This window comes from Polaromonas glacialis (genome assembly GCF_000709345.1).
Classification (GTDB): domain Bacteria; phylum Pseudomonadota; class Gammaproteobacteria; order Burkholderiales; family Burkholderiaceae_C; genus Polaromonas; species Polaromonas glacialis.
The window spans coordinates 3432461-3489951 of record NZ_KL448323.1 but is presented as its reverse complement, the minus strand read 5'-3'; the positions used below and the strand labels follow the sequence as shown (position 1 = coordinate 3489951).

Annotated in this window: 47 protein-coding genes and 1 pseudogene (1 of these 48 cut by a window edge); 25 read left to right on the top strand and 23 right to left on the bottom strand. The window is 64.2% G+C overall.

Going from position 1 to position 57491, the window contains the following annotated elements:
• Positions 1–3283, bottom strand: the 5' portion of a protein-coding gene (gene putA, locus EC86_RS0117135; RefSeq protein WP_029527018.1) for a trifunctional transcriptional regulator/proline dehydrogenase/L-glutamate gamma-semialdehyde dehydrogenase. It extends 797 nt beyond the left edge of the window; only the first 3283 of its 4080 coding nucleotides appear in the window; the start codon lies at positions 3281–3283; the stop codon falls past the left edge of the window.
• Between the two features lie 299 nt (positions 3284–3582).
• Between putA and EC86_RS0117130 the strand changes: the two genes are divergently transcribed.
• From EC86_RS0117130 to EC86_RS0117120, 3 genes are all read left to right on the top strand, one after another.
• The gene (locus tag EC86_RS0117130) at positions 3583–5913 is read left to right on the top strand and encodes an NADP-dependent malic enzyme (RefSeq protein ID WP_029527015.1); all 2331 of its coding nucleotides are present in this window, start codon (positions 3583–3585) and stop codon (positions 5911–5913) included.
• Positions 5914–6091: 178 nt separating this feature from the next.
• Positions 6092–6508: a guanyl-specific ribonuclease gene (locus tag EC86_RS0117125; protein WP_029527013.1), complete on the top strand. Its 417-nt coding sequence runs from the start codon at positions 6092–6094 to the stop codon at positions 6506–6508.
• A gap of 53 nt (positions 6509–6561) precedes the next feature.
• Positions 6562–6987: a barstar family protein gene (locus EC86_RS0117120; RefSeq protein WP_029527011.1), complete on the top strand. Its 426-nt coding sequence runs from the start codon at positions 6562–6564 to the stop codon at positions 6985–6987.
• A 268-nt stretch (positions 6988–7255) separates the two neighbouring features.
• On the opposite strand, the gene EC86_RS0117115 is transcribed toward EC86_RS0117120, so the two are convergent.
• The 3 genes from EC86_RS0117115 to EC86_RS0117105 form a co-directional block, all read right to left on the bottom strand.
• The gene (locus EC86_RS0117115) at positions 7256–8173 is read right to left on the bottom strand and encodes a ribosomal RNA small subunit methyltransferase A (RefSeq protein WP_029527010.1); all 918 of its coding nucleotides are present in this window, start codon (positions 8171–8173) and stop codon (positions 7256–7258) included.
• Positions 8174–8405: 232 nt separating this feature from the next.
• Positions 8406–9809, bottom strand: coding sequence for a peptidylprolyl isomerase (locus EC86_RS0117110; RefSeq protein ID WP_029527009.1), 1404 nt, complete (start codon positions 9807–9809; stop codon positions 8406–8408).
• Positions 9802–12249, bottom strand: coding sequence for an LPS-assembly protein LptD (locus tag EC86_RS0117105; RefSeq protein ID WP_029527008.1), 2448 nt, complete (start codon positions 12247–12249; stop codon positions 9802–9804). The genes EC86_RS0117110 and EC86_RS0117105 overlap by 8 nt, the downstream gene beginning before the upstream one ends.
• Positions 12250–12353: 104 nt before the next feature.
• Between EC86_RS0117105 and EC86_RS0117100 the strand changes: the two genes are divergently transcribed.
• From EC86_RS0117100 to EC86_RS0117090, 3 genes are all read left to right on the top strand, one after another.
• Complete coding sequence (locus EC86_RS0117100) at positions 12354–13439, top strand: aminoglycoside phosphotransferase family protein (protein ID WP_029527007.1); 1086 nt, start codon at positions 12354–12356, stop codon at positions 13437–13439.
• A gap of 91 nt (positions 13440–13530) precedes the next feature.
• Positions 13531–14280 (top strand): 16S rRNA (uracil(1498)-N(3))-methyltransferase, encoded by a 750-nt coding sequence (locus EC86_RS0117095; protein ID WP_029527005.1) that lies wholly within the window; start codon positions 13531–13533, stop codon positions 14278–14280.
• Positions 14277–15446, top strand: coding sequence for an MFS transporter (locus EC86_RS0117090; RefSeq protein ID WP_029527004.1), 1170 nt, complete (start codon positions 14277–14279; stop codon positions 15444–15446). Before EC86_RS0117095 ends, EC86_RS0117090 begins: the two co-directional genes overlap by 4 nt.
• 93 nt (positions 15447–15539) lie before the next feature.
• Here EC86_RS0117090 and EC86_RS0117085 read toward each other — a convergent pair whose 3' ends face one another.
• From EC86_RS0117085 to EC86_RS0117075, 3 genes are all read right to left on the bottom strand, one after another.
• Entirely contained in the window at positions 15540–17120 is a 1581-nt protein-coding gene (locus EC86_RS0117085) for a M20 family metallopeptidase (protein WP_029527003.1), read from the bottom strand.
• Between the two features lie 119 nt (positions 17121–17239).
• Positions 17240–18112, bottom strand: coding sequence for an archaetidylserine decarboxylase (gene asd, locus EC86_RS0117080; RefSeq protein WP_029527002.1), 873 nt, complete (start codon positions 18110–18112; stop codon positions 17240–17242).
• Positions 18113–18203: 91 nt separating this feature from the next.
• Entirely contained in the window at positions 18204–18392 is a 189-nt protein-coding gene (locus EC86_RS0117075; protein WP_029527000.1) for a heavy-metal-associated domain-containing protein, read from the bottom strand.
• A 183-nt stretch (positions 18393–18575) separates the two neighbouring features.
• Here EC86_RS0117075 and EC86_RS0117070 point away from each other — a divergent pair, with 183 nt between their 5' ends.
• Positions 18576–21047, top strand: a complete 2472-nt coding sequence (locus EC86_RS0117070) for a heavy metal translocating P-type ATPase (RefSeq protein ID WP_029526999.1) — start codon at positions 18576–18578, stop codon at positions 21045–21047.
• Positions 21044–21460 carry a Cu(I)-responsive transcriptional regulator gene (gene cueR, locus EC86_RS0117065; RefSeq protein WP_029526998.1) on the top strand — a complete coding sequence of 139 codons (417 nt, stop codon included), beginning with the start codon at positions 21044–21046 and terminating at the stop codon, positions 21458–21460. The genes EC86_RS0117070 and cueR overlap by 4 nt, the downstream gene beginning before the upstream one ends.
• 258 nt (positions 21461–21718) lie before the next feature.
• Here the strand turns inward: cueR and ypfH are convergent, their stop codons facing one another.
• The gene (gene ypfH, locus EC86_RS0117060) at positions 21719–22360 is read right to left on the bottom strand and encodes an esterase (RefSeq protein WP_029526996.1); all 642 of its coding nucleotides are present in this window, start codon (positions 22358–22360) and stop codon (positions 21719–21721) included.
• 189 nt (positions 22361–22549) lie between these two features.
• Between ypfH and EC86_RS0117055 the strand changes: the two genes are divergently transcribed.
• From EC86_RS0117055 to EC86_RS27145, 4 genes are all read left to right on the top strand, one after another.
• Positions 22550–23026 (top strand): FKBP-type peptidyl-prolyl cis-trans isomerase, encoded by a 477-nt coding sequence (locus tag EC86_RS0117055; protein ID WP_029526994.1) that lies wholly within the window; start codon positions 22550–22552, stop codon positions 23024–23026.
• Positions 23027–23455: 429 nt separating this feature from the next.
• A complete protein-coding gene (locus tag EC86_RS0117050) occupies positions 23456–23743 on the top strand; it encodes a DUF2249 domain-containing protein (protein WP_029526993.1) in 288 nt (95 codons plus the stop codon).
• Between the two features lie 57 nt (positions 23744–23800).
• Positions 23801–24997: an NnrS family protein gene (locus EC86_RS0117045; RefSeq protein WP_029526992.1), complete on the top strand. Its 1197-nt coding sequence runs from the start codon at positions 23801–23803 to the stop codon at positions 24995–24997.
• A 229-nt stretch (positions 24998–25226) separates the two neighbouring features.
• Entirely contained in the window at positions 25227–27371 is a 2145-nt protein-coding gene (locus tag EC86_RS27145; protein WP_051676021.1) for a hybrid sensor histidine kinase/response regulator, read from the top strand.
• Between the two features lie 146 nt (positions 27372–27517).
• Here EC86_RS27145 and EC86_RS27140 read toward each other — a convergent pair.
• The 3 genes and pseudogenes from EC86_RS27140 to EC86_RS0117015 all read right to left on the bottom strand — a co-directional run bounded on the left by EC86_RS27140 (position 27518) and on the right by EC86_RS0117015 (position 33049).
• Positions 27518–28562: pseudogene (locus EC86_RS27140) on the bottom strand (IS701 family transposase).
• A gap of 156 nt (positions 28563–28718) precedes the next feature.
• Positions 28719–31988 carry an IPT/TIG domain-containing protein gene (locus tag EC86_RS27135; RefSeq protein WP_156955345.1) on the bottom strand — a complete coding sequence of 1090 codons (3270 nt, stop codon included), beginning with the start codon at positions 31986–31988 and terminating at the stop codon, positions 28719–28721.
• Positions 31989–31996: 8 nt separating this feature from the next.
• Complete coding sequence (locus EC86_RS0117015) at positions 31997–33049, bottom strand: hypothetical protein (protein ID WP_198026810.1); 1053 nt, start codon at positions 33047–33049, stop codon at positions 31997–31999.
• 404 nt (positions 33050–33453) lie between these two features.
• On the opposite strand from EC86_RS0117015, the gene EC86_RS0117010 reads away from it, so the two are divergent.
• A complete protein-coding gene (locus EC86_RS0117010; protein WP_029526985.1) occupies positions 33454–34719 on the top strand; it encodes an MFS transporter in 1266 nt (421 codons plus the stop codon).
• 314 nt (positions 34720–35033) lie between these two features.
• On the opposite strand, the gene EC86_RS0117005 is transcribed toward EC86_RS0117010, so the two are convergent.
• Both EC86_RS0117005 and EC86_RS27865 read right to left on the bottom strand, forming a co-directional pair.
• Positions 35034–35654, bottom strand: coding sequence for a flavin reductase family protein (locus EC86_RS0117005; RefSeq protein ID WP_029526984.1), 621 nt, complete (start codon positions 35652–35654; stop codon positions 35034–35036).
• Between the two features lie 92 nt (positions 35655–35746).
• Entirely contained in the window at positions 35747–36223 is a 477-nt protein-coding gene (locus EC86_RS27865; RefSeq protein ID WP_084181414.1) for a hypothetical protein, read from the bottom strand.
• Between the two features lie 324 nt (positions 36224–36547).
• Between EC86_RS27865 and EC86_RS0116990 the strand changes: the two genes are divergently transcribed.
• From EC86_RS0116990 to EC86_RS0116980, 3 genes are all read left to right on the top strand, one after another.
• Positions 36548–37108: a DUF1439 domain-containing protein gene (locus tag EC86_RS0116990; protein ID WP_232229926.1), complete on the top strand. Its 561-nt coding sequence runs from the start codon at positions 36548–36550 to the stop codon at positions 37106–37108.
• Between the two features lie 187 nt (positions 37109–37295).
• Positions 37296–37913: a DUF4142 domain-containing protein gene (locus tag EC86_RS0116985; protein WP_029526980.1), complete on the top strand. Its 618-nt coding sequence runs from the start codon at positions 37296–37298 to the stop codon at positions 37911–37913.
• Between the two features lie 289 nt (positions 37914–38202).
• Complete coding sequence (locus EC86_RS0116980; protein ID WP_156955344.1) at positions 38203–39000, top strand: hypothetical protein; 798 nt, start codon at positions 38203–38205, stop codon at positions 38998–39000.
• Between the two features lie 28 nt (positions 39001–39028).
• Here the strand turns inward: EC86_RS0116980 and EC86_RS0116975 are convergent, their stop codons facing one another.
• On the bottom strand, positions 39029–39529 hold the full coding sequence (locus tag EC86_RS0116975) for an Lcl C-terminal domain-containing protein (protein WP_084181412.1): 501 nt from the start codon (positions 39527–39529) through the stop codon (positions 39029–39031).
• A gap of 174 nt (positions 39530–39703) precedes the next feature.
• On the opposite strand from EC86_RS0116975, the gene EC86_RS0116970 reads away from it, so the two are divergent.
• Positions 39704–40135: a 3'-5' exonuclease gene (locus EC86_RS0116970; RefSeq protein ID WP_084181410.1), complete on the top strand. Its 432-nt coding sequence runs from the start codon at positions 39704–39706 to the stop codon at positions 40133–40135.
• Positions 40136–40273: 138 nt separating this feature from the next.
• Positions 40274–41242, top strand: coding sequence for a DUF3644 domain-containing protein (locus EC86_RS27860; protein WP_084181408.1), 969 nt, complete (start codon positions 40274–40276; stop codon positions 41240–41242).
• Between the two features lie 415 nt (positions 41243–41657).
• Here the strand turns inward: EC86_RS27860 and EC86_RS0116965 are convergent, their stop codons facing one another.
• The 3 genes from EC86_RS0116965 to EC86_RS0116955 all read right to left on the bottom strand — a co-directional run bounded on the left by EC86_RS0116965 (position 41658) and on the right by EC86_RS0116955 (position 45626).
• On the bottom strand, positions 41658–42767 hold the full coding sequence (locus tag EC86_RS0116965) for a PDDEXK nuclease domain-containing protein (protein ID WP_051676016.1): 1110 nt from the start codon (positions 42765–42767) through the stop codon (positions 41658–41660).
• A 123-nt stretch (positions 42768–42890) separates the two neighbouring features.
• Positions 42891–44153: an ATP-binding protein gene (locus EC86_RS0116960; RefSeq protein WP_036772318.1), complete on the bottom strand. Its 1263-nt coding sequence runs from the start codon at positions 44151–44153 to the stop codon at positions 42891–42893.
• 282 nt (positions 44154–44435) lie between these two features.
• Complete coding sequence (locus EC86_RS0116955) at positions 44436–45626, bottom strand: IS4 family transposase (protein WP_198026729.1); 1191 nt, start codon at positions 45624–45626, stop codon at positions 44436–44438.
• 30 nt (positions 45627–45656) lie between these two features.
• Here EC86_RS0116955 and EC86_RS29535 point away from each other — a divergent pair, with 30 nt between their 5' ends.
• Entirely contained in the window at positions 45657–45827 is a 171-nt protein-coding gene (locus EC86_RS29535; RefSeq protein WP_198026809.1) for a hypothetical protein, read from the top strand.
• 40 nt (positions 45828–45867) lie between these two features.
• On the opposite strand, the gene EC86_RS0116945 is transcribed toward EC86_RS29535, so the two are convergent.
• Positions 45868–46998 carry a Fic family protein gene (locus tag EC86_RS0116945; protein ID WP_029526973.1) on the bottom strand — a complete coding sequence of 377 codons (1131 nt, stop codon included), beginning with the start codon at positions 46996–46998 and terminating at the stop codon, positions 45868–45870.
• A 237-nt stretch (positions 46999–47235) separates the two neighbouring features.
• Positions 47236–47445: a hypothetical protein gene (locus tag EC86_RS0116940; RefSeq protein ID WP_029526972.1), complete on the bottom strand. Its 210-nt coding sequence runs from the start codon at positions 47443–47445 to the stop codon at positions 47236–47238.
• Positions 47446–47598: 153 nt separating this feature from the next.
• Here EC86_RS0116940 and EC86_RS0116935 point away from each other — a divergent pair, with 153 nt between their 5' ends.
• Entirely contained in the window at positions 47599–47979 is a 381-nt protein-coding gene (locus tag EC86_RS0116935; protein WP_029526971.1) for a VOC family protein, read from the top strand.
• Between the two features lie 218 nt (positions 47980–48197).
• Here the strand turns inward: EC86_RS0116935 and EC86_RS0116930 are convergent, their stop codons facing one another.
• Positions 48198–49163: a metallophosphoesterase family protein gene (locus EC86_RS0116930; RefSeq protein WP_084181404.1), complete on the bottom strand. Its 966-nt coding sequence runs from the start codon at positions 49161–49163 to the stop codon at positions 48198–48200.
• A 149-nt stretch (positions 49164–49312) separates the two neighbouring features.
• Between EC86_RS0116930 and EC86_RS0116925 the strand changes: the two genes are divergently transcribed.
• The 3 genes from EC86_RS0116925 (at position 49313) to EC86_RS0116915 (ending at position 51482) form a co-directional block, all read left to right on the top strand.
• Positions 49313–50107, top strand: coding sequence for a tRNA-uridine aminocarboxypropyltransferase (locus EC86_RS0116925; RefSeq protein WP_051676188.1), 795 nt, complete (start codon positions 49313–49315; stop codon positions 50105–50107).
• A 73-nt stretch (positions 50108–50180) separates the two neighbouring features.
• Positions 50181–50432 (top strand): hypothetical protein, encoded by a 252-nt coding sequence (locus EC86_RS0116920; protein ID WP_029526968.1) that lies wholly within the window; start codon positions 50181–50183, stop codon positions 50430–50432.
• Between the two features lie 345 nt (positions 50433–50777).
• Complete coding sequence (locus EC86_RS0116915; protein ID WP_029526967.1) at positions 50778–51482, top strand: glutathione S-transferase N-terminal domain-containing protein; 705 nt, start codon at positions 50778–50780, stop codon at positions 51480–51482.
• Here the strand turns inward: EC86_RS0116915 and EC86_RS0116910 are convergent.
• Positions 51479–52117 carry a class I SAM-dependent methyltransferase gene (locus EC86_RS0116910; RefSeq protein ID WP_029526966.1) on the bottom strand — a complete coding sequence of 213 codons (639 nt, stop codon included), beginning with the start codon at positions 52115–52117 and terminating at the stop codon, positions 51479–51481. The genes EC86_RS0116915 and EC86_RS0116910 overlap by 4 nt on opposite strands.
• Before the next feature lie 435 nt (positions 52118–52552).
• On the opposite strand from EC86_RS0116910, the gene EC86_RS0116905 reads away from it, so the two are divergent.
• Complete coding sequence (locus EC86_RS0116905) at positions 52553–53386, top strand: transglutaminase family protein (RefSeq protein WP_029526965.1); 834 nt, start codon at positions 52553–52555, stop codon at positions 53384–53386.
• 118 nt (positions 53387–53504) lie between these two features.
• Here EC86_RS0116905 and EC86_RS0116900 read toward each other — a convergent pair whose 3' ends face one another.
• Positions 53505–55619, bottom strand: a complete 2115-nt coding sequence (locus EC86_RS0116900; protein WP_029526964.1) for a D-(-)-3-hydroxybutyrate oligomer hydrolase — start codon at positions 55617–55619, stop codon at positions 53505–53507.
• Positions 55620–55941: 322 nt separating this feature from the next.
• Positions 55942–56739, bottom strand: coding sequence for an SDR family oxidoreductase (locus tag EC86_RS0116895; protein ID WP_029526963.1), 798 nt, complete (start codon positions 56737–56739; stop codon positions 55942–55944).
• Between the two features lie 370 nt (positions 56740–57109).
• Between EC86_RS0116895 and EC86_RS29990 the strand changes: the two genes are divergently transcribed.
• On the top strand, positions 57110–57491 hold a 382-nt coding region (locus EC86_RS29990; protein WP_408633907.1), incomplete at its 3' end, for an aldo/keto reductase.

Genomic DNA, 57491 nt, shown 5'->3' with positions numbered 1-57491 from the left:
CGCCGACCACCGCGCCAATCACGTTGCGGTTGACGTAGATGTTGCCGGCCTGCACCTTTTGCGTGACCAGCGCAATGGTTTCGTCGATGCGGCTGTGAACGCCGAAAGTCAGGCCGTAGCCAGTGGCGTTGATCGCGTCGAGCACCGCGCCGAGCTGCTCGCGGCGGTAGCGCAGCACATGCAGCACCGGGCCGAACACCTCGCGCTGCAGCCGGGTGATGCCGTCGATCTCGATCAGCGCGGGCATCACGAAATGGCCCTGGCCGGCGCTTTCGTCGCGCGCCATGCGGGTCACCGGCTGGCCTGCGGCCTGCATCGCGGCAATGTGCAGCTCGATCTGCGCGCGCGCGTCGTCGTCGATCACCGGGCCGACATCGGTGTGCATGCGGTCGGTGTTGCCCATGACCCATTCGCGCATGGCCTCCTTGACCATGTGGACCACGCGGTCGGCGCCGTCTTCCTGGATGCACAGCAGGCGCAGCGCCGAGCAGCGCTGGCCGGCCGAGTCAAAGCTTGATGCCAGCACGTCGCCGACCAGCTGCTCGGCCAGCGCCGACGAATCGGCCACCAGCGCGTTCTGGCCGCCGGTTTCGGCAATCAAGGCAATCGGGCGGCCCTGCGGGCTCAGGCGTTTGGCCAGCGTCTGTGCGATCAGCCGCGACACCTCGGTCGAGCCGGTGAACATCACGCCGGCTACCTGCGGGTGCGCCACCAGCGCCGCGCCCACGCTGTCGCCGGCGCCGGGCACCAGCTGCACCGCGTCCGCCGGTACGCCAGCTTCATGCAGTATCTTGACCATCACATTGGCCACCAGCGGCGTCTGCTCGGCCGGTTTGGCCAGCGCGCAGTTGCCGCTGGCCAGCGCGGCCGCCATCTGGCCGGCAAAAATCGCCAGCGGGAAGTTCCACGGGCTGATGCACAGCACCACGCCGAGCGGGCGGTGCGAGTCGTTGTCGAAGGTCGCCTCGACCTGCGCGGCGTAATAGCGCAAAAAGTCCACCGCTTCGCGCACCTCGGCAATCGCGTTGGGCAGCGACTTGCCGGCCTCGCGAACGATCAGGCCGAGCAGGCTTTGCGTGCGCTGCTCCAGCAGGTCGGCGGCGCGTGTCAAACAGGCGGCGCGCTCTTGCGGCGGCGTTCCCTGCCAGATCTGCGCGGCGCGGGCGGCGCGGCTGACGGCCTGCTCGACTTCTTCTGAGCTGGCCGGGCGCACCCAGCCAACAAGGTCACGCGTGTCCGAAGGGTTGCGCACCGGCTGCCAGCCGTCGGCGGCGGCGCTATCTAAATTGAAGCTGGATACGCCCGTCCCGCCTGCGCAAGCGGCATAAATTCCCTGCGTGCTGCGCAGCAGGCCGGCGGCGAGCGACGCCAGTTGCTGCTCATGCGCCAGGTTCAGGCCCGACGAATTCAGGCGCGACTGCGGACCTAGGTCGGCGAACAGCTGGCGCGGCAGCACAATTTTCGGATGCGGCGCGCCGAGCTGGCCGGTTTCAAGCGCGATCTGCCGCGCTTCAAGCACCGGGTCCGTCACCAGTTCGGCCACCGGCACATTGGCATCGCCGATGCGGTTCACGAACGAGGTGTTGGCGCCGTTTTCCAGCAGGCGGCGCACCAGGTAGGCCAGCAGCGTTTCGTGCGTGCCGACCGGAGCGTAGATGCGGCACGGACGGCCCAGCTTGCCGTCGGCCACGGCGCCGGTCACCTGGTTGTACAGCGGCTCGCCCATGCCGTGCAGGCACTGGAATTCGTACTGGCCGCTGTAGTAGTTGTTGCCGGCCATGTGGTAAATGCTGGACACCGTCTGCGCGTTGTGGGTGGCGAACTGCGGATAAATGGCGTCGGGCGCGCCCAGGAGCTTGCGCGCGCAGGCCAGGTAGGACACGTCGGTATGCACCTTGCGCGTGAACACCGGGTAGCCCTCGTGGCCGTCCAGCTGCGCGCGCTTGATCTCGCTGTCCCAGTAGGCGCCCTTGACCAGCCGGATCATCAGCCGGTGGCTGCTGCGGCGCGCCAGGTCGATCAGGTAGTCGATCACGTAGGGGCAGCGCTTCTGGTAGGCCTGCACCACGAAGCCGATGCCGTTCCAGCCCCTGAGCGCCGGCTCGAAACACAGGCTTTCCAGCAGGTCGAGCGACAGCTCCAGCCGGTCGGCTTCCTCGGCATCGATGTTCAGGCCGATGTCGTACTGGCGCGCCAGCAACGTGAGCTTGAGCAGGCGCGGCAGCAACTCGCCCATTACGCGGTCGCGCTGGGCGCGGCTGTAGCGCGGGTGCAGCGCCGACAGCTTGACCGAAATACCCGGTCCTTCATGGATGCCGCGCCCGTGCGACGCCTTGCCGATGGCATGGATCGCCTGCTCGTAGGACGCCAGGTAGCGCTCGGCGTCCTGCTCGGTCGCGGCGGCTTCGCCCAGCATGTCGTAGGAATAGCGAAAGCCGGATTTTTCGAGCGCGCGGCTGTTGGCCAGCGCTTCGGAAATGGTCTGGCCGGTCACGAACTGCTCGCCCATGAGCTTCATGGCGCGGTGTACGCCCTGGCGGATCAGCGGCTCGCCGCCCTTGCCGATCAGCCGGGTCAGCGACGCGCCCAGGCTTTTTTCGCTGCTGGTCGAGGTCAGCTTGCCGGTCAGCATCAGGCCCCAGACGGCGGCGTTGACGAACATCGACGGCGAATTGCCCAGGTGCGCATGCCAGTCACCCCGGCTGATCTTGTCGCGGATCAGCGCGTCACGCGTGGCGTTGTCGGGAATGCGCAGCAGCGCCTCGGCCAGGCACATCAGCGCCACGCCCTCCTGGCTGGACAGCGAGAACTCCTGCACCAGCGCTTCGACGCCGCCAGCGTCCTTCTTGCCGCGCAGGCCTTCCACCAGCCGTGTCGCGACTTCTTCGATGGCGGCGCGCTGTGTGGCATCAAGGGTATGCGCCAGTTGCACCAGCATGGGCAGGCACTCCGGCTCCGGCCGGTGCCAGGCGGCGGTGATGGCGGCGCGCAGATCGTTCTGCGGCAGCACGTTTTGCGCCCAGTCGAGGAAGGGCTGCGCAGAAGGCACCAGGCTGGCGGGCAGCGCCAGGTCGTCGGTCTCGTCGGGTTCAGCCGTTTTTTCCAGTCCGGTTGCACCGTGGGTTGCACCCAGTGGCGACAGGCCCCGCTCGATGCTTTCCACATACTGCAAGACGGCCTGCTTGATCAGCCAGTGCGGCGCGCGGCCCTGCTGGGCGGCAGCGTCCCGGATGCGGGTTCGGAGCGCTTCATCAACCTTGAGGCCAAGCGTGACGGTAGACATGGGTTGCACCTTTTATCAAAACAAGTGCAACCAATTTTATATTTGGTACAACCCATTCTGAATACGGGTTAACCCTTGACGCTAATTGATCGGAGAAGCAGCGGTCTAGCGAGCGATGCAACAACGTTTGTTCACCCTCTTCTTGAGGTGCCCGGCGCCATCTGTGCGAAAAAGTTAAAAGCAGATCGCCCTGCGATGCGGCTTTCCACAGGGGACGCGCGATTTGTGCGGCCTACAATCTCAAACCGTACAAAAAGAGTTGACGGCCGCACTGACCGTCCTAGCTGGAGACTTATTCGATGTCCACACCATCCGCTGCGACGCCCCACGATCTTGAAACCGAGCGCAACGACAAGCGCGCCGAACTGCGCCGTGCCGCGCTCGAATACCACGAGTTCCCCACCCCCGGCAAGATCGCCATTTCCGCCACCAAGCAGCTGACCAACCAGCGCGACTTGGCGCTGGCTTACTCGCCCGGCGTGGCCGCGCCCTGCGAGGAAATCATCAAGGACCCGAACGCCGCCTTCAAGTACACCAGCCGGGGCAACTTGGTCGCCGTGATCACCAACGGCACGGCCGTGCTGGGCCTGGGCGACATCGGCCCGCTGGCTTCCAAGCCGGTGATGGAAGGCAAGGCCGTGCTGTTCAAGAAGTTCGCCGGCGTCGATGTGTTCGACATCGAGATCGACGAAAAAGACCCGGCCAGGCTGGTCGAGATCATTGCCTCGCTCGAACCCACCTTCGGCGCCATCAACCTCGAAGATATCAAGGCGCCCGACTGCTTTTACGTCGAGCGCGAATTGCGCAAGCGCATGAAGATTCCGGTCTTTCACGACGACCAGCACGGCACGGCCATCACCGTCGGCGCGGCCATGCTCAATGCCCTGAAGGTAGCGGGCAAAGACCCGAAAAAAGTCAAACTCGTGACCTCCGGCGCGGGCGCTGCGGCGCTGGCCTGCCTGGGCCTGCTGCTCAAGCTGGGCATTCCGCGTGAAAACATCTACGTGACCGATCTGGCCGGCGTGGTCTATGAAGGCCGCACCGAGCTGATGGATGAGGACAAGATCCAGTTTGCCCAGCCCACGCAAGCCCGCACGCTGGGCGAAATCATTGAAGGCGCGGATGTCTTTCTGGGTCTTTCAGCCGGCGGCGTGCTCAAGAAAGAGATGGTCGCGAAGATGGCGGCCCACCCCATCATTTTTGCGCTGGCCAACCCAAACCCGGAAATCACGCCCGAAGACGTCAAATCAGTGCGCGATGACGCCATCATCGCCACCGGCCGCAGCGACTACCCGAACCAGGTCAACAATGTCCTGTGCTTTCCGTACATTTTTCGCGGCGCGCTGGATGCCGGCGCATCGACCATCACCATCGAGATGGAAATCGCCGCCGTCCACGCGATTGCCGAACTCGCGCAGGCAGAGCAGAGCGAACGGGTGGCCGCCGCCTATGTGGGCGAAAAATTGTCCTTCGGCCCCGAATACCTGATTCCCAAGCCGTTTGATCCGCGCCTGATGATGAAGATCGCGCCGGCGGTGGCGAAAGCTGCAGCCGACAGCGGCGTGGCGCTGCGGCCGATTGCCGACATGGACCAGTACCGCCAGCGCCTGCAGAGCTTTGTGTATGCGTCGGGCACGATCATGAAGCCGATCTTCACCGCCGCCAAGGCCGCCAGCCGCAAGCGCATCGCCTATGCCGAAGGCGAGGAAGAGCGCGTGCTGCGCGCCTGCCAGATCGTGGTGGACGAAAACCTGGCCCGCCCGACGCTGATCGGCCGCCCGGCCATCATTGCCCAGCGGATTGAAAAGTTCGGCCTGCGCCTGAAGGAAGAGCTCGACTATGACGTGGTCAATGTCGAGCAGGACAGCCGCTACCGCGACTTCTGGCAGACCTACCACCGCCTGACCGAGCGCAGCGGCGTGACGGTGCAGATGGCCAAGATCGAGATGCGCCGGCGCCTGACGCTGATTGCCGGCATGCTGCTGCTTAAAGGCGATGTTGACGGCCTGATCTGCGGCACCTGGGGCACGACGGCCCACCACCTTGCCTATTTGGACCAAGTGATCGGCAAGCGCGAAGGCGTTCACACCTATGCCTGCATGAACGGCCTGATGCTGCCGGGCCGGCAGGTGTTCCTGCTTGACACCCACGTCAACTACGACCCGACCGCCGAGCAGCTCGCCGAGATCACCACCATGGCCGCTGAGGAAATGATGCGTTTCGGCATTAAGCCCAAGGCCGCGCTGCTGTCGCATTCGAACTTCGGCTCGTCCAACCACCCGAGCGCGCTGAAAATGCGCCGCACGCTGGACCTGCTGCGCGAACAGACGCCGTGGCTGGAAGTCGATGGCGAAATGCACGGCGACGTGGCGCTGGACGCCGAGGGCCGCCGCCTGATCATGCCCAACAGCACGCTGACCGGCGAAGCCAACCTGTTGGTCCTGCCCAATATCGATGCGGCCAACATTTCCTACAACCTGCTCAAGACCGCCGCTGGCGGCAACATTGCCATCGGCCCGGTGCTGCTGGGGGCCAACAAGCCAATGCATATCCTGACGCCCACGGCCACGGTGCGCCGGATCGTCAACATGACGGCGCTCACGGTGGCAGACGCCAACGCCGCGCGATAAGCCAGTTCTTTCCAGGCGTCAGCAAATTCAGAGGGCTTTATAGCCCTCTTTTTCATGCCTAAAATTTCAGCAACCGCTTGCCTTTTCTTTCGGCATGCGGCAAACTACTCCTCTTGAAATTTAAGGGTTAACCCGGAAACCTGGCAGGGTAACGCTGGATTCAAGAAAGGTATTTTTCATGCGGGGATTTAGCTACGAACGCTGGCGTCAAGCAGGTTTGACGATTCTGCTGGCGGTTTCGGCCGGTGTGATGGTGGTGCCTTCCGGCACGGCCCTTGCCAGAAGCACACCCTCGCTGGCGGTTGCCGACACCGTTGCGCTTGCCCAGCTGCCTCCCCAGGGGCGCAGCATGCTGACGCTGATTTACCAGGGCGGGCCTTTCAGGCATGACAAGGACGGCGTGGTGTTTGGCAACCGGGAACGGCTGCTTCCCGCCAATGTTCGCGCTTATTACCGTGAATATACCGTCCGGACACCTGGAGAGAGCAGCCGCGGAGCCCGGCGCATCGTGTGTGGCGGCCTGCAAGCCGCAGCGCCCGATGCCTGTTTTTACACCGACGATCACTATGCGAGTTTTCGCAAAATCGTTCATTAACCAGGACTGTGGTTGTTATTTTGACTTTAGATCTAAGAGAAAGAGAAGCGGAGATGGATACACCACTTCGTAAGGACGACGAAACACCTTTGAAGGGCATACGGCCCAACATTGTGCAGTCCATACGCGCCTTCCGCGTGCCCGAGTTGCAGGAAGCTGCCACGAAGCTGAACCAGCATTTCCTGTATGCCAACTTGGGCAATGCCCAGAGCAAACAGGACATCCTGGACATGATCGCGGCACAGTACACCTTTCCGGCGCATTTCGGCAAGAACTTTGATGCCCTGTACGACTGCATGACCGACCTGGTGCACAAGTCAGGCCCGCAGCCCGGCTTCATCGTCGTGCTGGAACAAATTCCCGCGCATGCCAAGTTCGACAAGGAAGCGCGCGAGCAACTGCTCGACATCTTCAGGGACGCAGCCGACTACTGGGCGGATCGCAAGATACCGTTCCGGTGCTTCTATTCTTTTCTGTAGCCCGCTCCCCGGACATTGGCCAAGGGGATCGGGCTAATCAGGCCCAGCAAGTCGCGCTAGACGGTGATGAACCGATGCCGACCGACAAACTTCTCGACGTATCGCCCCTGGCGCTGCGCATGAGCAGTCCTTTCAATGCAAGCTACTGGCTTGCAGCAGCCTGAACCACGGTTCAGGCTGAAAACAAAAAAACCCGCAGCCTGCGGGTTTTTTTGTGACTCAAATCGGTCTTTTGCGCTTGGCTGGCGGGCACAAGCAGCTACTATTTTTATAGTATGCCAGTGCTTTCAGGCTGGGCCGTGCCGGCCTTGACCTGCTGCGCCAGCGCCAGGTACTCGGCCACCGGCACTTCTTCGGCGCGCCGCCTGACATCGAATTCACCGGCGTAGTCGTGCTGTTCCAGCCATTTTCCCAGCGTATGGCGCAGCAGCTTGCGGCGCTGGCTGAACGCCACCCGCACCAGCTCGCTCAGCAGCTTGACGTCGAGCTTTTGCGGCTCGGCATGCGGCACCATGCGGACGATGGCGCTGTCCACGCGCGGCGGCGGGTCAAAGCTCTGCGGCGGGACGTGCAGCACGTTTTCCATGGCGTAGCGCCACTGCAGCATCACGCTGAGCCGGCCGTAGTCGCTGGTCGAGGGCACGGCCACCATGCGGTCGATGACTTCCTTTTGCAGCATGAAATGCTGGTCCTCGATCACATCGACCGCATCGAGCAGGTGAAACAGGATGGGCGTGGAGATGTTGTAAGGCAAATTGCCGACAACGCGCAATTTAAAAGCCCCCGCGCTCCCCGCTTCGCGTGGTTCGCTGCCCCCCGAGGGGGCCGCTGCGCCTGCGGTCTGGCGAAGCCAGTCCCGCGGCCCTGACTGGCTGGGAGGGGCTGCTTGCGTTGTCTGCAACTGGATCTGCTCCGCCAGCTGCCTGAAATCGACCCGCAGCACATCGGACTCGACCACCGTCAGATGCGGATGCGTGCGCAGCTGGTGCGCCAGGTCACGGTCCAGCTCGATCACCGTCAGGTGCCCGAGCCGCGCCACCAGAGGCCGCGTCATGGCCGCCAGGCCGGGGCCGATCTCGACCATCGGCTGACCCGGCAAGGGCGCAATCGCCTCAACGATGCTGTCGATGATCAGCCGGTCTGTCAGGAAATGCTGGCCGAAGCGTTTGCGTGGGATGTGCTTCATACAACGCAAGCCATTGCACCGCATGAAGCAGTGGGCACGATGGTTTTCTCTCTACACCCGCAGGGGGCGCGGAACCGGCTTTGCCGGGCCGCAGGCTGCAGGCTGCGGCTCCAGACCCGCCTGCGCGGGCCTGGACAGCCTGCAGATGCGCCGCCTCTGGCGGTGTGGCGCCTTGCAAGGGCAGCAGCCCCCTCGGGGGGGAGCGCAGCACACGAAGTGGCAAGCGTGGGGGTCACTGCGGCGGCTCGCGAAATTCCACGTAGGCGCGGCCGCGAATGTCCTCGGCCCAGCGCACCAGCGCTTCCTCCTGCTTTTTCTCGCGCAGCATGCCGCGCACCATCTCGCGCTGGTCACGCGGCGACACCGGCACCTCGCGGCGCTCCAGCACCTGCAGCAGGTGAACGCCGAAGCGCGACACCAGCGGGTCGGACACCTGGTTGGGGCCCAAGGCATTCATGACCTTTTCAAATTCCGGAACAAAGGCGCCGGCCGGTGCCCAGCCCAGGTCGCCGCCCTCCTTGGCCGAGCCATCCTGGCTGTTTTCGCGCGCCAGCGCCGCAAAGTCGGCCTGGCCGGCCGCGATGCGCTTTTTGAAGCCGGCGAGTTTCTCGATGGCGGCCGCTTCGGTCAGCTGGGGCGTCAGCCGCAGCAGGATGTGGCGGGCACGGGTTTGCGCGACGACGGCGTCGGGCAGGCCTCCCTGGCGTTTTTCGATCACCTTCAGGATGTGGAAACCGGCGGCGCTGCGCACCGGACCGGCCAGGCCGCCGGCGCGCAGGCTTTGCGTCGCCTCGACAAACAGCGGCGGGTAGCGGTCGGCGCTGCGCAGGCCCATCTGGCCGCCGTTGCCGCGCGACGCCGACGCCGACAACTCGGCCGCCAGCGCGGCAAAGTCGGCGCCGGCGCGGACGCGTTCGAGCACCTGCTGGGCTCTGGCCTGCAGGCTGGCGACCTGGTCGGGCGTGGCGTTTTCAGGCACCGCCACCAGGATTTCGGCCAGGTTGAGCGCCGCAGGCGCTGCGCTGGCCGCGCCCGGCTGGCCTTGCTGATCGCGCAGGTAGGCGTCGATCTCGGACTCGCTGACGTCGGCCTTGACTTCGCGCTGGCGCAGGCGGCTGATCAGCAGTTCGTCGCGTATCTCCGAGCGGAACTGCGCATAGTCGATGCCGTCGGCCGTCAGGCGCCGGCGCAGCTCGTCGACCGTGATCTGGTTCTGCCGGGCCACCGTCTGGACCGCGCCCTCGACGGCGTTGTCGTCGATCTTCAGGCCCGAGGCCTGCGCGGCCTGTAGCTGCGCCTTGTCGCTGATCATGCGTTCGATCAGTTGCGGCAGCAGCTCGTTGCGCGGCGGCACGGGGGTTCCCTGCTGCTTGAGCATCTGCTCGGTGCGCAGCAGCTTGGCGCGCACTTCGTTGTTGGTGATCGGTTCGGAATTGACCACGGCCACGATGAAGTCGGCCTGGCGCTGGGCGCCGGCGCGCGGCGCCGTGCTGGCGGCCGGCGGTGCGGGCACCACCAGGCGCGGCGTGGCCGAAGGCCGGGCGATCTGGGCCTGCACGGCGCCCAGAGGCAGCGCCAGCAGAAGCACCAGCGCGGCGGACAGCGGCCGGACAGGGAGGAATCGGTGTTTAGTCATAAGTGGTAAAGCGGCTGGGAGGGCTGATTTTGTCACGCAGGTTCTGGTAGCGTGGCACGTTGTTCTTGAGCGTTTCGAGCGGGCTGGAGCCGATGCGCGAAAAACCCACCATTTCAAGCTGGAACAAGATGCGCGTGTTGGACGTCACCGTGCTGTTTTGCGAGCGCTGCAGCACGACGCGGCCAATCCAGCAGCAGCCATCGTATTCAATGCCGACCACCGCATCGACCAGCTTTTTCTCCAGCGTGCTGTAGTTCAGCCGGCCCACGCTGTAGTAGCGCCCGCCGCCCTGGCCGCGTCCGGCGCCCAGGTCCTGGCCCTTGTCGCCCCACAGGTCGTTGATCGGCCACTGCCAGCCAACGTCGATCTGCTGGCTGATGTTGCGCTGGCGGCGAAAGGCAGCGCTAACGGTGCGGTAGTTGCCCGGGTTGTAGCGCACGCCGATGGACGCCAGTTCCGATTCCCTGATCTTGGGGTTGTACTGCACCGTGCTGTCGAAGGTCCACTGCGGCACCCAGTTGACCGAAGCGCCGACCAGCAGGTCGCTGACGCGGTCGGTGACCGGCAGCGCGCCGGGAACGGGCGTGGTGCCGATGGCCGGCAGGCTGACGCGCTGGTCGTCAAAGCGCAGGCGCTGCGCCACGCCCAGGCGCACCGCCTCGGCGCCGGTGGCCGGGTCAATCAGGCGCGAGGTCAGGCCCAGCGTGAGCAGGTTAGCGTCCGAGATGCGGTCGTTGCCGACAAAGGCGTTCTCGGTGAAGACGGTGGCAAAGTTGAAGCTGTTGGCGCCCGAGTCGTAATTGGGCAGAAAGCTTTGGTCGCGGTAAGGCGTTCGCACGTAAAAGGCGCGCGGCTCCAGCGTCTGGGTGAAGCTGCGGCCGAAATAGCTGGCGTCGCGCTCGAACGTCAGGCCGCTGTCCAGGCTGAAGGTCGGCACGACGCGCGAGACCGACGTGGCGCCGTTGGCCAGCGGCGATTCGAACTGGTAGCTGGTCGCGTGCAGCTGCACCTTGGGCGTGACATAGCCCCACGGCGCCAGCCAGGGACGGCTGACCTGCAGCCGGCTGAAGGCCCGGTTGCCGTTGGGCTGCTTCGTGAGGCGCTCGTCGGCGGAAAAACGGGTGAAATCAGCCTGGGCGGACCAGTCAAAGCCGCTGCCCAGCCCCAGCAGCGGCGCATCGAAACGGGTGTAGGCGGCGGTCAGCTGCGGCAGGCGGTCATACGGCGGGATGATCGGCGAGTTGACATCCTGCAGCGTCTGCCACTTCAGCGCCCGCACCGACGAGGAAAAATAACCCTTGCTCCAGCTCAGCAAAGCGTCCTGCGTCAGCAGCCGCTGCGTGACCTGGCCGGTGGCGACCGGAAAATCGCGCCAGTAGTCGTTGTCGCTGACCTTGTTCAAATTCAGGTTCAGCCCCACGCCGCCGATGGCCGAGACGCCGGTGTCGATGGCGCCGACGTGCTGCAGCGAATACGACCAGCGGTCGCGCCCGCGCAGCTTGTCGCCGGGCAGGACATTGGCGCGCAGCTGGCCGCTGTAGGTCGGCTCCAGGTAGCGGAATTCGCCGGCCAGGTCGACGCCGCGCTTGACCATGATGGCGGGCGAAAACGTGGCGTCGCGGTTGGGCGCGATGTCGAAGTAATACGGCTGGCGGTATTCAAAGCCGTTGAGCGAATCCAGCCCCAGCGTGGGCGGCAGGAAACCCGATTTGCGCTTGTCGCTGAGCGGAAAGCTGATCTTGGGGAAGGCCAGGATCGGCACCTGCTTGAAACGCACGACCGCGCCGGTGGCCACGCCGACTTCGCGGTCCAGGTCAAAGTCCACCCGGGTCGCGGTCATTTCCCAGGCCGGCTTCCAGCTTTCCTCGTTGCCCCGCTCGCAGGTGGTGTAGCTGGCGCGGTGCGCGGTGAAATGCTTGTCGTCGATGAAATCGACCCGCTCGGCCTGGCCGTTGCCGCCGTTTTGCAGGAAGCGGTAGCGCGGCGTGGTGAAAAAGCCCTCGAAACGGTCGAGTTTTAGCTGCAGCTCGGGGCCTTCAAAGCGGTTCCCGGCATTGTTGATCCGCACATTGCCAGTGCTTTTGAGCTGGTCGTCGGGCTGGTAGTACTCGATGCGGTCGGCGCGCATCGAGGTGGCGCCGCGCCGCAGTTCGGCGTTGCCCTCGATCACCGTTTCCAGGTCCGGGCGGCCCGAAATTTTGTCGCCGAAGACGAAGGTCGGCCCCTCGTCCCCGGGCGCTTTCGAAACGTCCTCGGCCAGCAGCGGCGAGTTTTTGAGCGCCAGGGGCACGGACGGGCCAGCCCCGTCGGCCACCACGGCGGGCGCCTGCGCATGGCCGGGTCCGGCCGCCGCCAGGCCCAGGGTGGCGAGCATCGCCAGCCGGGAGACCGCATGGGCCACCGGGGAAAGAATAAAGAAGGAGCGGGATGCGTGGCGCATCGTTTGTATGAGATAAACCCGTTTGTAAAATCAGGGCTGATTATCCATGACCCTCCTGCCCCGGCCCGCGCCGGGCTGCCGCACCGACCAAGGGCTTTGAAAACATGACCGCTTCGCTTCCCCCCGACTGGCTTGATACCGCGCGCGCGCGCGCCTTCGCCCGGTGGCTCGCCGCCGTGGCGCCAGCGCACGGCTTGCAGCCAGAAACCGTCCGCCTGGCGTCAAGCGATGCCAGCTTCCGGCGCTATTTCCGCATCGATGCCGCGCAGGGCACGGACAGCTTCATCATCATGGACGCGCCGCCGGCCCTGGAAGACTGCGCGCCTTTCGCCAAGGTGGCCGAGCTGATGGCCGGCGCCGGCTTGAGCGCGCCGCGCGTGCTGGCCTGGGATGCGCCGCTGGGCTTCATGCTGCTGAGCGACCTGGGCGCGCAGACCATGATGGACATGATCGCGCCGCCCGCCGCCGTCGATGCCAGGCTGGAGGCGACCACGGCGCACTTCGACCTCTACATGCAGGCGGCCGACGTGCTGGTGCAGTGGCAGCTCGCGTCCAGGCCCGGCGTGCTGCCGCCTTACGACGACGCGCTGCTGTCGCGCGAACTGGCGCTTTTCCCCGAGTGGTATGTCGGCAAGCACCGGGGCTTTGCGCTCGACGCCACGTTGATGGCCAAGCTGGACCCGCTGTTTGCGCAGATCAAGGCCAGCAACCTGAATTCGCTCGACGGCGCGCGCGTCTATGTACACCGCGACTTCATGCCGCGCAACCTGATGGTTGACCAGAACGGCGACCTCGGTGTGCTCGACTTCCAGGACGCGGTCTACGGCCCGGTCACCTACGACATCGCCAGCCTGATGCGCGATGCGTTTTTGAGCTGGGAAGAGGAGTTCGTGCTCGACATCACCGTGCGCTACTGGCAGAAGGCGCGCAAGGCGGGGCTGCCGGTCGGCGATGATTTCGGCGAGTTCTACCGGGCGGTCGAATGGATGGGCCTGCAGCGCCACCTCAAGGTGCTGGGCATCTTTGCGCGGCTCACGCTGCGCGACGGCAAGCCGAAATACCTGGCGGACACGCCGCGCTTCATCAAATACGCCAGAGCCACCTGCGCCAGGTACCGCCAGCTCGGGCCGCTGATGGTGCTGCTCGACGAGATCGAGGGCAACGAAACCCGCGTGGGGTACACGTTTTGATGCCAAATCGGCCTTTTGCGCATATCCGGCTTGCGCAAGCAGCTATTGATTTAATAGCTACATCAATTCCTTCCTGGCCGGTAAAAACGCCGTGAGCGCGCGTTTTTATGCCGACGTGGCACTCGTTCCCGGCAGTTCGATCAGCCTGCCCGAGCAGACCGCCCGCCATGTGCAGGTGCTGCGGATGCAGCCGGGCGAGCGCATCCTGCTCTTCAATGGCCGGGGCGACGCGGAGGGCGAATTCGACGCCACCGTCGAGCGCATGGGCCGCAGCGATGTCGAGGTCACCATCGGCGCGTACACCGCCACCGCGCGCGAAGCGGCGCGCGCCATCCATCTGGTGGTCAGCATGCCGGCCAACGACCGCATGGACTGGCTGATCGAAAAAGCCACCGAACTCGGCGCGGCCAGCATCCAGCCGGTGATGAGCGAGCGCAGCGTGCTGCGGCTCAAGGCCGAGCGCGCCGACAAGAAGGTCGCGCACTGGCGCGGCATTGCCATCGCCTCCAGCGAACAGTGCGGCCGCAACCGCGTGCCCTTGATTCACGATGTGGCGACGCTGGGCGAATGGCTGAAAAAAACCGCCCCTCTGCCAGCAGGCGCCGGCACACGCCTGCTGCTGTCGCTGCAGGACGGCACGCGGCCGCTGATCCAGGCCGTTGCCGGCACCGGCGCCCTGACGTTCCTGAGCGGCCCCGAAGGCGGCCTGAGCGCTGCCGAGGAAGCCGCCGCCATCGCCTGCGGCTTTAGCCCCGTCACGCTCGGGCCGCGCATCCTGCGCGCCGAGACCGCGCCGCTGGCCTGTTTGTCGCTGCTCACGCTGGCACCGGGCGGCGCATGAACCGCAACCTCTGGCTGCTGACGATCTGCCAGGGCTTGTTCCTGACCAACAACGTCACCTTCATCGCCATCAACGGCCTTGTCGGCTTGAGTCTGGCGCCGCTGGGCTGGATGGCGACGCTGCCGGTGATGGCCTATGTTGTCGGCGGCGCGCTGTCCACCGGGCTGGTGGCACACACCCAGCGCCGTTTTGGCCGCAAGGCGTCGTTCCAGCTCGGGCTGCTCGTGGGCCTGGCCTCGGCGCTGCTGTGCTGTTACGCGGCCTACAGCCGGAACTTCTGGCTGCTGGTCGCGGCCACGCTGGTGGCCGGCTACTACAACGCCAATGCGCAGCTCTACCGCTTCGCCGCTGCCGAGCTGGCCCTGCCGGCGTTTCGCGAAAAGGCGATTTCGCTGGTGATGGCCGGCGGCCTGCTGGGCGCTGTGGCCGGGCCGAACCTGGCCTCAAGCACCCGCAGCATGACCGCCGTGCCGTTTGCCGGCGCCTACCTGGCGCTGGCCGGCGTGGCGCTGCTGGCGATGGCCTTGCTGGCCTTCATCGACTTTCCACCGCCGCCGCCGAAACACGCCAGCAGCGGCGGCCGGCCGCTGGGCGAGATCATGCGCCAGCCGGTCTTCATCGTCGCGGCCGCCGCCGGCGCGCTGGGCTACGGCGTGATGAACCTCCTGATGGCCGCCACGCCGATTGCCATGCAGGTCTGCGGCCTGCCGTTTTCCGACGTGGCGTGGGTGCTGGAATGGCATGTGATCGGCATGTTCGCGCCCGGCTTCTTCACCGGCCACCTGATCAAGCGCTACGGCACGCTGACCGTCATGGCCACCGGGCTGGCGCTGAACGTCGCCTGCGTGCTGATTGCCCTGTCGGGCGTGGAGTTCAGGCAGTTTCTGCTGGCGCTGTTTTTGCTCGGGCTGGGCTGGAATTTCCTGTTCACCGGCGCCACCACGCTGGCGCTGACGGCTTACCGGCCGGAAGAAAAGGACAAGGCCCAGGGCGCGCTCAATTTTTGCGTGTTCGCGGTGCTGGCGGTGTCGTCGCTGGCCTCGGGCGTGCTGGTGACCACGCAGGGCTGGGCGCTGCTCAATCTGGGTTCGCTGCTGCCGCTCGGGCTGACCGCGCTGGCGCTGGGCTGGCTGGGGCTGCAGCAGCGCAGGCTGCGCAAGGCTTGAAAAAGCAGGCAGAAGACTAGCGCTTCTTTTTTAATAGCTGCCTGCGCACAGCAGACATGCGGGAAAAGCCTTTTTGGCTTAAAAAAGCAAGGTTCAGCCCGGAACCCGCGCAATCACCTGCGCCACCGCCGCCGTCAGTTTCCTGGCATACGGCACATGCAAGAACTCGTTCGGCCCGTGCGCGTTGCTCTTGGGGCCGAGCACGCCGCAGACCATCATCTGTGCCTTCGGAAAACCCTGGCTCAGCAGGCTCATCAGCGGAATCGTGCCGCCCTGGCCAATCGTGCCGCAGGGCGCGCCGAAGAAGTTCTGCGAGGCGTCGTTCAAAGCGCGTTCAAACCACGGCGCGGTGCTTGGCGCGTTCCAGCCGGTGGCGCCGCCGTTGCTTTCAAAAGTGACCTTCGCCTGGTAGGGCGCGTTGTCCTCCAGCAGCTTTTTCAGTTCCTGCACCGCCACGCCGGCATCGATCAGCGGCGGAAAGCGCAGCGACAGCTTGAAGGCGCTGTAGGGCCGCAGCACGTTGCCCGCGTCGCGGAAGGACGGAAACCCTTCGGCGCCGGTCACGCTCAGGGTCGGGCGCCAAGTGCGGTTGAGCAGCGCCTCGACCGGGTCGGTCGTCGTCGGCAGCGCAAACGCGGCCCCCCCTTCGCAGTCGTAATGCGCCCACGGAAAGCGCTTGTAGATCTCGTCGCCCAGAATTTTGGCCGTGGCCTGCGCCTGGGCCAGCCGGTCGGCCGGGACTTCGCAATGAAAGCTGGGCGGCAGCAGCCGGCCGGTGGCGCTGTCTTCGAGCCGGTCGAGCACTTGCCGCATGATGCGAAAGCTCGACGGCACCAAGCCGCTGGCGTCGCCCGAATGCACGCCTTCGGTCAGCACCTCGACCTTGAGCACGCCGGCGGCGTTGCCGCGCAGGCTGGTGGTCAGCCAGAGCTGGTCGTAGTTGCCCGCGCCCGAATCCAGGCAGACCACCAGCGCGACCTCGCCGAGCCGCTCGCGCAGCGCATCGACGTAGGGCAGCAGGTCGTAGGAGCCGCTTTCCTCGCAGGTTTCGATCAGCCCGACGATGCGCGGATGCGCGATGTTCTGGCTTTTTAGCGCCTGCACGGCGGCGATGCTGGCATAGACCGCGTAGCCGTCGTCGGCGCCGCCGCGTCCGTAGAGCTTGCCGTCTTCATACTTGGGCGTCCACGGCCCCAGGTCGTTGCGCCAGCCGGTGAACTCGGGCTGCTTGTCGAGGTGGCCGTACATCAGGACTGTGGCCCCCACGCTCCCCGCTTCGCGTGGTTCGCTGCCCCCCGAGGGGGCCGCTGCGCCTGCAGTCCGGCGAAGCCGGTCCTGCGGCCCTGGCTGGTGAAGAGGGGATGCCAACGCACCACCTGACGAAGCGGGAATTTCAAAGAACAGCACCGGCGTGCGGCCTTCGAGCCGGACGATTTCCAGTGTCAAGCCCTCGACCTTCTGCGCTTCGACCCACGTCGCGGCATTGCGCATGACGGTGTCGATGAAGCCGTGCTGCGCCCAGTCGGGGTCAAAGGTCGGCGACTTGGCGGGAATGGCGATGTAGTCGGTCAATTGCTTGACGATGTCGCCGTCCCACTGGGTCGTGATTTGGGAAAGCATCTGGGCGGCGTCGAGGATGCCGGCGGGGATTTCGCGGTGCAGGGGGGCGTTCATGGCGGACTCCAGAGGTGGAAATTGGGGGTGCTTTGGGCAAGATGGCTACTTTACGCCCACCCCGATAACCCCTTGCCCTTAGCCAGCGAATTGCGCGTGCGGGGCCGAGGGCTCTTGGTTCAGTTCTGCTGCCCGGCCGCCGAATAATCCGCCATCGCCTCGCCCAGCCGCACCGCCCGGCCCGGCGCCCAGTCGGGGTTGAAGCGCAGCGGCCCCTTGGGAAACAGCAGCACCACGGTCGAACCCAGCAAAAACCGTCCCATTTCCTCGCCCTGCTTGAGCGCGACTTCGCTCTGGCCAGACGCCGGATAGCGCCATTCGCGCACCGCCTTGCCGCGCGGCGGGTTCACCACGCCGTGCCAGACGGTGGCCATGCTGCCGACAATCGTCGCGCCGACCAGCGCCAGCACGAACGGCCCGCGCGCCGACTCGAACACGCACACCACGCGCTCGTTGCGCGCGAACAGCCCCGGCACGCCGCGCGCCGTGACCGGGTTGACCGAGAACAGCTCGCCCGGAACGTAAATCATCCGCGTCAGGCGCCCGCCCGCCGGCATGTGGATGCGGTGGTAGTCCTTGGGGCTCAGGTAGATCGTGGCGAAATGGCCATCTTGGTACTGCGCCGCCAGCGCCGCGTCGCCGCCGACCATGGCCGTGGTCGAGTAGTGGTGGCCCTTGGCCTGGATCAGCTGGTCATGCGCGATGGCGCCGAACTGGCTGATCGCGCCATCGACCGGGCAGACCAGGTCGGCCGGGGCCAGCGGCCGGGCGCCGGGCTTGAGGGCGCGGGTGAAGAAATCGTTGAAGGTCAGGTAGCTGGCGATGTTGGCGTCCAGCGCCTCGTCCATGTTCACCCGGTACTTGGCGACAAAGCGGCGGATGATTTCAGTGGTCACCCAGCCGCGTTCGCGCGAGGCGACAAAACCGGCAAACCGGGTGAGCGCCTGCTTGGGCAGCAGGTATTGGGGCAGGACGGCAAGACGGTCGGACACAGGCGCTGACGGAAGTGAAGGGAAGAATCATTCTATCGAGGCGCACACGGCAACGCCGCGCGGGTGTCTGTCCTGACGCTAGCGGCCACCTTCAATGCGTCGGGTAGCCGGCCTCGGTCAGCGCGTCGGCCACGGTTTGCCGGTCTTGCGCGGTCTCGACGGTGACTTTCTTGGCCGGCAGGTCGATGCTGATCATGGCGTCGGCGTCGAGCTGCTGCAAGGCCTTGGTGATAACGCCGGCGCAGTGGCCGCAGCTCATGTCGGGGACATTGAATTCCATGGGGTTTCCTTGAAGGGTGAAAGGGTGAATCAAGCCGGCAGTCTGAACCTTCCCATCGGGGCAAGGTCAACCGGTTCAGCCCAAACCCCAAAGGCTGTCAGGGTTACTTTTAGCCCAGGCTTGACCCTGCCATGATAGGAAGGTTCAGACTCGCGCCATCATCCCCATCTTCAGGAGACACGCATGAGCGTCAGCCACACCCTGCCAGCCCCGCTGGCCCCCGCATCCGCATCCGCTTTAAAAGATTGGCGCTTCCCCGTGGAAGGCATGACCTGCGGATCGTGCGTGGCCCGGGTCGAAAAAGCCCTGGCCGCCACGCCGGGCGTCGAGGAAGCCAGCGTCAATTTCGCCACCGAGCAGGCCAGCGTCAGGGCCGACCCGCACGTCAGCCTGGACACGCTCAAGGCAGCGGTGGAAAAAGCCGGCTATGCCGTGGGCAATACCACCGGCAGCGCCGTGGGCGAGCAGGCGCTGCGGCTGAAGATTGGCGACATGACCTGCGCGTCCTGCGCACTACGGGTCGAAAAGGCGCTGAAACAGGTGCCGGGCGTGCTGTCGGCCGAAGTCAACCTGGCGACGGAGACCGCCGAAGTCACCGTGGCGAGTGGCGCCGCCGCCCTGCCCCAGCTCATCGCGGCGGTGGAAAAGGCCGGCTACCGGGCGGAGGCGATTTCCGATGCCGCCACGGGCGCGAGCCCGGCCGCAACGGCCGGCGCCCCCTGGTGGCCGATTGCCGTGGCCGCCGCGCTGTCGGCGCCGCTGGCGATGCCGATGGTCGGCATGCTGTTTGGCCAGTCGTGGATGCTCGACGGCTGGATTCAGTGGCTGCTCGCCACGCCGGTGCAGTTCTGGCTCGGCGCGCGCTTCTACAAGGCCGGCTGGAAAGCTGTTCGGGCCGGCGCCGGCAACATGGACTTGCTGGTGGCCGTCGGCACGTCGGCCGCCTACGGGCTGAGCGTTTACCTGCTGCTGCGCCACGGCGAACACGGCATGCCGCACCTGTACTTCGAGGCATCGGCCGTCGTCATCACGCTGGTGCTGCTGGGCAAGTGGCTGGAAGCGCGCGCCAAGCGCCAGACCACCGAAGCCATCCGGGCGCTCAATGCGCTGCGGCCCGAAACCGCGCGGCTTCGGCGCGGTGGCGTGGACCGGGACGTGCCCATCGGCCAGGTGCAGCTTGGCGACCTAGTCGTGGTGCGGCCGGGCGAGCGCATCGCGGTCGATGGCGAGATCATGGAAGGCGCGACCGAGGTCGATGAATCGCTGATCACCGGCGAAAGCCTGCCGGTCAGCAAGCACGCCGGCGACCGCGTCACCGGCGGCGCGGTCAATGCCGAAGGGCTGATCGTGGTGCGCACCACCGCCATCGGCGCCGAATCGACGCTGTCGCGCATTGTTCGCATGGTCGAGTCGGCGCAGGCGAAAAAAGCGCCCATCCAGCGGCTGGTCGATCAGGTCAGCGCCGTGTTCGTGCCGGTGGTCATCGGCATCGCCTTCGTGACGCTGCTGGGCTGGGGCTTGGCGACGGGCAACTGGGAAACCGCCATCCTCAACGCCGTCGCTGTGCTGGTGATCGCCTGCCCGTGCGCACTCGGACTGGCCACGCCGACCGCCATCATGGCGGGCACCGGCGTGGCGGCGAAACACGGCATTTTGATCAAGGACGCCGAGGCGCTGGAAGTGGCGCACAAGGTGAAGATCGTCGCCTTCGACAAGACCGGCACGCTGACCGAAGGCAAGCCCGAACTGGTCGCGCTGGAGCCGGCAGGCATTTCACGCGGTGCCGCGCTGGCCTGGGCCGCCGCCATCCAGGCGGGCAGCGAGCATCCGCTGGCCAAGGCGGTCACGCAACTGGCGGTGAAGGATCAGGTTGGCGTGCCGCCCGCATCGCAAGTCCGCGCGGTGGCCGGGCGCGGCATGTCGGCGGTGGTCGAGGGCCATGAACTGCGGCTGGGCAGCCCGCGCTTCATGCAGGAGCTGGGCGTGGACCTCGGCGGTTTTTCAGAACGCGCCAGCGCGCTGGAAGCCGAAGGCCGCACCGTGTCCTGGCTGGCCGATGTGACCGGCGCGCCGCAACTGCTGGCGCTGCTGGCGTTCGGCGACACGGTCAAGGCCAGGGCCGCCCCGGCCGTCGCCAGCTTGCATGCGCTGGGCATCCGGACCGCGCTGGTCACCGGCGACAACCGGGGCAGCGCCGAAGCGGTGGCCAAGCAGCTCGGCATCGACATCGTGCATTTCCAGGTGCTGCCTGAGAACAAGGCCGACATCATTGGCCAGCTGAAAGACCAGGTGAAGGAAGACGGCGACCGCGTGGCGATGGTCGGCGACGGCATCAACGACGCACCCGCGCTGGCGGCGGCCGACGTGGGCATTGCCATGTCCACCGGCACCGACGTGGCGATGCAGGCGGCCGGCATCACGCTGATGCGCGGCAACCCGGCGCTGGTCGCCGACGCCATCGACATCTCGCGCCGCACCTACGCCAAGATCCGGCAGAACCTGTTCTGGGCGTTTTTCTACAACGTGGTCGGCATTCCGCTGGCCGCTTTCGGCCTGCTGAGCCCGGTGATCGCCGGTGCGGCCATGGCCTTCAGCAGCTTCAGCGTGGTGATGAATGCGCTGCTGCTGCGCCGCTGGAAAGGAACTTCGAAATGACTGCCCCTGTGCCAGATAGCGGCCCGTTCAACATCGGCCAGGCCGCCAGGCAATCGGGCGTGTCGGCCAAGATGGTTCGGCACTACGAAGCGCTGGGCCTGCTGCCGCCCGTGCATCGCACCGACGCGGGCTACCGGCAATATGGCGACAAGCAAATCCACACCCTGCGCTTCATCCGCCGCGCCCGCGCGCTGGGTTTCAGCATGCTTGAAATCGCCGAGCTGCTCAAGCTGTGGCAAAACCAGCAGCGCGCCAGCGCCGACGTGAAGCGCATCGCGCAGGTACACGTCGCCGACCTGGAACGGCGCATCGCCGAGATGCAGGCGATGCGCCAGACGCTGGCGCAGCTGGCGGACTGCTGCCAGGGCAATGAGCGGCCGGACTGCCCGATCCTGAGCGGGCTGGCGGACTAGTGTCGCGTCAGGCGCAAACTGCCGGTTCTCGCTGGCCATCGCCTCGTTGCAACCCTTGCCAGGGCTTCAGCCCTGGCTGCGGACTGCGCCTTGCGCTGCACGCCGCTGGCGACGCGATCTCCCGACACTTTGCGCCTGACGCGACACTAGGCGCACAGCTGGACGCTATTAATTTAGTAGCTGATTGCACATGCCCGTATTGTGGAAAACGCTCTTTTTTCTCTAAAAAAACAGCGCGGCCGATGCGCGCCATGCAAACTACAGCGCCTTCCAGAAGCGCAGCGGCACGCAGGTCTGCAGCCGCGTGACCGCTTGGTCCATCAGCGCCGGATGCAGTTCGTGCGCCAGACTGCTGGCGACATCGAGCGTGGCGTCGGCGCCAAGCTCCATCAGGCGCGCAAAGTCATGGCGGACGCGGGCCACCGGCACGACCGCGTCCTTGTGCCCGTGCAGGAAATGCAGCGTGGTGAGCGCCGGCGCCCTGGCCGGCCAGGCGGCGTAGCAGCCGCCAAAGGACAGCACCCGGCCGGCCAGGCCGTCGTGCACGTCGCTCAGGGCCAGCGCCAGGCTGGCGCCCGCACCAAAGCCGAGCAGCGCGGTGTCGGACTGCAGCACATTGAAACGCTGCTGCTGCGCGCGCAGGAAATCGGCCAGCGCCCTGACGGCCTGCGCCAGCGTATCGGCGCTGACCGGCGCATCGGCCGCCGGCAAGGTCAGTCCTTCGGGAATCAGCACCGCTGCCTCGGCAAACGCATCGCCCAGCCGGTTGCCCAGTTCCAGCATGTCCAGCGCCGTGCCGCCGGCGTCGTGCAGCAGCACGAACAGCGGGCGGGGGCTTTGCGCGCCGGACAGCAGTTCAATCGATGCAACAGCGGGCGAAGGCGTCGGCAGGGTGGGCATGGGCAATGGGCAGGAAGTAAAGGTCAGGGCTTTGACTATGGCGCCGGCCACGCTGGCGCCTTGTAGTCCGTTTTCCCGGATGCCTGCGCGATGCCGCTGCCTGCGCGCCATCGTTGCTAAGATCATTCACCCCCACACACCAGCTGCGCGCGCTCCGGCGTCCAGCCCACTGCAGAAAGCAACACCGCCATGAAAATTGAAAAGAACACCGCCGTCACCCTGCGCTTCAAGGTCGCCGACGCCCAGGGCAAGCTGATCGAGGAAAACAAGGAGCCGATGGTCTACCTGCACGGCGGCTACGGCAACACCCTGCCGAAGATCGAGGAAGCGCTAGACGGCCGCGAAGCCGGCTACCAGACCACGCTGGCGCTTGCCGCCGAAGACGCCTTCGGCCTGCGCGACGAAGACCTGGTGCGCACCATTCCGCGCAGCCAGTTTCCGCCCGGCGTGAAGGTCGGCGGACAGCTCGAAGGCCAGGGCAGCGACGGCCGCAGGCAGGTCTTCAACGTCGCCAAGATCAAGGGCGACACGGTGATCCTGGACGCCAACCATCCGCTGGCCGGCAAGGCGCTGCGCTTCACGCTGAAGGTCACCGACGTGCGCCTGGCGTCCGACGAGGAAATCGCGCACCAGCATGTCCACGGCGAACACGGCCATCATCACTAGCCCCCACGCTCCGCCGCTGCGCGGGTCGCTGCCCCCCGAGGGGGCCGCTGCGCCTGCGGCCCGGCGAAGCCGGTTCCGCGGCCCTGACTGATGGGCAGACCACCGGCCAGCGCTGGGCCTTGCGGCTTGGCACACCGGGCTGATTTCGCGCTGAGAGAAACGGCAACTTCCGATGTACCCATGTCATGCCGGGCTTGACCCGGTATCCATGAATTCGGAGCCATGGATTGCGGGTCCCCGGATCAAGTCCGGGGCAGGCTCTGCCCGCAATGACAGCCATTTGAAACCGGCACTTTTGCAATTCCCGTTTCCCTGACAACACATTCTGTGCATTGGCAACACAAAGCCATATCCCTGTCGGCCTAATAGATGTATTATTAATGCATCTTTCAATCCGGTTCCTGAACCGTCATTTTCATCGGAGTTTCCATGACCGTCTGCGCCTCCTCCATCCCCGTCGATGTCCGCAAGCTGGCGCCGCATGACCGCTATCCGGTGGCGTCTGCTGCCTTTCATTTGCTCGACGGCGGCGAAAGCATGGAACTGGTCCATGGCCAGGACCTGAAGGCGCTGAAGCTCGAGTTCGAATCGAGCCTGCCCGGCAAATTTTCCTGGGCCTGGCTGGAACAGGGTCCGGCCGTCTGGCGCGCTTCCCTCACCCGGGTGAAATCCGGCCACGGCAACGGCGGCTGCTGCGGCGGATGCGGCGGCGCCTGAGCGGCTTCCCGCCCAGGTAGCAGATGCTGGCCTGGCGCCCTCTTGAAAGACTTCCTGATGTCACAACTCCTGCAGATCAAGCAAGCGTCGGCCGTGCCGGCCGCGTCGCCGCCCGGCTTTGCCCTTTGGCAGCTCGGCTTTCGCCCCTTCTACCTGCTCGCCAGCGTGTTTGCCGCGCTGTCGATCGGCCTGTGGGCGCTGCAGTTCGCCGGCTGGCTGGGCCAGCCCTACCTGGCCGGGCCGATGTGGCATGCGCACGAGATGCTGTTCGGCTTCACGCTGGCCGTCGTCGTCGGTTTTCTGTTCACCGCCGGGCGCAACTGGTCAGGCCGGCCGACGCCGACCGGCGGGGCGCTGATGGCGCTGGCCGCGCTCTGGGTGGCCGGGCGGGTGCTGGTGCTCACGCCCTACGGCTGGGCCGCCGCCGTGGTCAATGTGGCGTTTCCGCTCGCGGCGGCCATCGGGCTGGCGATTCCCTTCATTGCCGCGCGCAACCAGCGCAACTACTTTTTCATCGGCCTGCTGGTGCTGATGGCCGCCGCCGTGCTGGGCATTCACCTGGCGCAGCTCGGCGTGACGCAGTTGCCCGGCTGGATCGGCATCCAGGTGGCGCTCGACGTGGTGCTGTTCATCATGGCGGTGATGGGCGGGCGCGTGATTCCGATGTTCACCAACAGCATTGCCGGCGCCAGCGCCACCAAGCGCCCATGGCTGGAAAAGGCCGCGCTGGCATCGACCCTGGCCTTGCTGCTGGCCGATGTGCTGCCGCTGCACGGCGCACCGCTGGCGCTGCTGGCCAGCGTGTGCGCCAGCGCGCACCTGGCGCGCTGGGCGCTGTGGCAGCCCTGGAAAACCGCGCGCACGCCGCTGGTCTGGGTGCTGCATGTGGCGTATTTCTGGATTCCGGTGCATCTGGCGCTGCGCGGCCTGGGCGAAATGGGCCTGGTGTCGCCGTCCATTGCCATCCATGCGCTGACGGTCGGCGCCATCGGCGGGCTGATCATCGGCATGATGACGCGCACCGCGCTTGGCCACACCGGCCGGCTGCTCAAAGCCAGCCGCGCCGACGTGGCGTGTTACCTGCTGGTGCTGGCCGCTGCGCTGATCCGCGTGGCTGTCCCGCTCGTCGCGCCGGCACAGATTGTCAACGCGGTGCTGTGGTCGGCGGCGCTGTGGTCTGCCGGCTTTGCGCTGTACGCGGTGACGTACTGGCCGGTGCTGACGCGGGCGCGGGTGGATGGCAAGCCGGGTTAAACGAATTTCGCCGTGCGTAGCGGCAGGCAGGGCGCGGCGCCTGCACTCATCGCCTGCCCCCTGCCTTTTTCTGGCACTCAGCAATGCCGGGCAATCCACTCCGATCACCCTCTTTCGATCACAACCTTTCATAAAACTTGCTGAAGTTGCAGCGTGTTACGCTGCCGCATTGGAGCCCTTCTTTTCTCCATACAGCTTGTCAATGGTGATAACTGGAACGAAAGAACTTATGGCGCGAATCGGTAATCTTTACAACGCTCGTGGTCAACAGGGAGCGCTTGAAAGCTTCAACGATGTCCGGCAGCAGGAAACACTGCTCAAGGCGGGCGCCCTGCAGGACGCGATTTTCAACAGCGCCAACTTTTCCAGTATCGCCACCGACGAAAAAGGCGTGGTCCAGATTTTCAACGTCGGCGCCGAGCGCATGCTCGGGTACGCGGCTGGCGATGTCGTCAACCAGGTTACCCCGGCCGATATTTCGGACTCGAAAGAACTGGTGGCCCGGGCCGTCACCTTGAGCCTGGAGTTCGATACCCCGATCACGCCCGGCTTTGAAGCCTTGGTCTTCAAGGCCTCGCGCGGCATCGAGGACATCTACGAGCTGACCTACATCCGCAAGGACGGCAGCCGTTTTCCGGCCGTGGTGTCGGTGACGGCGCTGCGCGACGACCAGGCGGTGATCATCGGCTACCTGCTGATCGGCACCGACAACACGGCGCGCAAGCAGGCCGAAGAAGCGCTGCTGGAAGCCGGCGCCCTGCAGAACGCCATTTTCAACAGCGCCAACTTCTCCAGCATTGCCACCGACGAAAAAGGCGTGATCCAGATTTTCAACGTCGGCGCCGAGCGCATGCTGGGCTATGCGGCCGCCGACGTGTTGAACAAAATCACGCCGGCCGACATTTCCGACCCGCAGGAAGTCATCGTTCGTGCCGAAGCGCTGAGCGTTGAACTCGGCACGCCCATCACGCCGGGTTTCGAGGCGCTGGTCTTCAAGGCCTCGCGCGGCATCGAGGACATCTACGAGCTGACCTACATCCGCAAGGACGGCAGCCGCTTTCCGGCCATTGTCTCGGTCACGGCGCTGCGCGATGCGCACGAAGCCATCATCGGCTACCTGCTGATTGGCACCGACAACACGGCGCGCAAGGAAGTCGAGGCGGCGCAGGTAGCGCTCGACCAGCGAACCACCGAGCTGCTGCGCACCGAGCATGCGCTGCGGCAGTCGCAAAAGCTCGAAGCACTGGGTCAGCTCACCGGCGGCGTGGCGCATGATTTCAACAACCTTCTGGCGGTCATCAGCGCCTCGGTCGAGTTGTTGCGCAGTGACAAACTCCAGCTGGAGCGGCGTGGCCTGTGCCTGGACCGGATTTTTGACACCGTCGGGCGGGCCGCCAAGCTCACCAGCCAGCTGCTGGCTTTTGCCCGGCAACAGCCCTTGAGCCCCGAGGTTTTCCAAGTGGATGAGCAGGTGCGCGGCGTGATTGATCTGGTGCGCCCGCTGATGGGCACGCAGGTACGGATTTATCTGGAGCCTTGTGGCGCACAAGACAGTTGCTTCGCCAAGGCGGACATCAACCAGTTTGAAACCGCGCTGATGAACCTGGCCGTCAACGCGCGCGACGCCATGAACGCCAAAGGCCGGCTCGGCATCAAGGTGCAGGCGGTCGATCACGTGCCGGCAGGCCCTGGCCGTGACCGGCGGTCAGGCGATTTCGTGGCCATTTCAGTGACCGACACGGGCTGCGGCATTGCGGCTGAAAACCTGGAGGCGATTTTCGAGCCCTTCTACACCACCAAGGAAGTGGGCAAGGGCACGGGCCTGGGCCTGAGCCAGGTGTTTGGCTTTGCCAAGCAGTCAGGCGGCGAGGTCAAGGTCCAGAGCGAAGTGGGCGTCGGCTCTGTTTTTACCCTTTTCCTGGCACGCGCCGAGCACGCGACCACGCCAGAAGCCGTGGCGGGCCTTTCGGAACCCGGCGATGAAGCCCATGGCCTGCGCGTGCTGGTCGTCGAGGACAACAAGATACTGGCGCAGATGACGTGCGAGATTCTCGGTATCTTGGACTACCCCACCACCTTGGCGGACAACGCAGCGGCCGCGCTGGAACTGCTGGCCGAGGACGCCAGCCGCTTTGACCTGGTGTTTTCCGACGTGATCATGCCGGGCATGAGCGGGATTGAATTTGGCGAACTGGTGCGCAAGCGCTACCCGGGCCTGCCGGTGGTGCTGGCCAGCGGCTACAACGAGGTCATGGCCGAGCGCGGCAGGCACGGCTTTGAACTGATTCAAAAACCTTATGTTTCCGAGACGCTGGTGCGGGTCTTTCGCAAGACGATGGCCGAGCACACGGCGGCGGGCCGCAAGGCGTCCTGAAGCGCAGGCCCGACCGTGTTGCCAGGGTATCCGTCAGTGGGTCGAATGCTTGTCTGACCCGCGAACAGTCAGACATTGCTCTGTTTTCAATAGCTGCTTGCGCCGGTCCAGCAAGCGCAAATGCCTGTTTTTATGCCAAATAGGACTTACGCATTGACAGCCGCACGAAATTGTGGATTGAGATGTTCCTTGCCAGGAATGAACCCTTTGACAAAAGCGGCGACGATGTCGGTAAACAATTCGCGCTTCCATTGGTAGGCATTGCCGATGGTGTGCCTGAACTGCATTTCTTGTAGCGCGACGAACCTGCTGAGCGCCGCAAAAATAGGGTTCAGTATGGGCACTTTGCCGCGCACCTCGAAGCGCTCAATATTGCAAGCTTGCTTAAGCATGCGGTGATGTTGTTCAATTCCCCAGTGCTGGTCGTGCAGCTTTTGGAAGTCCGCACGCCCGAAGGGGTTGTAGCCATCGGCGTCTAGCAGGCAAACCACGTAATGGCGCAACTGGTCTTTCAGTCGCGTCCGAAACAGTTTGACCGGCCCGACATTGCGCAGCCACACCACCAGACCTTCATCGGGAACATCGAGTTTTTGCACCTGCACCCACGTGCCTTTTTCCACTGACACGGTGCGGTTGGCTTGCCACTGCAAACATCAAACCCATCCGGTGGTTTTTTACAGTCTTGAGGTTTTTCTCGCACGAATACCAAGAATCACCGGTGGCAAAAGCCGGTCGCAGTCCCCACGCCAATACTTCGGCGAGCATGTCCTGGAAGTAGTCGTTCTTGGTTTTGCCGTCGCCCTTGTCATACACCCGGTAGTTCACCGGCAGGCGGCGGCCTGTGACATCGGTGTAACACAGCGTCACCAGACTCAAGCCTTTGACCACCCGGTGGTGCTTGCCCGACCAAAAATGCGCCACCAACTCCATCTTCTGGCTGTACGGCTTGTCCAGCGTCGTGTCGTCCACATTGAGCGTGCCGCCCACCACGTCGAGCAGCTTTTGCGCCTCGTTGAACAGGTCTCTGGGCTCGTACGATTCACGCAGCAAAAACCGGTTCACGCTGTCATGTGAGATGCCCATGACTTGCGACAGCCGCGTGCAGGTGCTTGATTTGGGTTCGCTCATCAAAAATCCCATGTACATCGGCAAGGTGCATTTGGCTGTCGGCGGGCGGGTCAGTATTCTCATCAGCCCTTGAGTTTGACCACAAGTCAACCCTCCCGCTAACAGAATTAGCCGCGCTCATCAATGCGTAAGTCCTAAGATACACACGTCATGCAGGCATGAAAGCCGTCATTTTCGCGAAGGCGGCAATGACAAGCGCTTGTCTGGGCCGTGCATCGATCAAGGCCCAAACACCAGCAGCTCGGCCACCGAGATGAAGGCGGAACCGCCCCCGGGCACGCCGTACAGCCGGATGGCGTCGCCGCTGATGGGCGCGAACTGCAGGGTGTAGGTCTCGAAGTTGATGCCGTTGTTGGTCCCCGGGTAGGCCGGCGCCACGCTCAGGCCTGACACGTTGACCCAGGTGCCCGCCTGGCGTACCTGCACCGTCAAACTGGTGAACCAGCCGCCATCGCCAAAATGCATGCCTTCCTGGAACACCATGCGGCCAAAGCTTTGCGCCGAGGTGTACTGGTAGCCGATCCAGTCGTCAGGCGCCGTGTTGGGCCCGTCGTACGTGTCGTACTGGCTGCCCCAGCCGGTGGTGCTGCCCACGGGCGGCGTCACGCCGTCGCGGATGGTCTGCAGGCTGCGCGAGCCCCCGCCCTGGGGCGCCGTGACCCTGGCAATCGGCGTGCCCAGCGCCGTCAGGTTCTGCCCGGCCGGCGGTACGGCGGTGACCGCGAACGGCTGCGCCGCCGAGACGCCCCCGCCGGGCGTCGGGTTGAACACGCTGACCTGCGCGGTGCCCGCCGTGGCCGTATCCGAGGCCGCAATAGCCGCCGTCAGCCGCGTGGCGCTGACAAACGTCGTGGTGCGATTGGCGCCGTTCCAGCGCACGACCGAGCCGGCCACGAAGTTCGAACCGTCGACGGTCAAGGCAAAGCCCGCGCCGCCTGCTGCCGCACTGGCCGGCGCCAGCGAAGCCAATGCCGGAACCGGGTTGGCCGGGGTAGTGGCGCCCCCGCCAAACACCTGCAGCTCGGCCACCGAGATGAAGGCGGAACCGCCTCCGGGCACGCCGTACAGCCGGATGGCGTCGCCGCTGATGGGCGCGAACTGCAGGGTGTAGGTCTCGAAGTTGATGCCGTTGTTGGTCCCCGGATAGGCCGGCGCCACGCTCAGGCCTGACACGTTGACCCAGGTGCCCGCCTGGCGCACCTGCACCGTCAAACTGGTGAACCAGCCGCCATCGTCAAAATGCATGCCTTCCTGGAACACCATGCGGCCAAAGCTTTGCGCCGAGGTGTACTGGTAGCCGATCCAGTCGTCAGGCGCCGTGTTGGTCCCGTCGTACGTGTCGTACTGGCTGCCCCAGCCGGTGGTGCTGCCCACGGGCGGCGTCACGCCGTCGCGGATGGTCTGCAGGCTGCGCGAGCCCCCGCCCTGGGGCGCCGTGACCCTGGCAATCGGCGTGCCCAGCGCCGTCAGGTTCTGCCCGGCCGGCGGTACGGCGGTGACCGCGAACGGCTGCGCCGCCGAGACGCCCCCGCCGGGCGTCGGGTTGAACACGCTGACCTGCGCGGTGCCCGCCGTGGCCGTATCCGAGGCCGCAATAGCCGCCGTCAGCCGCGTGGCGCTGACAAACGTCGTGGTGCGATTGGCGCCGTTCCAGCGCACGACCGAGCCGGCCACGAAGTTCGAGCCGTTGACGGTCAAGCTCAGGCCCCCGCTGCCCGCTGACGCGCCGGCCGGCGCCAGCGAAGCCAGCGCCGGAACCGGGTTGTTCGACGGCGGCGGCGGCGATGCGTTAATGGCAAAGGCCAGCGACTGGGACGTGCCCACGCCGGGCGCCGGGTTGGACACCGACACCTGCGCCGTGCCGGCGGCAGCAATGTCGGCGGCCGTGATGGCAGCCGTCAGTTGGGTTGCGCTCACGAAGGTCGTGGGGCGGTCTGCGCCGTTCCAGCGCACCCGGGAAGCATTGACGAAATTGGCGCCGTTGACCGACAGCGAAAAAGCAGTCCCGCCCGCCGCCGCATTGGCTGGCGCGATGGATGCCACGGAAGGCGCCGGGTTGCCGGACTGGGGACCGAGCTGGATCATCCGGGACGTGGACGGAACGCCGTTGCGCAACAGGAATAGCATGTAAAACCCTGCGGGGACGGTCGGGTCGTTGGGCGCGACGATGTTGATGCCGCCGCCAGCCTGCGTCACGCTGGTCGAGCGAAAAAACCCCTGGTGCATATTGTTCGTGTGCGTCACCGACGGCAACGCCACCCAGCTAACCTCCGTGATGCTGGCGGCGTCAGGCGTTCCCACGAAAATGCTTTGCCCCTTGGCCGCCGTCGCCGGGGCCGACGAGATGGAAGGCCGGGCACCGGCGAACAGATAGGGCGGCGAGAAAATTTCAGTCTGGGTATAGCCGTTGCCGCCGGCAGACAGCACGCGGGCATCGGGCAGCAGCAGCGCTGTCGAATGGTACAGCCGGGGCACCGAGCCGGCGGCCATGACGCTCCAGGACTCGGTGGCGGGATTCCACAGCTCTGCCGTGAGCACCGGCATGCCCGCACTGGCGTTGTTGAACCCCGGCCCCCGGGTACCGCCGACCGCCAGCACCTTTCCATCGGGCAGCATGACCGCGTTCAGCGAACGGCGCGCTGCGCTCATGGAGCCCACGGCGCGCCACGTCGGGTTGGGCGTGTTCAGGTCGATCACTTCAGCGGTATTGGTCGGCGGGTCGCCGCCGCCCACGGTCAGGATTTTTCCGGGTTCATACATCACGGCGCTGCCGTAGTCACGCACGCCATTGAAGGTGCGGTTGCCAACGCCGGTCCAGGTCCCGGTGCCTGCCGTGTTCAGGTAGCGGGTAAAAACCTCTGGCCCGGCATTGAACACCGAGCCGTTCGGGGCCAGGAACATGTAGGGATAGATGGGCAGCATCAACTCGGCCGAGGTCAGGTCGCGCCAGGTTCCGCTGGCCGCCTGCCATACCTGCGGCAGGGGGTTGGTGCCATTGGGCGTGTCCACCGCGCCGGAGACGACCAGCACATCGCCGTTGGCCAGCCCGGTGACGGTGGGATACCACCGGCCCAGGTTCATTCGCGCCTGCCGCGTCCAGGTGTTGTTGGCCGGGTTGTAGATGGCCGCTTCGGGCAGTCCGACCCAGTTGTCGATGTGGCCGCCGGCCACGAACAGCCGCCCGTCGGGCAAAAAGGTGTGCGCGCTGCAAAATGGATCGAACCCCGCCCGGCTCAGGGTGGTCACGCTGCCGGATGCGGGGTTCCAGACGCGGGGGTCGTCGCCGCTGACCCCGTCGCCCGGCCAGAGCATCACGTTTGAATTGGGCAGCAGGTGGATGTGCGTGGGAAAGTAAGGCAGGTTCGGCCCGTTGGCCCATTGCCCGTTGGCCTGCGGCGTTTGCGCCGCGAGCCATGGCGAGGCCAGCGCGCCCAGCGCAAATGCCATGCAGAGGAACAGTTGCCTTGTCCAGCCGGTGCGATGTTTCATGGTCAGCCTCACTGCAAGGGACGCAGGACAAAGATACGCCGTGCCACATGGTGATCCACATGCTCACGGGATTGCCCAGGCTGGTCCGATTGCCCGGCATGGCCCATGACGACAATGTCACCTTTTTTGTTGATGGCCAGCGCGTCGGTCATCACCAGTCCGGGAACCGACACGAGCGTGTTCAGGTCCTGCATGCCGCTGGCCGCAGTCCAGACAAAGGCGCGCTCGCCTTCGGCGCTCGACGAGGTGCCCACCACCTCGCCCCGGTTGTTGACATCGCGCGCGCGGCTGTCGGTGCCGCCCGCCAGTGTGCCCAGGTCCTGGACGGCTTGAGCGCCCGCCGGCCAGAGCACGGCCCGGGAACGGTTCGGAAATTGGCTGACGCCCGTGGCCACGCCGGCGACGGTGCCGTTTTCAGCGACGCTGACCGCCTCGCTGTGCGTGAAGCCCGCCAGCGTGGCCAGGCTGACGACGCCGCCCTTGCGCGGCCAGATCACCGCGGTCTTGACATCGTTGCCGTACACGCCGACCACGTCGCCCCGGTCGTTCAGGTCGAGCGCCCGGGCGGTCTGGTTGCCTGTCGTCTGCAGCAGCTGGACCTCGCCGCGCCGGGTCCACCACACGGGCCGGATGCCGGCCGACCCGCTGGCATAGCCGGCGGCCTCGCCCAGATCATTGAGCGAATAGGCGACGCCGCCGTTGCTGCCCTCGGGCAGCGCAAGTTCCTGAAATCCGGCCCTGCGCACCGCACGGAAGGGGCGAAGCCCCACGTTGGTGTTGAAGGCGCCGGCCACCTCGCCCTGGTCGTTGATGCCGTAGGTGACGCTGTTGCCTGCGCCCTGTTCGCCGGCGGCATCCTCGACCACATTGTTCGCAGAGAAAATCAGCGCCGACGATGCCCTTCGCCGGTCCCGCTTAAACCCGCCCGCCACTTCGTTGGCGGAATTCATGCTGCGGATCACCGTGGTGGCGCCGGGATTGTCCAGCGTGGCAAATTCAACAGCGGTATAGGCCAGCCTTGTCTGTGCCTGCAGGGCTGTCAAATGCAGCCCTGCGGTCATGCCTATCGCCATGGCCAGTGCCCAGCGGCACCCCCCCCTGCCAGCAAACCGCGCCGCGCCCTTTGCAGGGCAGCAGGCCTGAATCAAGTTGACCATGGCGGACCTTTCGGCAAACGTTGAATTCAATGACATGCTGCTGGTGGGTATTTCCCGCACAGTGCCGGATCCATATTAATTAGCAATCCATTGCATGCGCTTGGGTCCAAACGATAACTAGCCATTTTTATACCTGGATACATCTGGCCGTTTGCTCAAATAATGCCCAGTACCTTTCCATGGCAAAACCCTGAAAGTAGCCATTGCCCGGGGAAGCTCGTTTTTGGAATCTGTTTCGGGCAGCCTGATGCCGCCAGCGATCAACGCGCCCGGCGCAGCAGCCGGTGTAACCTCAACCCCACACCGCCATGCACCACCCGCCGCCACCTGCCCCACCCATCGCCCTATCGCAGCGCCCCGTCTGGGCCATGCTGTTCGCGCTGACCACCGCCTTTGCGCTCAGCCAGGCCTACCGCACCGTCGCCACCCTCATGGCCGCGCCGCTGCAGGCCGACTTTCACCTCGGCGCGCAGGCGCTGGGGCTGTTTGCCGGCGCCTTTCACTTTGCCTTTGGCGCGATGCAGCTGTTCATGGGCATCGGCATCGACCTGCAGGGCGTGCGGCGCACGGTGCTGACGGCGTTTCCGGTGGCGATTGCCGGCTCGGCCCTGTCGGCGCTGGCCACGTCCTATCCGATGCTGGTCGCCGGCCAGGTGCTGATCGGCATCGGCTGCGCGCCGGCCTTCCTGGTGTGTACCGTGTTCATTGCGCGGCACCTGCCCGCCGACCGGTTCGCGGCGATTTCCGGGCTCACGCTGGGCCTGGGCGGCATCGGCATGCTGCTGACCGGCACGCCGCTGGCCTGGCTGATCGAGGCCACGTCGTGGCGCATGGGCTTTTGGGTGCTGGGCGCTTTCGCCGTGCTGGCCTGGGGCCTGATCTATGCGCTGGTACACGAGCCGGCGCTGCCCGCAGCCATGGCACAGGCCCGGGGCGCGCAAGCCCGGGAAACGCTGGGCCAGGCGATTGGCAAGTTTGGCGCGCTGTTTTTGCTGCCGCACACGCTGGGCATCGTGCTGCTGGCCGCCGTGGGCTATGCGTCCTTCATCTCGCTGCGCGGCCTGTGGCTGGGGCCGATGCTGATGCAGCGCCACGGCTTTTCGCTGGTGCAGGCGGGCAACGTGGCGCTGGTGATGTCGCTGACCTCGCTGATCGGCCCGCCGCTGTTTGGCCGGCTGGACCCGGGTCCAAAGCACCGGCGGCGCTGGATCGTCGGCTTCACGCTGTTGATGGCCGGACTGTTCGCGGCCTTTGCGCTGATGCACAGCGCGTGGGTGGACGTGGGCGGCCCCATCGTCATCGGCCTGCTGTCGGGCTACATGGTGCTGCAGTACGCCGACGTGCGCTCCGCCTACCCGGCCGAACTCACCGGCCGCGCCATGGCGGTGTTCACCATGGCGATGTTCCTGGGCGTGGCCGGCATGCAGTGGCTGACCGGCATCGTTGCGGCCATGGCGTCGGCGCGGGGCATCGAGCCCTTCACCGCCGTGCTGGCGAGCATTGCCGCGCTGCTGGCGGCCGGCGCGCTGGCCTTTACCGTGTTGCCGGGGCCGGTGCGCCGCGCTGCGATGTGAACATTGTCACTATTATTTTTATAGCTGCATCCGCCCGCTGGACATGCGAAAACGCCGTTTTTTATTTATAAATCGTGACGACTTCTCCCCCTCTGTCATTGCGGGCTGAGCCTGCCCCGGACCTGATCCGGGGACCGGCAATCCACAGCGCACCAACCAAACAGCAGCCAGGCAGCGGTTGGAGTTCGCCACGCGTCTGACTGCGCACGCATGGATTGCGGGTCAAGCCCGCAATGACAAAAGAGAGGGGGATGCTTCGAGTCGAAAAAGCAGAGTCGTTACGAGAAACCGGCGGGCGGGCCGGTGTCTCGGCCTCAAGCCGGCCGGTACATCTTGAACAGCTGCCCGGGGCCGACGCTGAAATAGTCGCCCGGCCCGCCGCCGCGCAGTATGTGTTCGGCGCCGGCCGTGTCGTACACGCCGTTCTTGAGCAGGCGCTCGGCGATGTGTACCGCCACCACTTCGCCCAGCACCAGCCAGGTCGGCACTTTCACGCCATCGGCACCCTGGAGCTGGACGATCTGCGTGGTGCGGCATTCGAACGACACCGGGCTTTCCTGCACGCGCGGCACCGAAATCACCCGCGACGGCGCTGGCGTCAAGCCCGCCAGTTCAAACTCGCTGACCTCAGGCGGCACGGCCGCGCAGGTCTGGTTCATGGCCTCGGCCAGCGGTCGCGTTGCCAGGTTCCAGGCAAATTCGCCGGTCTGCTCGATGTTGCGCACCGTGTCCTTGTAGCCGACGCTGGCAAAGCCGACGATGGGCGGCGTGTAGTTGAAGGCGTTGAAAAAGCTGTAGGGCGCCAGGTTCAGGCTGCCGGCCGGGCTGCGCGATGAAATCCAGCCGATGGGGCGCGGCCCGACGATGGCGTTGAACGGGTCATGCGGCAGGCGGTGGCCGCTGCGCGGTTCGTAGAAGTGGATGGCATCAAGCAAGGAAAGTGCTCCGCAGTGGGGTGAAAGGACAGGCGCAGCACGCACCTTACCGCAGCCCGCCCTGCCCGTCTGTCGCTCCTGCGGCGCCCCGGCTAGCGGCGGTTCGGAATATCGGGCCGGGGGTCGAAGCGGTCGGAAATGCCGTCGCCGTCGCGGTCCCCGCTGCGGCCGCGTTCCGCGCGGTTGGGCGCGCCGCCCTGGTTCGGGTTGCGGTCAACGCGGTTGGGAACGCCATCGCCATCGCGGTCGCGGTCCACGCGGTTCGGAATGCCGTCGCCGTCGCGGTCGCCCTGGCCACGGCCCGGACGCGGACCGTGCGCAAAAGGCCTTCCCGGGCGCGGCCCCGGCACGATGACCACTGGCGGCGGTGGCGGAGGACGGTAGTAGCCGCGTGGGTAGCCGCCAAACCCGTCGGAGCGGTAGATCGTGCCGCCGCCCTGGATATACACCGGCTGCTGGATCACCTGGGGAGCCGGTACGTCGTAGCCGTAGTTATCGTAGCCAGGCGCCGGATACACCGCGCAGCCAGTCAAGCCGGCGGCCGCGCAAAGCACTAAAAATGTTTTCATGAAAAGCTCCCGTCACCGCCTGCCAAAGCCGGCAGGCCGCTGCATTGTGGCCTTGCGAAGTGTCGCAGCGATGTGATCCTGTCAAGAAAACATGTCCGGCCGTTACCAGATGTAGTTTGACTGCCTTGCCTGATCTGCTATATTTTAAATAGCTATATACGCCCGTGCTGATTGCGCAAACGGCCTGTTTCATTAAAAATTCGGCCGCCGATGCCGGCGTCATCTCCTGCCGGGCGGAACCGACGCCGCCGCAGCGCGTCTGACCACGGAACCCCGGCCGCACGATCTCCGCACACCACAAGGAAACCGATGAATCGCAGACGCATGCTGACACTTCCCGCCTGGCTGCTGGCCACCGGCGCCGCCGGCCCCGGCCTTCCTGGCGTACACGCTGCCGGCCAGCCCGGCTACACCGTGTCCACCGGCCAGCTGGAGCAGGCCGTTGCCCAGCGGTTTCCGCTGCGTTACCCGGTTGGCGGGCTGCTGGACCTCAAGCTGATGACGCCGCGCCTGCGCCTGCTGCCCGAGCTGAACCGCCTGGGCACCGAAATGATGGTCGAAGCCGCCGGCCCGGCGCTGGGCCGCCCCTACAGCGGCACCTTCGACCTGGATTTCGCGCTGCGTTACGAAGCCCGCGACCGTACCCTGCGGGCGCACCAGCTGCGTGTCAATGCACTGCGTTTTCCCGACCTGCCGCCCGGCCCGTCGGCGCTGCTGGACGCCTACGGCCCGGCGCTGGCCGAGCAGGCGCTGGGCGAAGTCGTGCTGCACACCCTGCGCCCGCAAGACCTGGCGCTGCTAGAGCCCATGGGCCTGCAGCCCGGCGGCATCACCGTCACGCCCAGGGGGCTGGCGGTCAGCTTCGTTCCCGCGCAGCCACGCTGAAACGACGCACAGCGCGGCACGGGAAAACACCCCCGCCAGTCGTCCAGGCTCGGCAAGATTTTTCCTGCCCGCACATCCGTCAATGGCCGGCAAGGCGAGTTTTTCGGCGCGCCAATACTTCGGCAAGTGGCTTCAATGCCTCGCCTCTACTTGTCCCGAATGATCGCAACCCGGAGGAACCCATCCCATGACGCACACGCCTGAAAAACCAACTTCCCGCCCTGTTCGCCCACTCGGCCGCGCGGAGGTGGCCCTGGCGGCTTGCGCGCTGGCCGTGTCCAGCTTTCCCGCCGGGGCGCAAGGCGTCAGCGGGTCTTCGACAGCCGGGACCGGCACGGCCAGCCGCGCCGGCGCCATGGTGTCGCAGGGCGACAGCAAGATGATGACCGACCTGGCGCAGGCCAACATCGCCGAGATCGAAACCGGCAAGCTGGCGCTGGAAAAATCCCGGAACGAGCAGGTCAGGAAGTTTGCGCAGCACATGATCGACGAGCACACATCCGCCCTCAAGGAACTGCAGACGCTGGCGCAGGCCAAGGGCGTCACGCTGCCCGATGGCGCCGACCTGAAGCACAAGACCATGGCCACCGCCCTGAAAATCATGAGCGGCAACACTTTTGACAGCCAGTACATGAAGCGCGCCGGCGTTGGCGACCACCAGCAAACCATCGGGCTGCTGCAAAAGACCCAGAAAAACGCCCGGGACCCCGAACTGAAAGCCATGGCTACCAAGATGCTGCCCACCGTGCAGGCGCATCTGAAAATGGCGCAGGAAGGCGTCGTCGCCTTGTCGGCTAAAAAATAGGCTGACGCTGCTGCGCGGCCCCATTCGCAAGTCGTTTTGCCATGCCTTCTACCGCCCAGCCATGGCGCTATTGCCATGGGCTGCCTTTGCGGGTCCAGGCCGGCGGCCGTGGCGGGGTTCGGAGCGGCTGCATCGGTGTCCGCCCTTTCATGTTCATCGCAAAGCACCCTGAGCGGCCCAGCACTTAAAATACGGCGACTTTTGTAAGCAGCCGTGACGCCGGCCGGCGTTTTATGGCAAATAATGCAGTGCAACAGGTTTTTGATTCTCACCAGGCAAAGGCACGCTCATGGACTCCTCTACTCTTACCGTTTTGATCGCCGTCGCCGGCCTCGCTGCAGGCTTTTTGGTGTGCTGGCTGCTCATGCGTGGCCGTAGCGCCGCCCCGGCACCGCAGGCCAAGCCAGAGGCGCAAGGCGAACTGGCGCAAGCCAGGGACCGTATCCGCCAGCTGGAGGGTGAACGCCAGCTGGCCGTCAAGAACTACGAAGACCTCAAGCACGAGACCGCCCGGACGCGCGACGTGGCCAACGCCGTCAAGAAGGACAGCGCACCGCCGGCCGAACACGTCGCCCAGGTCAACGCCCTGCAGGCGCAACTGGCCGCGCTGCAGGCGCAGGAACAGGCCACGCGCGCCGACGCCGCCAAGGCCAGGTCCGAAGCCCTGGCCGAGCAAGCCCAGGCCAAGGACTACTTCCGCTCGCTGGAAAAAAACCAGCAAGCCGCCGCCGCCAGCGCCCAGGCGCTCCAGCTTGAAGCCGACCGGCTGCGCCAGGCACTGGACAAGGCCCACGCAGAACAGGGCCGCGTGCTGGCGCTGGAGCAGGAAAACGCCGCGCTCAAGCGCGGCGCCGCCGCCGTGCCCGCTTCAGCGCAGGCAGCGCGTCCGGCCACCGCACCGGTGCAGGCCACGCAATTGCCCGCGCTCGAAGAACAGGTTCTGGCGCTGCAGAATCTGGAAAAAGCCATCAAGAAAGAATTTCAGTTGTTGTCCGAACTCCAGCGCAACGTCACCCTGACGTCCGCCACGCGCCACGAGTTCAACGAAAGCCCTGAGTCACGCACCGGCAGCGCGACAGCCGCCTGAAGGCGGTCAACCGGCCAGGCTGGCGGGCTTACTGCTTGCCGTCGCGCACCAGCCGCACCGCGCCCGGGGAGTTACGCTCCCCTTCCCCGGCACTGCCTTCGGTAAAGGCCACATACATGAAGTAGCCCCGCCCGATGCCGCTGGACGACCAGAAGCGCGCGACCGGCGTGGCCGGAAAGGCCACCGGATCAATCGCCGCCTTGCCCTCCTCGGCTTCGCGCACCGCCACGATGCTGGAGAGTTCCTTCAGGGTCGGCAGGCGCCACGGCTTGCCAGAGGTGGCCGCGCTCTTGGCGCGTGCCTCGGCACCGAAAAAATTGGAAAACACCGCATTGTTGGTGCAGGTAGTGCCCTTCCATTCCATGCCCTCGGCGCAACGCCGCCACACCAGGCCGGTCTTGCTGTCGGCGATTTCCTGGCCGTCCGGCGACGGCGTGTAGCGCGGTGCCGCCATGGCAGGCGCAGGCATCAGGGTACCCAAAACAAGGGATAAGCCAAAAATTCTGGCCGTCAGGGCGTGCAACTGCATAGTGAATCCTCCATGAACCCGCCCATCGACCAAGGCGTGACTCTGGATGCTAGCGGCCTTTTTATAAGGCGCACCTAGGGAAATCACGTAAACACCGCCGGACCCTGTCAGCCAACCAGCACCAATATTCGTGCATGATGTTCGTCACAAAATGTTAATAAAAGTGACTTTCTGATGGCAATTCTTATTCCTGCGATGGGCAACTGCGCATCGCGCATGACCAGCGGCGAGCGCCGGCTGGCCGAGCGGCTGAGCGCCGCCCACCAGGAAGGCCATGCCTGGGGCGACATGGCCGTGATCTGCCGGCGCTACGACGAAATGGACGAATGCGCTTATGCACTGAACCGCGCCCGGCTGCCGCACCAGGTGCGCAAGGGCGCGGGCAGCTTTCACCCCAACGAAGACACGATCAAGGTACTAACCATGCACGCCAGCAAGGGGCTGGAGTTTCCGGTGGTGGCGCTGGTGGGCGTGGGGCAGATGCCTGCGGCGGGCGAGGACGAGCGGGAGGAGGCTCGGTTGTTTTATGTGGGGGCGACTCGGGCTATGCAGCGGCTCATGATCACCGTGAATGGAAGTGGGCAGTTTGGACTAATGTTGGAATAACGAAAACGTAGCAGCACATGATTTTACTGCTGATTAAAAAAATTTAGTATTCGAAGTGCTTATATAAAAAGCCAAAAATAGAGATTACAAGAAAAATGCTTGAAATTAACTACGAGAAACTTTTTCTCCATATAAAAAATGAAAGCACGAAGCAAAGTTATATGCAATCACTCTATTTCTATGGCGATATCTGCCATGGAAATATACAATAAACCAAATTTCGCAAATCGGGAGCAGATATTTACCATACTTATGGTTGCAGCATGGGAGTCTCTGCTTAAAGCAAAAATTATAAAAAATGCCAATAACAAATTAAGCGCTATTTATGTTAAAAATAGCTCTGGACGATATAAGAAAAATAGAAATAATGCATACTTAACCATTAGCATAGATGAGGCATGCAATAAATTTGATTTTTCGAAAAATTTAATCTCCAACATTCAGGCGCTAATAAGAGTTCGCGATGCCGCAATACATCTTACAGCTGACTCAGTGGCACTACCATACCTTGCTTACATTTTAGGTGCAGCATCACTTAAAAATTACTCAAGACTAATTTCAGAATGGTTTGGTGTAAATCTAAATGAGTATAATTTTTTCATACTTCCCCTTGGATTCAGCTACCCTTTTAAGTCTCTTACATTAGCTCAGGTGAAGTGCGAACCTGAAACTATCGCGCTAATTATTAACGATCTAGAAAGAGAACGCCAATCTGCAGCAAATGATGATGGCTATTTTCTTGTTTGTGAAATACAGACAAGCTTAATTTCAGCTAAAAGAATTAGTGAAGAAACCGGATTCACTACCAAAGTTGACCCAACAAATAAAGAAGCAATTATTATTAATCAAAAAGTTAATTTAATTGATCAATACCTTTATTCTTGGACTGATGTATTAGATAAACTCAAAAAAGAAATTAACCATATTAATCACAACCATCTAAATCAATTTATCAAAGACCAGGACATCAAAAACAACAAGAAATATTCAGCATATAACTTTAGAAATAAAGAAGATGAACGTCGTGGGCCTTCTAAAGCAACATCAGTACTTTATAACGATGAATTTATTGCTTTTGCTCTCCAGTCGCTGAAATCGGTTTGTTGAGCCGATGGGCAAGACCACGCCCATGAAATTGGTAACGATTGCTCCCCAAGCCGTCAAGCACGCGGCGGCCGGTCTTGGAAAATCGGTATGAAATCGGGATCAGATTCCAATGCTGTTCACTTAAGCTGTTCGCCCTGATTCTGTCAAAGGAGCTTGTCGCGTAAACAAAGCTTCGACACGCTCAAATCGGACGGGTTTGGGTGTCTAACTGAACAGCATTGGCCACGGACATGGGCGGCCTCTTCAAGCGCTTCTTCAAGTGCTTCGAAGACCGAGACAGCATCAATGTACTGGCGCGAAATGGAGGCACTTGTTTCAAGCATTTCGGCATGTTGCGCAGTTTTATAGTTTTATGCCGAATATTTATACAAAACAGATATTTATAAACATTTTTAATGCCTTGTATGGGACATATTCAGTCAGAAACATTCCCCGCCCACTCCGCAAGTTTCTGCTGCAACTCTTCCTTGCTCGGCAAATAAAGCTGGTATTCCCGCGCATGGATGTTGGCGTCTTTGGGCAGGGTGATTTCCACCAGCGCCTCGTGCTTTTTCTTGCAGAGCACAATGCCGATGGTGGCGCTCTCGGCGTCGGTTTTGACGTAGCGGTCAAAGTAGTTGACATACATCTGCATCTGGCCCAATTCCTGGTGGGTGAGCTTGCCGATTTTCAGGTCGATCAGCACATAGCAGCGCAGCAGGCGGTTGTAGAAAACCAGATCGACGAAAAAATGGTCGCCGTCAAAGGTAAAGCGCTTTTGCCGGGCCTCAAACAAAAAGCCCTTGCCCAGTTCCAGCAGAAAATGCTCGATCTGGCTGATGATGGCGCCCTCCAGGTCGGACTCGGAATACCGGGCCTGTTCGGACAAGCCCAAAAACTCCAGCACCAGCGGCTCTTTGAGCAAGTCCTGGGGCCGGCTGACAATTTGCCCCTGTTGGGCAAGCTGGCGAATGCCGTCTTTGTCGCGGCTCAGGGCCAGGCGCTCGTACAGGCCGCTGTCGAACTGGCGCTTGAGTTCGCGCACGGTCCAGTCCTGGCTGGTGGCCTCGATTTCGTAGAAGTCGCGTTCGTCGGCCTTCTTGATGCCCAGCAGGAATACGTAATGCGACCAGCTCAGGCTGAACGGGCGTTTTTCAGGCGCGGCCAATTGGTCAGACGCCGCCTGACCTATCCGTCCCTTGCTGGTGTCGAATAGGTCAGACGCTGTCTGACCTATTCGGTGGGCGTTCAGTACATAGAACTGGCGCATGGACTTGAGATTGGTCACCGAAAAGCCGCTGCCAAACTCGGCCGTCAGGCGTTCAGCCAGCCGTTTCAGCACTTCTTTGCCGTACTCCGCGCGACGTTCACCCTGCTGTTCGTGCGCCACGACGTGCCGGCCAATCTCAAAATTGGTACGCACCTGCACCAGATCAACGCCACGCGCAACCGTGTTGCGGGCGGTCAGGACCAGCGAGCGGATGCTGGAATACAGCGTCAATTCCGCATCTGGTGCTGCGGACGCCGTGGGAGGCACTTTTTTCATGGCTGATCCTGATTTAATTTGATAGCTGCTTACGCAGGCTGAATGTGCGCCAGAGCCTGATTTGACTCAAAAAATTCACTCTCGCACTCGCCACCACGCCCGTCAAACAGTTTTAGAAGTTGCTTACGCCGCCTGCCACAGCAGCGGCACCGGCGCCGCGTGCAGTTTCTCGTCAAACGGGGTGATGCGGTCATGGTCGTGCAGCACCAAGCCCTGCACAAATTTGTCGCCCACGGCCTCTTGCAGCTTGCGCAGGCCGCGCAGGTCTTGCGCGCGCACGGTGGCCGATGCCTTGACCTCAATCCCAATGACGCGCCCGCGCCGGTCTTCCAGAACCAGGTCCACCTCGTCTTGCTCCTTGGTGCGAAAGTGGGAAATGCGCAGACGCATCCCGGACCAAGTGGTGAGCTTGAGGACTTCGGACACGACGAAGTTCTCCAGCAACGGACCATAGGCGGTGCGGTCTTTTTGCAGCTGGGCGGCGGTGACACCCTGCAGCGCGGCCAGCAAACCGGTGTCCAGAAAATGGAGCTTGGGCGTTTTCGTGAGGCGGCTGACGGCGTTGCTGGACCAGGGCGGGACTTGGCGCGTCAGAAACAGGCGCTCCAGAATGCCCACATATTTCTGCGCCGTGGGCGTGGTCAGCCCGAGGGCCGCGCCATAGCTGCTGTGGTTGACCAGTTGCCCGGCGTGGGCGGCCAGCACGTCGAGCAGGCGCGGCATGCGGTCCAGCTGGTCGATGTTGGCGATGTCGCGCACATCCCTGTCCAGAATGAGCGCCACATAGTCTTGAAGCCAGGCCTGGCGGCGGTTGACGCTGGTGCGGCGCAGCGCCTCGGGGTAGCCGCCCTTGAGCACGCAATCCATCAGATCGTCACCCACCAGAGGACTGCTAACTGCGGGCAAACCGGCGCCGTCAAACAGGCGATCCAGCAGGTCTCCTGGGGTTCCCGCCAGTTCGGCCTGTGCAAAGGGCAGCAGGGTAATCACTTCGAGCCTGCCCGCCAGCGAATCGGCGACGAGGGGCATGGCCATCAGGTTGGTGGACCCGGTCAACAGGAAGCGCCCCGGCGTTTGGTCCTTGTCCACGCTTTCCTTGATGGCCAGCAACAGCTCTGGCGCGCGCTGCACTTCGTCGATGACGGCTTGCTTCAAGCCACGCACGAACCCGGTGGGGTCTGACCGCGCCGCCGCCAGGGTGGCCGGGTCGTCCAGCGTGAGGTAGGGGCGGTCACGGGTTGCATAGAGCCGGGCCAGCGTGGTCTTGCCCGCCTGCCGTGGCCCAACGAGCAGCACCACGCGCGTGTCTTGCAAGGCGGTCGCGATCTTGCCCTGAACGCGGCGGGTGATGGCGGCGCTGGATGGGGGCGGGAAAGCAGTGGTCATGGCTTGGGCGCTATGGGTGAAGATGCTTGGCTAATTAGAACTTGGATTCAGACCAATCTAAAATCAAACATTGTCTGATTTAAATTAAAAACAGCATTTGAACGGAATTTCAAGAGTCTGGATACCCGCATTCGCGCATAAGCGCTAACCTAAAAATTATTCCATTCGTCAATCTTGAGTTTTCGTTTTCGAGGCGGCTCGGCCAGACGATAGCGCACGCACCTCCACTGGGTAAGGGCCTGCACAAGTGACAAGGCCGGCAGCACGGCGCGACACAGCAACTCATGCATCAGCGAGAACCCCCGCCACAGGCACGGACTTCTCGTTTTCGTTCGCGCCCTGCTCGCCAGTGGCGCTGCGGTTGCCAGTGAGTTCGATGTAACCCCAGGGGGGAAAAGCCTCGCCGGCGACCCGCAAGGCATCAATGAGAAGCGCCACCAAAAGCTTGCCCTGTAGCCACGCGCGAGCGGCCCGGGGGTCATGCTTTTTTAGATGTCCCAGCCCGGCTAAAGACTTCAGCCGCTTGAACACCAGCTCAATTTGCCAGCGCGCCCGGTATAAATCGAGCACCTCAGCGGCGCTTAGCTCGTCGCCAACGGTTGTGAAGACCAGCACATAGTCGGCCGCCAGCAGCGTGCGCGGCTGCAGCTCGGTGCCATTGCGCTGGCTTTCGCGCGTCACGCGCTGGCGCGCCTTGAGCGCCGAGGCGGCGTCTTTCTTGACCGCGCACAGCCGCCCCGCAATCAGGCGCTTGCCGTGGCTGACGTAGGCGGGCCATGCACCGCACTGCCCGGTCTCCAGTGCGCTGACGCACTCAAGAATCCCCAGCGGCTGGCCTTGCGCGGTTTTTAGCGGCAAGGTGACCAAATTGGTACGCACCACCACGGCGCCTCCCGCATCGTGGACATGGGCCACGCCCGGCGGGTTGGCAAAACCCCGGTCTGCGACCAGTACCTCTCCAGGCAGAACCGTAAAGCGGCGCAGCGTCTCTCCCTCTTTGCTGGTGCTGACAATGACCTCGTCGGCGCGCAGGCTAGGCCACTGCACGGAGTAGTGCAAGCGCCACTTGGAGCCGCTCGCGCCAGGCTCGCTGACCATGGTGCCATCGACCAGGCGGATGCAGTAGTTGCCCCAACAGGGCCGCAAGGCCTGGCTCGCCTTGAGCGCGGCCGGCATCCACTGCTGGCGTAGCTGGCTGCCCATCCATTCAAACCAGCTCGCGCAGTGACGCAGGCGCTTCAAAACAGCAACATCGCTGAGCGCGGCGATCCCGCCCAGGCGTGCCCGCTGCGCAGTCTCCCGCAAGCCGCAGCCCTGAGCAATGTGAATGAGCATGACGCGCAGCAGCGCTGCTGCATCCGCGACGCCTCGCGTGCGCCTGAGCGCGTGCAGCTCACGCGCCTTGGCTTGCCAATGCTCGGGCAGCAGGCGCTCTATCGCCGCCCAGTCTTCGTCAGCCAGCTTTGACGGCACGCTTTGCTCTTGCCGTGTTGAAGAGTCCGCTTGTTCGGTGTGAAAAACCATGCCTGCATTATCTCTGATATCTGCAATGACCCGTATATTAAGTTAGCGCTTATGCGCATTCGCGGGCATGACGCAGGGAAGTTATGGCTGACCGCCTTTAATGCTGAAAACGCCGTGGAAAGCCATTTTTCATGGCTGATCCTGATTTAATTTGATAGCTGCCAGCGCACACTCCACAAGCACCAGCAGCCTATTTGGCACACAACTCATACCCCGTACTGCGCCCACCGCCCTCCAGCTTGCGCAGCACGCCGCGCGCCAGCAGGTCGTTGATGTCGCGCAGCGCGGTGTCGGCAGAGCATTTGCCCAGCGCGGCCCACCTGGCGTTGCTGAGCTTGCCTTCAAAGCCGTCCAGCACGCGGTTGAGCACCTGGGTTTGCCGCGCGTTCATGGGCGTGCCGGCCCAGCGTTGCCAGAACAGGGCCTTGTCCAGCACGCCGGCCAGCGTGGCGTCTGCGCCTTGCACGGCGCGCAGCAGGCAGCCCAAAAACCAGCCGAGCCAGGGCGTCACGTCCAGCGGGCCTTTTTGGGTGGCCTCCAGCTGGTCGTAATAGTCCATGCGTTCGCGCTGTATCTGGGCGCTGAAGCTGTAGAAGCGCTGGCTGGTGCCCTCGGCGCGGGCCAGCGCCATGTCGCCCACGGCACGGCTGATGCGGCCATTGCCATCGTCAAACGGATGCAGGGTGACGAGCCATAGGTGGGCCAGTCCGGCCTTGATCAGGGCGTCGCCCACGGGGGCAGCCTCGAACCACTGCAGGAACGCATCGGTTTGCGCAGGCAATGTGCTGGCAGGCGGTGCGGTGAAATGCACTTTCTCCCGCCCCACAGGGCCGGACACCACTTCCATGGGGCCGCTGGCATCCGTGCGCCATGCCGCCACGGTGATGCGGACCCGGCCGCTGTAGCCGGTGGGAAACAGGGCGGCGTGCCAGCCAAACAGGCGCTCTGCCGTCAGAGGCTGGTCAAAGTGGCGGGTGGCGTCCAGCACCACATCCACCACGCCGTCCACCTGCCGGTCGCTGGGGGCCAGTGCGCCAATGTCCAGCCCCAGCCTGCGGGCGATGGACGAGCGCACGGCGTCCAGTCTGAGGCGTTCGCCTTCGATCTCGCTGGTTTTGATGACTTCTTGCGTCAGCACCTGCAGGGTGGCCTGTTCGCGCTGAGCCATGCCCAGCTCGGCCATGCGCCCCATGAGCTGGCCTTGCGCGCGATGCACCTGGGCCAAGGGCGCGGCCAGTGCGGCAAAGTCACAGGTGAGGTCTGGCCAGTCGGGCAGTTGCCAGATGTAGCGTGGATTGCGGGGTGGGCGATGGGGGCGCATGCGGTGATTGTCGCGCTTATTCGCTGCAATTTGTGCGGCGAATAGTGCCTGAATACGGCTCACAGCCGTATTTCCAAATGACTTTTGCTACACATTTAATAGCTGCTTGTACATATTGCATAAGCGACAAAGGCATTTTTTACTTAAATAGTAGCCTGAAAACAAGCGCTGGACGGCAGCGCGCGGCGATGGCGGCCTGTTTGGCCGTCGCCTGTCTGTGTAACTGCCCAAGCGGTGTCAGCGCCAGATGTAATGGCCCTTCACCAGGCGGCCGTGTGACCGGTGGGCGGGCACCCATACCTTGTGCTTGTGGTTCTTTTTGTATTTCGTCACCTGGACGCTGTGTACTTTGGCGCTGCCTGAATCGAAATTGACCGTACCCGCCTGGGCGGCTGACGCGGCGAAGGAAACGACCAGCGCGGCGAGCGAAAGAAATGCTTTGTTCATGTCGATGTCTTGGTGAAGTGTTGGGGAAACCGTTGCGAAGCCACTGCAGTATCAGGGGCCGGTGTAAAGAACTAGACTTGGCCTTGACCCGCCATCCATTACCATTCCCCCGGCCCCATTTCGCCCATTCCCGGGCACCCAACGGAGAAAACAATGTTCAGTCACGTCATGCTTGGTGTCAACGATCTTGAGGTTTCAAAGAAGTTTTACGACGCGCTGCTCGGCACGCTGGGCATTGCGCCAGGGGTGGCCAACAAGAACCGGTATTTCTACCGCAGCCCCACCGGCACCTTCGCCATCACCACGCCGATCAATGGCGATGCCGCTTGCCACGGCAACGGCAGCACCATCGGCTTTGCCGTGCAGTCGGCCGAGCAAGGCGACGCCTTCCATGCGGCCGGCGTCGCCAACGGCGGCACGACCTGCGAAGACGCCCCGGGGTTTCGTGACTCCCCGATGGGCCAGATCTACCTGGCATATTTGCGCGACCCCGACGGCAACAAGCTCTGCGCGCTGCACCGCCCGGCCCCATAAGGCGCGCTGCGATCAATTTGGCCGGCCCGGGAGCTGGCCTTGTCATCGGATTGACCCGACGTGGCCTGGATAATTTGTAGCCGCACTTTTTCTGCCTGATGCGTTGCAGACCGAGAAAGTGGGGTCACAGAGATTGGGGCAGATTCCAATTCAATCCACGTGGGAACGTGCCCTTCGGCCCGGCAGTTACAGGCGTGGCCCGCCTCGGCCACAGGCCGCTACTTCTTGCGGCATTCAAACGCCCCTTCGTCCCGCACGGCGTTGTCCACGTCAATAAACCGCCACATGGCATTGCCTGCCGACAGCGACAAACGCATCACGCCGAAGGTTTCCAACTGCTTTTCGCTGCCCGCGCGTACCGTAGCGTGCGCGTAAGTTTCTGCGCCGCCGGTGCCCACTACAAATGAGCGCATGCCGCCGGTGGCGGACAGGGTGCCGTCTGCGGTCATGGGGGCAAAGCGCTCGTATTGGTGCTCGTGGGATTGCAGCACCACATCGGCCTTGGCCTGGTCCAGGATGTCCCACATCGCGGTCATCTTGGTATTGTCGCCATCGGGGGCCGAGGTGAACCGGGCGTGGTGCCATGCCGCCGCCACGCAGGGCTGGGCGGTGGCCAGCTCCTGCTTGAGCCACTGGGCCTGGACTGAAGCGGCTGTCGCATCGATGTTGCTGTTCAGCGCAAACACGGTCCAGCCGTTTTGGTCAATGCGGTAGTAGCCTGTGCGCTTGCCATCGGGGTTGGCCTTGGCACCAAAATAACCGAAGTAATCATTGCTGTCGCCACCTTCATAGTCGTGGTTGCCTGGAATTGCGAAGGTTTTGGCGATAAACCGGCCCCAGGTTTTCTCATAGCAGTCGGTGTAGCCAAGGTTGGAGCCGGCCAGAAAATAGGCATTGTCTCCAAGCGTCAGCACGTTGGAATTGCTGCCCGCGTCAGCCAGCTGGCGTTCGACCAGCTTTGCTGTCTTTTCGGCAGCCGTGTCACGCGCAGGCCGAAGAAAACACTGCGCAATGTCGCCTGCCGTCATCAGCTCCCACGGCGTCGTGGGGTTGGCCTGCAAGACCGGAGGCGTGATGCCGCCGCCGTCGCCGCCCCCGCAGGCCACCAGCGCCGCGCCCACCAGCGCGGCCAGCAAGCCGGATCGAACTGCCCGCGTTACGTCGGGCCAAAAGTTTTTGCGCATGCCGTGGTCTTTCTCAAGTTCTGCCGTGGGTGATGCGCTGCATGTTAACTGGCGTGTTCGGCAAATTATTTGATATTGAATGCGTAGCAGCCATGGCCGTACGCTGGCTGGCCGCGCGTGGCGCGCGTCCCGCTGCTACAGTGCGTCCGATGTCCAGCCAAGCCGCCGTCCCTTCCGCCGAATTGCCCCATGCCCTGCCGCACGCCGTTCACCGCCTGCGCAGCGCCCGCCTGGCGCGCAGTTCCAAACCCTTTCTGGCCCGTGGCGGTCCGCGCGGGGAGCGCTGCGCCGGTTGCCGGCTGCTGCCGAGCCACTGCCTGTGCGCCCTGCGCCCGGACGTGCCGGTGCATGCGGGCGTGTGCCTGATCATGGCCGACATCGAGGCGCTCAAGCCGAGCAACACGGGCTGGCTGATTGCCGATGTGGTGGCCGACACGTTTGCCTTTGGCTGGGCGCGCACCGAGGTGGAACCGGCGCTGCTGGCGCTGCTGGCCGATCCGCAGTGGCAGCCCTACCTGGTGTTTCCGGGGGAGTTCGTGGAGGGCGGGCGCGTGGTGTCGGCGCTGCCCGCCGCCGATCCGCAGGACGGCCGGCGGCCACTGTTCGTGCTGTTGGATGCCACCTGGCCCGAGGCGCGCAAGATGTTTCGCAAGAGCCCCTACCTCGACCATTTGCCGGTGCTCAGCCTGCAAAGCGAGCAGCTGTCGCGCTACCGGCTGCGCCGGGCCAAACGCGCGGACCATTTCTGCACCTCGGAAGTTGCTGGTCTGTGCCTGGAACTGGCCGGTGAGCCGCATGCGGCGCAGACGCTGGAGGCTTACCTGGACGTGTTCACCAGCCACTACCTGAACGCCCGGCAGCAGTTGCCCGTCGATGGCGACGACGCGGCGCACCAGCGCCTGCGCGGCCTGCACCTGCCGGGCGGCACGGGCGCTGGCGCTTGAAGTGAAGTTGGCGTCAGCGACAATCGAGCCCAATCCCAAGGCAACCTCGCCTTACCTGAAAAGCAGCCACACCATGACCGAAGACCTGAACCGAAAGAATGAACTGAAGAAGATGGAGCTGTGCGTTTCGTGCGCCGGCATCCAGCGTAACTGGCGCAAGGCGCCGGGGCATCCCGAGCTGGTGCAGGGCGGCAACCGCCAGGAAAAGCGCGGCGCCAGCCTGGTCACCATCACCAGCTACCGCTGCGACCGCTGCGGCACCGCGTGGGAATACGAAAACAACCGGGCCAACCAGCAGGCCGGCTGGTCGGTGGTGGGGCGCTAGGCGGCGTTCACGGGTTTTTTTCCGCCTTTGTCATTGCGGGCCTGACCCGCAATCCACAGCACCTTAACCAAGCCACGGCCAGACAGCGGCTGGAGTTCACCGCACGTTTAACGGCGCACACATGGATTGCGGGTCAGCCCCGCAATGACAGGGAACGCACCGAGGCGAGCAAGACGGCCGGCGTCCTGCGGCGCTTGGCGGCGCTTTTACTTTGCGCTTCTCCGGCGCGGTGACCTGCTTCACCGCCATGGACTTGCGCTGCGCGGCTGCAGACGGGCAGCCTTGGGGCCAAAATGCGGGCTGCCGTGGGGCCTTCGTCCCGCTTTCATCCCCTCAGGAACCCGAATGCACGATCTTGCCGTCTTTCCCGTGACCCAGAAATGGCCCGCCCGCCACCCTGACCGGCTCCAGCTGTATTCGCTGCCCACGCCCAACGGCGTGAAGGTGTCGATCATGCTGGAGGAAGCCAAGCTGCCCTACGAGGTACACCTGGTCAGCTTCGAAACCCAGGACCAGATGACGCCGGAATTCCTGTCGGTCAGCCCGAACAACAAGATTCCGGCGATCCTGGACCCGAACGGTCCGGGCGGCAAGCCGCTGGCGCTGTTCGAGTCAGGCGCGATCCTGCTCTACCTGGCCGACAAGACCGGGCTGTTCATTGCGCAGGACGCGGCCGGCCGCTACGAAACCATCCAGTGGCTGATGTTCCAGATGGGCGGCATCGGCCCGATGTTTGGCCAGCTGGGCTTCTTCACCAAGTTCGCCGGCAAAGACTACGAGGACAAGCGCCCGCTGGGCCGCTACGTCGCCGAAGCGCGGCGCCTGCTCGGCGTGCTGGACCGGCGGCTGGAAGGCCGCGACTGGATCATGGGCAAGCACTACAGCATTGCCGACATCGCCATTTTTCCGTGGGTGCGCAACCTGATCGGCTTTTACGAGGCCGGGGAGCTGGTGGGTTTCGACGACTTCGCGCAGGTCAGGCGGGTGCTGGCGGCTTTCGTCGAACGGCCGGCGGTGGTCAAGGGGCTGGCCATACCGAAACGGGCCTAGGCCTCGGGCTTGACCCAGGTGAACACGCGCACCGGCGGCACGTTGACGACTTCCCATGTCTTTTCCGGCGGGCCGAGGTAGGGCGACACAAAGCCCGATACATGGGCGCGCACCTGGTAGGCGACAAACCGCCCGCCCGGGCGCAGCACGCTGGCCACGCTGGACGCCACCCGGTCCGAGACCTCGGGCGGCATGGTGGAAAACGGAATGCCCGAGATAATCGCATCGGGCGCGGGCAGCCAGCGCGCTTTCAGGAACTCGGCCAGGCGCTCGGCGCTGCCGAGTTCGACATTGAAGCGCGGGTCGTGGATGGACGCGTGCAGGCGCTGGTGAAATTCGCTGTCCAGCTCGATCGCCAACAACTGGGCGTTGGAAGACATGGCGCGCAGGAACGCCGAGGTCGTTCCGCCGGTGCCCGGCCCCAGTTCCACCACCATGCGCGCGTCGCAGAGGCGCGCGCTGCGCACCAGGCGCTGCTCCAGCTGGCGCGAACTCGGGATGATTGAGCCGACCTGGGCCGGGTTGCGCATAAAGCCGCGAAGGAATAGGAAGCTGCCTCGCAATTGACCAAAAGCCGGAAGGTTGGAAGGTGCGGCGACATGGCTGGCCTGCCCTTCAACGCGTTGCTGGTTCATGGTGCGAGTCCTGTATGGGCTGTTGTGTTTTCGGTCAGGGCTGCGTTGACGATGCGAAGCCGTCTCCCCGAAGCTTCGCTGAAGCGCTGCCGTCTGTTTTTATTCTGGAGCAGCCGGGTCGGGGCGTTTGTCAGACGTTGCCTTGTCAGCATGGGTACATTCACCCACCGGATGGGGTCCGGCTGGCGGCTGGCCGGGAATGCAGCTGGCGTTAACGATTTATTGACGCTATTTTTTTAATAGCACTAAACCCTTTTCGGTCAAGCGCAAATGCCTGTTTTTATCATTATTTACCGTGCCATCCACGCGCTTGGGGCTGAAGCAGAGCGCACCTGCACCGCAGTCGGGTTTCAGCCTACAAGCCGGACATGGCGGGCACGCTAAGCTAGAGCTTTTCGCGTTATCCCCGCCATCCATTTTTTTCCTTTCTTTCCCATGAAGCTCAAAGCTGCCTGTTCCATCAGCGTGACCGCTGCCTCGGATTGCCCCATGGTGGCCATGCTGCGCCCGCGCAGCGGCCCGGCGCAATGGGTGGTCAGCGAACGCTACGACCTGCACCCCTGGGCGCCGGTGGACGAATATGCCGACGGCTACGGCAACCTGTGCCAGCGCCTGGTCGTGCCGAAAGGCCAGATGCATATCCGGGTCGAAGTGCTCATGGAGGTCGAGGACCACATCGCGGTGGCGCCTGACGCGCCCATGACGCCCATCACCGCGCTGCCCGCCGACGTGCTGCGCTACCTGCTGCAAAGCCGCTACTGCCCGTCGGACATGATGCAGGACCAGGCGCTGACCGTGGTCGGCCGGGCGGCGCCGGGCTATGCGCAGGTCGAAAAGATACGCGCCTGGATTCAAAAAAACCTTCAATACCGCTACGGCGTCAGCACCGCCAGCACCGACGCGCTGGACACGCTGGAGCATGGCGCGGGCGTGTGCCGCGACTTTGCGCATGTCGGCATCGCCCTGTGCCGCAGCCTGCAGATTCCGGCGCGCATGGTGGTCGGCTACCTGCACGGGCTCAAGCCGATGGACCTGCATGCCTGGTTCGAAGCCTTCGTCGGCGGGCGCTGGTACACCTTCGACGCCACGCAGGACGCGCCGCGCGGCGGCCGCATCGTGCTGGCCTACGGCCATGACGCGGCCGACGTGGCGTTCATCTCCGACTACGGGCTGCAGCCGCTGCAGCTCGACGACATGCACATCGAGGTGATGGCCGCCGATGACACCCTGCCGCCCGATTCCGGCCTGGACGACCCAAACGACGACTAGCCGGGTGGCGGGCTGCGCAGTCGCCGCCCGCATTGGCAATTCCCATGAAAAAAGCCCATGGCGCACAGGCGGCGCCACGGGCTTTTCAACGGCCGGAAACAATGGCCGGAAAAAGCGATCAGTCGGCGATGGTCAGCACGTTGTTGGCAAACGTGATCTGGTCAGCGGCGGCCGGCGTCGTCTTGATCGGCGGCACGTTGGCGGCCGTGATCGGATTGGCGGCAGCGCCGGTCAAGCCGCGCGGCACGGTGCGCACCACCTGGCTGGCCGGCAGCGCGGCGCCGGACTTCAGGTTGGCATACATCATGTCCATCGCCTGGATGAAGTAGCGGTGCAGCGGCACCAGGCGCTCCGGATAGCCCGGGAAGGCGAGGAAGGCGTCGAAATGCTGGGCATTGGTGACCTCGATGTATGACAGCTTGCTGCTGTTGCCTTCGACGATCTTGTTCATGCCGTAGTAAGGCCGGCCGGTGAAGGCCACCGGCAGCAGCGTGTCGGCGCGGCCCTGCACGATCAGCGCCGGCTTGCCGCGCAGGTTGGCGCTGCGCACCACTTCCTTCATGCCCTGCTGCACGCGCACCGCGTTGGCGCTGGTGCCGGTGGCCAGTTCACGCATGCACAGCGCGCCGGCGATGTTGTAGTCCTGCACACCACCAGCCGACAGCGACGCGGCATCGAGCAGCGGCCCGCCCAGGCTGTTGTTGTTGACGATGTTGATGCCGATGGTCGGCGGCACGCCGTTGGACGCGCCGAACGAGGTCGCCAGCGACGCAGCATTCGCCGCCGTCGGCGCACCGGTCGCGCCGGTGGCGCCAAAGCTGTAGCCGCACAGGTTGTCCTTGACGCTGAAGCGGCCGTAGGTGTTGGCATAGGTCAGCCCGACCGACAGGGTGGCAAACGAGTAGTGCGACGCCTGCAGCACATTGCTTTCAGGCTGCCAGCCGGCCTCGATCAGCTTGGCCATGGCGCTGGCGGCCTGCTCGGCGGTCGTGGTGCCGGTGACCAGGCCGTTGGTTTTGAGGGCGCTGCAGCGGCTGGCGGCAATCACCGGGTTGATGGTGGTGAACGCATTCGTGGTGGGTGACACCAGCGCGGCGCAGGGCTGCAGCAGGTTGGCCAGCGTGAAATAGTCGTACAGCTGCTTGCCGGTGCCGACCAGGGTGGTGGCGCCGCGCCTGACGCTCAGCCGGCTGTCGGGCGCCAGCTGGACTTCGGGCTCGGCCACGGCCACGCCGCTGATCAGGCCCTGGGTGTCCTGCTCGGCCGCCGCCAGCGCCGAGCCGGCGCCGTTGGACACGCTCGAAGCAATCACGATGGTGTTGGCCGGCGTGAGCTTTTTCAGGTGCGTCACGCCGTCCCTGGCCAGGTCGCCGTATTTTTCATTCAGCACGAAATAAGCGAATTCGACCGACTGCAGCGTCCACTTGCCCCAGTCCTTTTCCGGATTCTGCTGCGAATGCGCATGCTTGACGGCAAAGCGGTTCGGCGTGGCCGTGTTGAAGGCGGCCAGTTCGGCGGCGCTCAGTTCGGCGGTGAAGATCGAGTTCTTGCCGGCGGCAGTGGCATCCGTACGAACGCCGTTCTGCCCATTGACGGTGTTGTTCTGCAGGTCGTGGATGCCGGTGCCGGTGCCCTTGTCGGTGTAGGCCACGGCGCAGCCGTTTTTCAGGCCCCACTCGCCCGACGAGCCGATGGCGCCATACACGCCGCGCGAGCCGCTGGAGGTGCCGGTGACGATGCACGCATTGGCCGGGTTGAAGGTGGCCGGCACCTGGACCAGCATGGTGATGTTCTGCTTGCCCGTGCCGTCATCCGAATAGGCGATGTATTCGGTTCCGGCGATCTTGCCTTCGCTGGTGGTGATGACGCCCTTGGCATCGACGTTCGGACCGTACAGCGTGCCGTAGCCGCCGGCCGCGCTGATGTCGAGGATGGCGCGGTAGTTGTTGAAGATGGCGAGCCTGCGCAGTTCGGCGGCCGTAGGCTTCAACGGGTCGGCTGGCTTCAGTGCCGCCTGTGTGGAAACGTCGCCCAGCCCGGCCTTGCCCAGGCCGGCGGTCAGCAGGTCGTCGCTGTTGCCGTCATAGCTGGCGGTGGCGATGGCGCCCAGGTAGCTGGGCTTGATGTTGGTGCTCTCGAACGGGTCGCTGCCTCCGCCGCAGGCGCTCAGCGCCAGGACGGCAGCGGCCAGCGCGCTCAGCTTCAAGGGGGTGTTCTTGCGTGCAATGGTCATGTCTCGCCTTCTTGTGTTGATTTGTTCGTTCATCGACTTTTTACACACACACCTGTTCAAAGCAATCTGGCGCTTTCCGCCAGCTTGTCACTCAGGGGTGCGAAGCCTCAGCAGCCCGAATCCATTCGGAGTGACCTGTTGAAGTCAGCTGCATGATGGGCTGCAACACAATGCGTTTCAATTCCGTACGACTACTTACCGGGGTAAGCGAGCTTGACGGCTCCGGAAAAAAGCAACCGGCTCCATTTCCGGAAAAATCGCCAATGCCGGTGCCCGGCCGCCCATCGGCGGCCTCTCCAGCCGGCCCGTCGAGCGGCTTGCGTCAATAGGCTCGGGTGAATCCGCCGTCGTGCTGAAGGTTGATTCCCGTCATGTGATCGGAAAACGCCGACAGCAATCCTTCCACCGCAGCCCCCACCTCTTCAGGTGCGCCGTACTTCCTGAGCGGAACATTCGAGGTTTCCTCGGCAAGGCGCTGTTCGAACGTGACGCCGGCGCTGGCAGCGCGCTTGTCAAGCGACGTGGCATAGCCGGGCGTGAGCGTTCCCCCCAGGGACAGGGTGTTGACGTGGATCCCCCGCTCGCCCAGGGCGAACGCCAGGGTTTTGGCCTCGGCCAGCCAGGCGCAGCGGATCACGTTGCTCGAAGCGTAGTGGCCCAGGACCTGGACCGACGAGATGCCGGAGATGATGACCACCTTGCAGCGCTTGCCGTTCGCCGGATCGGGCTTCATGGTCGCGATGGCGGCCGCGAGCAGGGACAGCGGTCCGACAAAACTGTTCTGCAAGATCTCGCGCCATTTGTCGCTGTCGGGAAGCGGGTCGTTGGTGGGAGGATCCTGGGGCGGCATCAGGACCACGCCGTCCAGCACCATGTGCCGGGTGTTCAATTGCCCGGCAAACTGCCTGACCGAGTCGTCGCGCGTCATGTCAACGCCCAGCCATGAGTAGCTGCCGGCAGGAAAGTTTTGGGACAATTCGTTGCAGAGCTTTTCAAGCCTGCCGGTGTCGCGCGCTGCGAGGACGAGGGAGCAGCCGGCCTTCGCCAGCCGCCTGCAGACAGCCAGCCCAATACCGCCGGTCGCGCCTGTCACAAGAACCGTTTTGGTGATGCTACTCACGTCGTTCTCCTTGCTCTGGGTCCTTGCTCAAGGCCGGGGGCTTGGGCAAAGAGCCGTGTTGCACTGGCATTTTCTGCATGGCACTTTGCGTCATGACATTGTGCAATATCAGAAAGTCGGGCACCACTTTGCCGAGCTACCCATCTTGGGTTTATGGCGCGAAACAGTGCTTGCGCACGGTGAATGACCTTGCCCTGCCCGGTTTTTGAATTTCAGGCAAATTTCGTCCATGCTTTTTCAGCCACCCCCTGGTGCCGACCGGCGCACGGCTCTTCGCCAGTCCGCACGCGCATTGGCCGCCCTGACGGCGGCTGCGACGTGGTGGCCAGGGGCGCTGGCGCAACCGCGCCCACCGGCGCCACCGCAGGCCATGCCCATGACACCCCAGATCGACACCCGCCCGATTCCTGCCACCGGCGAAGCACTGCAGGTCATTGGCTGCGGCACCTACATCGGCTTTGACGTGGCGCCGGGCAGCCCGGGCTATGCGCAGTTGCCCGGCGTGCTCGACGCGCTGTTTGCCGCCGGCGGCTCGGTGCTCGACAGCTCGCCGATGTACGGCCGCGCCGAAGCCACGACCGGAGAGCTGCTGGCCGCCGCCGGCAGCCGCGACAAGGCCTTCATCGCGACCAAGGTCTGGACCAGCGGGCGCGAAGCCGGCCTGGCGCAGATGGAGCAGTCGTTCGCCCGCCTGCGTACCGAGCGCATCGACCTGATGCAGGTACACAACCTGGTGGACTGGCGGGGGGCGC

Bases quoted from the DNA above. Each gene is read 5' to 3' on its own strand.
- EC86_RS0117090 (WP_029527004.1), top strand. From the start codon at position 14,277: ATGAACCGCAACCTCTGGCTGCTGACGATCTGCCAGGGCTTGTTCCTG.
- EC86_RS0116905 (WP_029526965.1), top strand. From the start codon at position 52,553: ATGAAGCTCAAAGCTGCCTGTTCCATCAGCGTGACCGCTGCCTCGGAT.
- EC86_RS0117115 (WP_029527010.1), bottom strand. From the start codon at position 8,173: ATGAAGCACATCCCACGCAAACGCTTCGGCCAGCATTTCCTGACAGAC.
- EC86_RS27860 (WP_084181408.1), top strand. From the start codon at position 40,274: ATGAAAGCACGAAGCAAAGTTATATGCAATCACTCTATTTCTATGGCG.
- EC86_RS0116985 (WP_029526980.1), top strand. From the start codon at position 37,296: ATGACGCACACGCCTGAAAAACCAACTTCCCGCCCTGTTCGCCCACTC.
- EC86_RS27145 (WP_051676021.1), top strand. From the start codon at position 25,227: ATGGCGCGAATCGGTAATCTTTACAACGCTCGTGGTCAACAGGGAGCG.
- ypfH (WP_029526996.1), bottom strand. From the start codon at position 22,360: ATGCCCACCCTGCCGACGCCTTCGCCCGCTGTTGCATCGATTGAACTG.
- EC86_RS0117120 (WP_029527011.1), top strand. From the start codon at position 6,562: ATGGATACACCACTTCGTAAGGACGACGAAACACCTTTGAAGGGCATA.
- EC86_RS0117130 (WP_029527015.1), top strand. From the start codon at position 3,583: ATGTCCACACCATCCGCTGCGACGCCCCACGATCTTGAAACCGAGCGC.
- EC86_RS0117105 (WP_029527008.1), bottom strand. From the start codon at position 12,249: ATGCGCCACGCATCCCGCTCCTTCTTTATTCTTTCCCCGGTGGCCCAT.
- EC86_RS0116925 (WP_051676188.1), top strand. From the start codon at position 49,313: ATGTCCAGCCAAGCCGCCGTCCCTTCCGCCGAATTGCCCCATGCCCTG.
- EC86_RS0116930 (WP_084181404.1), bottom strand. From the start codon at position 49,163: ATGCGCAAAAACTTTTGGCCCGACGTAACGCGGGCAGTTCGATCCGGC.
- EC86_RS0116920 (WP_029526968.1), top strand. From the start codon at position 50,181: ATGACCGAAGACCTGAACCGAAAGAATGAACTGAAGAAGATGGAGCTG.
- EC86_RS0117110 (WP_029527009.1), bottom strand. From the start codon at position 9,809: ATGACTAAACACCGATTCCTCCCTGTCCGGCCGCTGTCCGCCGCGCTG.
- cueR (WP_029526998.1), top strand. From the start codon at position 21,044: ATGACTGCCCCTGTGCCAGATAGCGGCCCGTTCAACATCGGCCAGGCC.
- EC86_RS0116970 (WP_084181410.1), top strand. From the start codon at position 39,704: ATGGCAATTCTTATTCCTGCGATGGGCAACTGCGCATCGCGCATGACC.
- EC86_RS27135 (WP_156955345.1), bottom strand. From the start codon at position 31,988: ATGAAACATCGCACCGGCTGGACAAGGCAACTGTTCCTCTGCATGGCA.
- EC86_RS0117075 (WP_029527000.1), bottom strand. From the start codon at position 18,392: ATGGAATTCAATGTCCCCGACATGAGCTGCGGCCACTGCGCCGGCGTT.
- EC86_RS27865 (WP_084181414.1), bottom strand. From the start codon at position 36,223: ATGAAAACATTTTTAGTGCTTTGCGCGGCCGCCGGCTTGACTGGCTGC.
- EC86_RS0116960 (WP_036772318.1), bottom strand. From the start codon at position 44,153: ATGACCACTGCTTTCCCGCCCCCATCCAGCGCCGCCATCACCCGCCGC.
- EC86_RS0116990 (WP_232229926.1), top strand. From the start codon at position 36,548: ATGCTGACACTTCCCGCCTGGCTGCTGGCCACCGGCGCCGCCGGCCCC.
- EC86_RS0116910 (WP_029526966.1), bottom strand. From the start codon at position 52,117: ATGAACCAGCAACGCGTTGAAGGGCAGGCCAGCCATGTCGCCGCACCT.
- EC86_RS0117085 (WP_029527003.1), bottom strand. From the start codon at position 17,120: ATGAACGCCCCCCTGCACCGCGAAATCCCCGCCGGCATCCTCGACGCC.
- EC86_RS0117055 (WP_029526994.1), top strand. From the start codon at position 22,550: ATGAAAATTGAAAAGAACACCGCCGTCACCCTGCGCTTCAAGGTCGCC.
- EC86_RS0116935 (WP_029526971.1), top strand. From the start codon at position 47,599: ATGTTCAGTCACGTCATGCTTGGTGTCAACGATCTTGAGGTTTCAAAG.
- EC86_RS0117070 (WP_029526999.1), top strand. From the start codon at position 18,576: ATGAGCGTCAGCCACACCCTGCCAGCCCCGCTGGCCCCCGCATCCGCA.
- EC86_RS0117010 (WP_029526985.1), top strand. From the start codon at position 33,454: ATGCACCACCCGCCGCCACCTGCCCCACCCATCGCCCTATCGCAGCGC.
- EC86_RS0116945 (WP_029526973.1), bottom strand. From the start codon at position 46,998: ATGCGCCCCCATCGCCCACCCCGCAATCCACGCTACATCTGGCAACTG.
- EC86_RS0116940 (WP_029526972.1), bottom strand. From the start codon at position 47,445: ATGAACAAAGCATTTCTTTCGCTCGCCGCGCTGGTCGTTTCCTTCGCC.
- EC86_RS0117015 (WP_198026810.1), bottom strand. From the start codon at position 33,049: ATGACCGCAGGGCTGCATTTGACAGCCCTGCAGGCACAGACAAGGCTG.
- EC86_RS0117050 (WP_029526993.1), top strand. From the start codon at position 23,456: ATGACCGTCTGCGCCTCCTCCATCCCCGTCGATGTCCGCAAGCTGGCG.
- EC86_RS0116915 (WP_029526967.1), top strand. From the start codon at position 50,778: ATGCACGATCTTGCCGTCTTTCCCGTGACCCAGAAATGGCCCGCCCGC.
- EC86_RS0117045 (WP_029526992.1), top strand. From the start codon at position 23,801: ATGTCACAACTCCTGCAGATCAAGCAAGCGTCGGCCGTGCCGGCCGCG.
- EC86_RS0117100 (WP_029527007.1), top strand. From the start codon at position 12,354: ATGACCGCTTCGCTTCCCCCCGACTGGCTTGATACCGCGCGCGCGCGC.
- EC86_RS0116900 (WP_029526964.1), bottom strand. From the start codon at position 55,619: ATGACCATTGCACGCAAGAACACCCCCTTGAAGCTGAGCGCGCTGGCC.
- EC86_RS0117125 (WP_029527013.1), top strand. From the start codon at position 6,092: ATGCGGGGATTTAGCTACGAACGCTGGCGTCAAGCAGGTTTGACGATT.
- EC86_RS0116975 (WP_084181412.1), bottom strand. From the start codon at position 39,529: ATGCAGTTGCACGCCCTGACGGCCAGAATTTTTGGCTTATCCCTTGTT.
- EC86_RS0116965 (WP_051676016.1), bottom strand. From the start codon at position 42,767: ATGAAAAAAGTGCCTCCCACGGCGTCCGCAGCACCAGATGCGGAATTG.
- EC86_RS0116980 (WP_156955344.1), top strand. From the start codon at position 38,203: ATGGACTCCTCTACTCTTACCGTTTTGATCGCCGTCGCCGGCCTCGCT.